At 70.6% G+C, this 57,671-nt stretch carries 42 protein-coding genes and 1 pseudogene (1 of these 43 running past the window's edge); 23 read left to right on the forward strand and 20 right to left on the reverse strand.

The features are described from left to right. Positions 1 to 99: 99 nt before the first annotated feature. From ADK57_RS26000 to ADK57_RS26030, 7 genes are all read right to left on the reverse strand, one after another. On the reverse strand, positions 100 to 606 hold the full coding sequence (locus ADK57_RS26000; RefSeq protein ID WP_053752041.1) for a methylated-DNA--[protein]-cysteine S-methyltransferase: 507 nt from the start codon (positions 604 to 606) through the stop codon (positions 100 to 102). Between the two features lie 125 nt (positions 607 to 731). Further along, positions 732 to 2,132 carry a DNA-3-methyladenine glycosylase 2 family protein gene (locus ADK57_RS26005; protein WP_053751991.1) on the reverse strand — a complete coding sequence of 467 codons (1,401 nt, stop codon included), beginning with the start codon at positions 2,130 to 2,132 and terminating at the stop codon, positions 732 to 734. 89 nt (positions 2,133 to 2,221) lie between these two features. After that, positions 2,222 to 3,331 (reverse strand): ribosome small subunit-dependent GTPase A, encoded by a 1,110-nt coding sequence (gene rsgA / locus ADK57_RS26010; protein WP_078973339.1) that lies wholly within the window; start codon positions 3,329 to 3,331, stop codon positions 2,222 to 2,224. Between the two features lie 313 nt (positions 3,332 to 3,644). Next, positions 3,645 to 7,049, reverse strand: coding sequence for an NACHT domain-containing protein (locus tag ADK57_RS26015; RefSeq protein ID WP_053751992.1), 3,405 nt, complete (start codon positions 7,047 to 7,049; stop codon positions 3,645 to 3,647). 167 nt (positions 7,050 to 7,216) lie between these two features. Beyond that, positions 7,217 to 8,707, reverse strand: a complete 1,491-nt coding sequence (locus ADK57_RS26020; RefSeq protein ID WP_053751993.1) for a cellulose-binding domain-containing protein — start codon at positions 8,705 to 8,707, stop codon at positions 7,217 to 7,219. Between the two features lie 191 nt (positions 8,708 to 8,898). Continuing rightward, positions 8,899 to 10,227, reverse strand: coding sequence for a radical SAM protein (locus ADK57_RS26025; RefSeq protein ID WP_053751994.1), 1,329 nt, complete (start codon positions 10,225 to 10,227; stop codon positions 8,899 to 8,901). Positions 10,228 to 10,355: 128 nt separating this feature from the next. Next, entirely contained in the window at positions 10,356 to 11,363 is a 1,008-nt protein-coding gene (locus tag ADK57_RS26030) for a hydroxyacid dehydrogenase (RefSeq protein ID WP_053752043.1), read from the reverse strand. A gap of 108 nt (positions 11,364 to 11,471) precedes the next feature. Between ADK57_RS26030 and ADK57_RS26035 the strand changes: the two genes are divergently transcribed. The 10 genes from ADK57_RS26035 (at position 11,472) to ADK57_RS26080 (ending at position 24,890) form a co-directional block, all read left to right on the forward strand. Next, the gene (locus ADK57_RS26035) at positions 11,472 to 12,716 is read left to right on the forward strand and encodes an FAD-binding protein (RefSeq protein ID WP_053751995.1); all 1,245 of its coding nucleotides are present in this window, start codon (positions 11,472 to 11,474) and stop codon (positions 12,714 to 12,716) included. Positions 12,717 to 12,830: 114 nt separating this feature from the next. Beyond that, on the forward strand, positions 12,831 to 14,075 hold the full coding sequence (locus tag ADK57_RS26040; RefSeq protein ID WP_053751996.1) for an ROK family transcriptional regulator: 1,245 nt from the start codon (positions 12,831 to 12,833) through the stop codon (positions 14,073 to 14,075). A gap of 11 nt (positions 14,076 to 14,086) precedes the next feature. After that, positions 14,087 to 15,934, forward strand: coding sequence for a glycoside hydrolase (locus ADK57_RS26045; protein WP_078973340.1), 1,848 nt, complete (start codon positions 14,087 to 14,089; stop codon positions 15,932 to 15,934). Between the two features lie 220 nt (positions 15,935 to 16,154). Continuing rightward, positions 16,155 to 17,417: an ABC transporter substrate-binding protein gene (locus ADK57_RS26050; RefSeq protein ID WP_053751998.1), complete on the forward strand. Its 1,263-nt coding sequence runs from the start codon at positions 16,155 to 16,157 to the stop codon at positions 17,415 to 17,417. A gap of 20 nt (positions 17,418 to 17,437) precedes the next feature. After that, entirely contained in the window at positions 17,438 to 18,403 is a 966-nt protein-coding gene (locus ADK57_RS26055) for a carbohydrate ABC transporter permease (RefSeq protein ID WP_053751999.1), read from the forward strand. Then, positions 18,400 to 19,275, forward strand: a complete 876-nt coding sequence (locus ADK57_RS26060; RefSeq protein WP_053752000.1) for a carbohydrate ABC transporter permease — start codon at positions 18,400 to 18,402, stop codon at positions 19,273 to 19,275. The genes ADK57_RS26055 and ADK57_RS26060 overlap by 4 nt, the downstream gene beginning before the upstream one ends. 12 nt (positions 19,276 to 19,287) lie before the next feature. Continuing rightward, positions 19,288 to 22,155, forward strand: coding sequence for a glycoside hydrolase family 2 TIM barrel-domain containing protein (locus ADK57_RS26065; protein WP_053752001.1), 2,868 nt, complete (start codon positions 19,288 to 19,290; stop codon positions 22,153 to 22,155). Between the two features lie 130 nt (positions 22,156 to 22,285). Further along, on the forward strand, positions 22,286 to 23,281 hold the full coding sequence (locus ADK57_RS26070) for an ABC transporter ATP-binding protein (protein WP_053752002.1): 996 nt from the start codon (positions 22,286 to 22,288) through the stop codon (positions 23,279 to 23,281). Beyond that, on the forward strand, positions 23,281 to 24,084 hold the full coding sequence (locus ADK57_RS26075; RefSeq protein WP_053752003.1) for an ABC-2 family transporter protein: 804 nt from the start codon (positions 23,281 to 23,283) through the stop codon (positions 24,082 to 24,084). Before ADK57_RS26070 ends, ADK57_RS26075 begins: the two co-directional genes overlap by 1 nt. Further along, positions 24,084 to 24,890 (forward strand): ABC transporter permease, encoded by an 807-nt coding sequence (locus ADK57_RS26080; RefSeq protein WP_199830687.1) that lies wholly within the window; start codon positions 24,084 to 24,086, stop codon positions 24,888 to 24,890. The genes ADK57_RS26075 and ADK57_RS26080 overlap by 1 nt, the downstream gene beginning before the upstream one ends. 140 nt (positions 24,891 to 25,030) lie before the next feature. On the opposite strand, the gene ADK57_RS26085 is transcribed toward ADK57_RS26080, so the two are convergent. Next, positions 25,031 to 25,717, reverse strand: a complete 687-nt coding sequence (locus ADK57_RS26085; RefSeq protein WP_053752004.1) for a TetR/AcrR family transcriptional regulator — start codon at positions 25,715 to 25,717, stop codon at positions 25,031 to 25,033. A gap of 112 nt (positions 25,718 to 25,829) precedes the next feature. Here ADK57_RS26085 and ADK57_RS26090 point away from each other — a divergent pair, with 112 nt between their 5' ends. Continuing rightward, on the forward strand, positions 25,830 to 26,459 hold the full coding sequence (locus ADK57_RS26090; RefSeq protein ID WP_053752005.1) for an NADPH-dependent FMN reductase: 630 nt from the start codon (positions 25,830 to 25,832) through the stop codon (positions 26,457 to 26,459). 14 nt (positions 26,460 to 26,473) lie between these two features. Beyond that, positions 26,474 to 27,877, forward strand: coding sequence for a DHA2 family efflux MFS transporter permease subunit (locus tag ADK57_RS26095; RefSeq protein WP_053752006.1), 1,404 nt, complete (start codon positions 26,474 to 26,476; stop codon positions 27,875 to 27,877). Here ADK57_RS26095 and ADK57_RS26100 read toward each other — a convergent pair. After that, positions 27,851 to 29,179, reverse strand: a complete 1,329-nt coding sequence (locus ADK57_RS26100) for an MFS transporter (protein ID WP_053752007.1) — start codon at positions 29,177 to 29,179, stop codon at positions 27,851 to 27,853. The genes ADK57_RS26095 and ADK57_RS26100 overlap by 27 nt on opposite strands. 93 nt (positions 29,180 to 29,272) lie before the next feature. Between ADK57_RS26100 and ADK57_RS26105 the strand changes: the two genes are divergently transcribed. Together ADK57_RS26105 and ADK57_RS26110 are read left to right on the forward strand one after the other, a co-directional pair. Next, positions 29,273 to 30,361, forward strand: a complete 1,089-nt coding sequence (locus tag ADK57_RS26105; protein ID WP_053752008.1) for an endo-1,4-beta-xylanase — start codon at positions 29,273 to 29,275, stop codon at positions 30,359 to 30,361. Between the two features lie 293 nt (positions 30,362 to 30,654). After that, positions 30,655 to 31,974 (forward strand): jacalin-like lectin, encoded by a 1,320-nt coding sequence (locus ADK57_RS26110; RefSeq protein ID WP_053752009.1) that lies wholly within the window; start codon positions 30,655 to 30,657, stop codon positions 31,972 to 31,974. An 87-nt stretch (positions 31,975 to 32,061) separates the two neighbouring features. Here the strand turns inward: ADK57_RS26110 and ADK57_RS26115 are convergent, their stop codons facing one another. After that, positions 32,062 to 35,163: a tetratricopeptide repeat protein gene (locus tag ADK57_RS26115; protein WP_159050152.1), complete on the reverse strand. Its 3,102-nt coding sequence runs from the start codon at positions 35,161 to 35,163 to the stop codon at positions 32,062 to 32,064. A 174-nt stretch (positions 35,164 to 35,337) separates the two neighbouring features. Here ADK57_RS26115 and ADK57_RS50075 point away from each other — a divergent pair, with 174 nt between their 5' ends. The 3 genes and pseudogenes from ADK57_RS50075 to ADK57_RS52555 form a co-directional block, all read left to right on the forward strand. Then, positions 35,338 to 35,508, forward strand: a complete 171-nt coding sequence (locus tag ADK57_RS50075) for a hypothetical protein (RefSeq protein WP_159050153.1) — start codon at positions 35,338 to 35,340, stop codon at positions 35,506 to 35,508. 62 nt (positions 35,509 to 35,570) lie between these two features. Further along, on the forward strand, positions 35,571 to 36,155 hold the full coding sequence (locus ADK57_RS26120; RefSeq protein ID WP_053752011.1) for a TetR-like C-terminal domain-containing protein: 585 nt from the start codon (positions 35,571 to 35,573) through the stop codon (positions 36,153 to 36,155). Continuing rightward, positions 36,067 to 36,567, forward strand: a pseudogene (locus ADK57_RS52555) (alpha/beta fold hydrolase); the annotation flags it as partial. The gene ADK57_RS26120 and the pseudogene ADK57_RS52555, both read left to right, overlap by 89 nt. 216 nt (positions 36,568 to 36,783) lie before the next feature. On the opposite strand, the gene ADK57_RS26130 reads toward ADK57_RS52555, so the two are convergent. Then, entirely contained in the window at positions 36,784 to 37,695 is a 912-nt protein-coding gene (locus tag ADK57_RS26130; protein WP_078973341.1) for an isocitrate lyase/PEP mutase family protein, read from the reverse strand. 105 nt (positions 37,696 to 37,800) lie between these two features. On the opposite strand from ADK57_RS26130, the gene ADK57_RS26135 reads away from it, so the two are divergent. Continuing rightward, positions 37,801 to 39,189, forward strand: coding sequence for a hypothetical protein (locus ADK57_RS26135; RefSeq protein ID WP_053752013.1), 1,389 nt, complete (start codon positions 37,801 to 37,803; stop codon positions 39,187 to 39,189). On the opposite strand, the gene ADK57_RS26140 is transcribed toward ADK57_RS26135, so the two are convergent. The 3 genes from ADK57_RS26140 to ADK57_RS26150 form a co-directional block, all read right to left on the reverse strand. After that, positions 39,186 to 41,153 carry a hypothetical protein gene (locus ADK57_RS26140; RefSeq protein WP_053752014.1) on the reverse strand — a complete coding sequence of 656 codons (1,968 nt, stop codon included), beginning with the start codon at positions 41,151 to 41,153 and terminating at the stop codon, positions 39,186 to 39,188. The genes ADK57_RS26135 and ADK57_RS26140 overlap by 4 nt on opposite strands. A 5-nt stretch (positions 41,154 to 41,158) precedes the next feature. Further along, entirely contained in the window at positions 41,159 to 42,862 is a 1,704-nt protein-coding gene (locus ADK57_RS26145; RefSeq protein WP_053752015.1) for a DUF2264 domain-containing protein, read from the reverse strand. Positions 42,863 to 42,984: 122 nt separating this feature from the next. Beyond that, positions 42,985 to 44,028 carry a rhamnogalacturonan acetylesterase gene (locus ADK57_RS26150; RefSeq protein WP_053752016.1) on the reverse strand — a complete coding sequence of 348 codons (1,044 nt, stop codon included), beginning with the start codon at positions 44,026 to 44,028 and terminating at the stop codon, positions 42,985 to 42,987. Between the two features lie 225 nt (positions 44,029 to 44,253). Here ADK57_RS26150 and ADK57_RS26155 point away from each other — a divergent pair, with 225 nt between their 5' ends. Beyond that, entirely contained in the window at positions 44,254 to 45,930 is a 1,677-nt protein-coding gene (locus ADK57_RS26155) for a rhamnogalacturonan lyase B N-terminal domain-containing protein (protein WP_053752017.1), read from the forward strand. Positions 45,931 to 45,942: 12 nt separating this feature from the next. On the opposite strand, the gene ADK57_RS26160 is transcribed toward ADK57_RS26155, so the two are convergent. Continuing rightward, entirely contained in the window at positions 45,943 to 47,355 is a 1,413-nt protein-coding gene (locus ADK57_RS26160) for an RICIN domain-containing protein (protein ID WP_053752018.1), read from the reverse strand. 161 nt (positions 47,356 to 47,516) lie between these two features. On the opposite strand from ADK57_RS26160, the gene ADK57_RS26165 reads away from it, so the two are divergent. Next, positions 47,517 to 48,725, forward strand: coding sequence for an RNA-guided endonuclease InsQ/TnpB family protein (locus ADK57_RS26165; RefSeq protein WP_053752019.1), 1,209 nt, complete (start codon positions 47,517 to 47,519; stop codon positions 48,723 to 48,725). Between the two features lie 18 nt (positions 48,726 to 48,743). Here the strand turns inward: ADK57_RS26165 and ADK57_RS26170 are convergent, their stop codons facing one another. Next, complete coding sequence (locus ADK57_RS26170) at positions 48,744 to 49,844, reverse strand: family 43 glycosylhydrolase (protein WP_053752020.1); 1,101 nt, start codon at positions 49,842 to 49,844, stop codon at positions 48,744 to 48,746. A 189-nt stretch (positions 49,845 to 50,033) separates the two neighbouring features. On the opposite strand from ADK57_RS26170, the gene ADK57_RS26175 reads away from it, so the two are divergent. Next, positions 50,034 to 52,133, forward strand: coding sequence for an autotransporter-associated beta strand repeat-containing protein (locus ADK57_RS26175; RefSeq protein WP_053752021.1), 2,100 nt, complete (start codon positions 50,034 to 50,036; stop codon positions 52,131 to 52,133). A 95-nt stretch (positions 52,134 to 52,228) separates the two neighbouring features. Here the strand turns inward: ADK57_RS26175 and ADK57_RS26180 are convergent, their stop codons facing one another. Together ADK57_RS26180 and ADK57_RS26185 are read right to left on the reverse strand one after the other, a co-directional pair. Then, entirely contained in the window at positions 52,229 to 53,383 is a 1,155-nt protein-coding gene (locus ADK57_RS26180) for an aminoglycoside phosphotransferase (protein WP_234390424.1), read from the reverse strand. 9 nt (positions 53,384 to 53,392) lie between these two features. Continuing rightward, positions 53,393 to 54,766 carry an amino acid permease gene (locus tag ADK57_RS26185; protein WP_053752022.1) on the reverse strand — a complete coding sequence of 458 codons (1,374 nt, stop codon included), beginning with the start codon at positions 54,764 to 54,766 and terminating at the stop codon, positions 53,393 to 53,395. A gap of 126 nt (positions 54,767 to 54,892) precedes the next feature. Here ADK57_RS26185 and mmuM point away from each other — a divergent pair, with 126 nt between their 5' ends. After that, positions 54,893 to 55,819 (forward strand): homocysteine S-methyltransferase, encoded by a 927-nt coding sequence (mmuM, locus tag ADK57_RS26190; protein ID WP_053752023.1) that lies wholly within the window; start codon positions 54,893 to 54,895, stop codon positions 55,817 to 55,819. Positions 55,820 to 56,062: 243 nt separating this feature from the next. Beyond that, positions 56,063 to 57,148 (forward strand): LacI family DNA-binding transcriptional regulator, encoded by a 1,086-nt coding sequence (locus ADK57_RS26195; protein WP_053752024.1) that lies wholly within the window; start codon positions 56,063 to 56,065, stop codon positions 57,146 to 57,148. Positions 57,149 to 57,153: 5 nt separating this feature from the next. On the opposite strand, the gene ADK57_RS26200 is transcribed toward ADK57_RS26195, so the two are convergent. Next, the gene (locus tag ADK57_RS26200) at positions 57,154 to 57,348 is read right to left on the reverse strand and encodes a hypothetical protein (protein ID WP_053752025.1); all 195 of its coding nucleotides are present in this window, start codon (positions 57,346 to 57,348) and stop codon (positions 57,154 to 57,156) included. A gap of 54 nt (positions 57,349 to 57,402) precedes the next feature. After that, positions 57,403 to 57,671 carry the end of a hypothetical protein gene (locus ADK57_RS26205; RefSeq protein WP_053752026.1) on the reverse strand. It continues 787 nt past the right edge of the window, so only the last 269 of its 1,056 coding nucleotides appear in the window; its start codon lies off the right edge, out of view; it ends in the stop codon at positions 57,403 to 57,405.

Below are 57,671 nucleotides of genomic sequence, written 5' to 3' on the forward strand. Positions count from 1 at the left end.
GCACCTGGCACCTCGCACCCGCCGGTGCATGACCGGAGGGGCTGTCCGGCCTGACGGCCGGACAGCCCCTCACCAAGATCTTCATCGACCTTCTAGGCCCTAGCTGTACCGACCCGCAGCGGAATGCCTTTCGAGAGTGAGGAGCCTCGTCTTGCGCTCCAGCCCGCCCGCGTACCCGGTGAGTGAACCGTCGGCCCCGATCACCCGGTGGCAGGGTCGCAGGATCAGCAGCGGGTTGGCGCCGATCGCGCCGCCGACGGCCCGTACGGCGGCCCGGGAGGCGCCGATGCGGGCGGCGATCTCACCGTAGGTCGTGGTCGCGCCGTAGGGGACGGTGTCGAGGGCGGCCCAGACCTGCTCGCGGAAGGTGCTGCCTTCGCTGCGCAACTCCAGCCGGAAGTCCTTGAGTTCACCGGCGAAGTAGGCGATGAGCTGCTCCTCGGCGGCGCGGAAGAGGCCCGGGTCGTGTCGCCAACCCTCCTGGACGGTACGACCGTTCTTCTGTCCGGGTACGGAGAGCGAGGTCAGAACGCCGGTCGGGTCGGCGGTGAGGAGGAGGGGACCGACGGGGCTGTCCACAGTGGCGTAGTGCGTGTCGGTGCTCATCACTGCTCCGGTGGTCATCACTGCTCCGGTGCTCATCGGTACTCCGGTGGTCATCACTGCTCCGGTGCTCATCGGTACTCCGGTGGTCATCACTGCTCCGGTGCTCATCGGTACTCCAGTGGTCATCAGTACGCCAACTCCCCTGCTGCGCAAAGGTGTTGCAAGGCGTACGAGCGCCAGGGGCGCCAGGTGTCGGGGGTGTCCGGGCCGGGTGGGGCGACGTCCGGGTCGCCCAGGGCGCGGGTGCGGATGGTGGCCGCGGTGCGGGCGTCCAGGCCGGGCACGGCGAGCAGGGCCGCCTCGGCGTCGTCGCGGTCGGCGCCCGGGTCCAGTCGTACGGCGCCGTCGGCGAGGGCGGTGGTGAGGGCGCCCAGGGTGCCGTCGGGTTCGGCCCCGGCGAGGACGGCGGGTTCGGGGAAGACGTGGGTGAGGCTGCCGCAGGGGGCGTCCAGCGTCTTGCCGTACCGCTGGACCAGCCGCTCCGCCTCGGCCCGCCCCACGAGCGCCCGCACCGCGAGCTCCTCCGGGTCGGCGGCACCCGGCGAGCGCAGCCCCGGCCGGGCGGCGACCAGCGGGGCGAGCCGTTCGTCGGTGCCGAGCCGCTCGTCGACGGCGTACGGGTCGGCGTCGAGGTCGAAGAGCCGTCGCAGCCGCTGCACGGCGGTGGTGAGGTCGCGCGGGTCGGTGAGGTGGAGTCGGGCGTCCAGCCAGCCGCCCGGATGGGCGCCGGACGCGGACCTCGCCGCACCCGGCTGCTCGTCGACGGCGACGATTCCGGTGCCGTGCGGCAGGCGCAGGGTGCGGCGGTACGTGCGTCGCCCGCGCGCCCCGCTCATCTCCTCCACACCCGCCACCGCCTCGGCCTCCAGCAGGTCGAAGACGGGTCCGGACCGGTACGGCCCCCGGTGGGCGAGCCGCAGCGGGATCCCGGCGCTCGGGGTGGCCGTACGGCGGGAGGCCCGGCCGCCGTACGGTGCGGCGGCCCGCAGCCCGCTGGGCGTCGAGGCGTACACGTCCCGCATGGTGTCGTTGAACTGGCGCACGCTGGCGAAGCCGGACGCGAACGCGATCTGGGTGATCGGCAGGTCCGTGGTCTGCAGCAGGACGCGCGCGGTGTGCGCCCGCTGGGCCCGGGCGAGGGCGACGGGCCCAGCGCCGAGCTCGGCGGTGAGCTGCCGCTGGACCTGCCGGGCGCTGTAGCCGAGCCGGGCGGCCAGCCCGGCGACGCCCTCCCGGTCGACGACACCGTCGCCGATCAGCCGCATGGCCCGGCCCACCACGTCAGCCCGTACGTTCCACTCGGCGGAGCCGGGCACCGCGTCCGGCCGGCACCGCCGGCAGGCCCGGAACCCGGAGCCCTGCGCGGCGGCGGCCGTCGCGAAGAACCGGACGTTGTGCCGCTTCGGCGTCACCGCCGGGCAGCTGGGCCGGCAGTAGATGCCGGTCGTCTCGACGGCGAAGAAGAACTCGCCGTCGAACCGCCCGTCCCGGCTGCGCACCGCCTCGTACCTGGTGTCCTCGTCCATCACGTCATCCAGTGTGGGCCAGGACCAGGACCGGGGCTGGCGGAAATCGGACGCCGAGTCGGCGCTCCGGCCGCCCGGCGCCCGTCTCCTTACGCCCAGCGCCCCCTCTTCGCCTCCATCGCCGCCTTCCCCTGCGCTCCCTTCCGCTTCCAGTCCCGTTTGATCTCCGCCCGGAGCCGAGCGTCGGTCTTGGCGACGATCCGCTGGTTCTCCCGGATGAGCTTGCGGTAGCTGTCCAGCCGCCGCTCGGGCAGCACACCGTCCTCGATGGCCGCCAGCACCGCGCACCCCGGTTCGCTCTCGTGCGCGCAGTCGTGGAACCGGCAGCGCGCGGCCAGCTCCTCGATCTCGGAGAAGACCTGTCCGACGCCGCTCTCGGCGTCCCACAGGCCGACGCCCCTCAGCCCCGGCGTGTCGATCAGGGCACCGCCGCCGGGCAGGGCGAGCAGGTTGCGGGTGGTCGTCGTGTGCCGTCCCTTGCCGTCCGCGTCCCGGGTGGCCCGGACCTCCATGACGTCCTCGCCCAGCAGCGCGTTGGCGAGCGTCGACTTGCCCGCGCCGGACTGGCCGAGCAGCACGGACGTACCACCGCAGACGACGGCGACCAGGACCTCCAGCCCGGCCCCGCCCATGGCGCTGACCGGCAGCACCGGCACACCCGGCGCGGTCGTCTCGACGTCCTGCACGAGATGCCCGAGCGTCACCGGGTCCGGCACCAGGTCCGCCTTCGTCAGCACGACCACGGGCTGCGCCCCGGACTCCCAGGCCAGTGCGAGGAACCGCTCGATGCGGCCCAGGTCGAGTTCGACGGCCAGCGACACGGCGACGATCGCGTGGTCGACGTTGGCCGCGAGGATCTGCCCCTCGGACCGGTTGGAGGAGGTGGAGCGCACGAAGGCCGTACGGCGTGGCAGATACGTCCGTACGTAGCGCGGGTTGCCCGCGGGTTCGACGGCGACCCAGTCGCCGGTGCACACGACCCGCATCGGGTCGTGCGGGGTGACGAACGCGGTGTCCGCCCGGACGATCCCGTCGGCGGTGACCACGTCGCACTGCCCGCGATCGACCCGGATCACCCGCCCGGGCAGGAGCCCTTCGGGCTCATGGGGAGCGAACTCGTCGGCCCATGCGCCGTCCCAGCCGTACGGAGCCAGAGGATGTGAGGTCGACGACGGACCCAGGAGAGATGAGGAAGACAAGGGGTGACCCTTCAGGAGGGTGGCCCCGGCACACGCACGCAGGCGTGGGAGAAGAAAGAGGTCAGCCGGAGACCACGGAGGTGGAATGGATGAACTTCCGGATGCGGGCAGCGCCCATCTCGACGACAGCCATCGGTCACACCTCCTGGTCCTGCTCAGCCGACGACAGCGGCCGACCGGCCGCTGAGGAACGAGGGAAACGTTAGCTTCAGGCCCCGACCGGACGCCACTGCTTTTTGCGCCGAGAGGTCCTCGGGCTGCTCCGCGACGGCCCTCCCCGGCCCGGCACGGGTGCGCCTCGTACGCGGAGGGACTACCGAGGCCGGGGGTTGTCCTGTGCCCGTTGCCCCATCTGCTCCCAGAACTCCCTGAGTTCGCCGATGTCCACGCCCCGCTGCCAGCTCGCACCGGGGCGGAGGACGGAGCCCGACCTCGACAACAGGGTCGACTGCGCACGGCAGAAGGCCTGGCTCAGCTCCACCCGGTGTCCGTCGAGGCCCTTGGGCGGGTAGGGACACAGCTCGAAGGCACAGTCGTCCCGGCAGTTGGAGCCCGCCTGTGAGGCCGCCGTACGGACGATCGTGCGGCTCGGGTCGAGAGGACTGCGGTCCCGGGTCAGGCAGGGCGGCAGTTCGGGCCGGACGGTGTGCTGGAGGCGACGGAGCCGGTCCTTGGGCCAGTCGCCCCGCTCGGCGAGGTTGAGCAGCAGGAGCACGTCGGCGAGGAGTTGCTGGGCGCGCCGGTGCAGGGTGCTCCAGCCCGTCGAGGACGGGATCCACAACTGGTGCTTGCGGACGTCGTCCTGCGAGGCGGTCTGCGATCCGACGTGGGCGGCGATGCCGCACTCGTCGATCCACACGAACCGCTCGGGCCGGCGCGACTGCAGCGCCCAGACGCACAGTTCGGCGGCGGCCTCCACGAAGGGATGCTGCGGCTCCCCGGCCGGGAGGGCAAGCCATTGGCGTACCTGTTCCGCGGGATCGGAGCCGTGTCCGTGCTCGGGGCGCGTGACGGCGCCGCCGTCGGGGATGTTCCAGAGCGTCAGCGCGTGCAGCAGCGTGAGCCGGGTGAACCAGAACCGGGTGCGCTTGAGCATGTCCCAGGCCTGCTCGCTCAGGTACTCGCGCGCCTCGGGGCGGGCGTGCGGATGGCGGTGCCTGCGGTTGGCCGCGTATTTGAACCCCTGGGCCAGTGCCACTTCCAGGGTGAGGTCGAGGGCGGGTACGTCCGGCTGTTCCGGCACGCCCACACGCCGCACCCAGCTCTCCAGGAACTCGTAGGGGGTGTCGTGATGACGATGGGTGGTGACCGAGCCCACGAGCAGGGGGATCAGCCACGCGCACATGGTGTTGTCCCGCCACTCCTTCTCCTCGGCCTCACGTTCCTCCGCCTCCCGCATGAACTCCTCGTGCCGTTGTCGCTCCCGCTCCCGCAGCTCACGCTTGGCCCGAGCGACGTCGCCCTCCGCCCGGCGGTGCCTCCTGGTCCCCTGTTCGGCGATCAGTTCCGGCTGTTGGGCGTCATACGTCTCAAGGACCACCTCCTGCTCGTTCCCGCGCTCCATCCACCGGCCCTGGGCGACCTGAGGTCCGCGCAGCCGGGGCTGGAGCACCGCGAAGGCGGCATCGCCACCGGCCCCGATCTCCTGCGCGATGGCCACGCGGATGGGGTACGACGGCTCCTGGCGTGCGATGTCGAACAGCTCGAGATAGGCGGGCTGCAGGGTCCGCCGGCGAGCGACACCACGCATCGCCTCGCCGAAGCGCGACACCAGCAGGGACTTGGCCACCTGCAGGGTGCGCGGATCCCGGGCACGCAGGTCGGGCCAGGAGGTGCACAGCCGCATCGCGATGCTGTGTTGCTGCGGTTCGGCGTCGACGCTGTCGATCTCCAGGGCCGCCGCGTACAGCTCGAGGGCGTTCGTATGGAGGGTGCGTCCGAAGAAGGCACGGGTGCGCGCGGACGAGTCCCCGGCGCCGGAAACCTGCTCGTCGGGGGATCCCGGCTCCTCACCCCTGGCCAGCTGCGCCCGGCAGGCGGCGTTCAGGAGCAGGTCGCGCGCGGCCGCCACCGGGCACCAGGGCTCTGGGCCCGCTCCCGTCTCCTCATGCACGCACGAGCCTTCGGACGTCCGGGAGTAGAGCACCATGGCGATCAGCAGCTCGCGTCCCGGCTTCTCCAGCGCCGCGGGGAAGTAGGACCCCTCCGTCCGCTCACCGGGGACGTCGGGATGGATCACGGCGTTCATGAACCGGGCTCCGAGGTGAGCCTGGACGATGCTGTGCTGGAAGCGGACGCGGTCCCCGGCGATCTCCACCAGCCCCATACGCGCACCCCAGTGCGCGGCGAGGCGAATGTCGAGCCGGCTGTCCTCGACCCTTCTCATCAGTTCCCGGACGATCTCCGGGTAGCGGGGCCGCGCGAGGTCCTGGTCGTCGACCACGTCGGCGAACCGCACCTCCGAGGAGTCCGCTGCCAGTCCGGTGCATGCCAGTGCGGACAGATAGTGGATCGTCGCCCGCCGCTCCTCCTGGCTGACTGGCACTTCGGGACGGAAGCGACCGCTGATCAGCGCGTTGATCCAGGTGTCGAGCAGATGGAAGCGCAGGGCGGCCCGGTCCCCGCCGCGCGTCTCCACGGCCTCCCCCTCGGAGCGCCGGGCCGCGGCACGCTCGAGCAGCCCCTCCTCGTGGAGCTCTCTGGCGATCTGCAGATAGGTGGGCGCATCGGCGATGCCCGCCTTCTCCACGATCCAGTCCAGCCGCTGCCGGTCCTCCAGGCTGTCGCCGGAGGAGACGTACCTCAGAGCCGCCTCTTCACTCAACGGTTCCAGCTCCGTGAGGGATGCCTCCATCCCCCGGAGCGAGTCGTGGGGCCGTGAGGTGATGATCAGCGGCAGCCCCTGGTCGTTCGCCCGGCGGATGGCCAGCCGGATGATGGTGTCGCGTTCCTCCGCCAGGTGCTCACCGGTGAGTGCCTCTTCCAGCCCGTCCGCGAGGACGACGATCCGCCCCTGCTGGCACAGCCGCCGCCACACCTTCTCCCCCTCGCCACCGGATCGGATGTGGCCCTGCACCTCCCGGGAGAACCGCTCGAGCGCCAGCTGCCGGAAGTCCAGGTCTCCCTCGGCCCCGCGCAGGCGCAGCGGCACGGGGACGGCGTTGTACCGGGCGAGTTGCCGGGTCAGCAGCACGACCAGGGCCGTCTTGCCCGTTCCCACACCGCCGACCACGACGTGCGTACGGCGGAACCGGCTGTCCCGCAGGTCCTCCATGAGTACGGCGCAGAGCTGGTCGCGGCCCACCACTTCGCCGAAGATGCCGCCCGCCGTCTCCACGAGCTCGTGCGGGGCCTCCAGGGCCTTCTTCAGATACGCCCTGCGCACGCGGTTGAACCGGAAGCAGAGGTAGGCGACGGTCGCCAGGGCGAGAGTGAGGAAGGGCATGAAGACGGACTGGAGGACGCTGCAGGAGAAGCTGCTTTCGGCGCACTGGGAGTCGATCCACAGCATCGGTGACCAGAAGCTCGGGTCCTGCTTCCGGTTCATGCCCGCCAGGGTGAAGACGGCCGTGACGGCCAGGAACAACAGGATCAGCGCCCCCAGAAAGGTCAGCACGAGCAGCGGTACGTACCACCCGCTCTTGCTGACCCGCCACTTCCGGGCCCGCTCGTATCCCCACTGCCCCGGCCGCCACGACACACCCCTGCCAACGTTCACCTGTCACTGATTCCGTGCCACCGGTGCCTTCGGCGGGCAGCCCGGCGACATTCACCCGCGCGGCCCAGTTCGCCGGCACCCGGCTCGGTCGGCCTCTCGGGGCGGTCGGCATGCGTCGTCCCGGCTTCACGGCAGCCGGACGGCCGGGCGGTTCTCCCGCCGGGGTGTCAGGCCGTCGTGCAGCTGTGCCCGTTCAGCGTGAAGTCGTACGCCGGCGAGTTCTTCCCCTGCCAGGACGCGAGGAAGCCGAAGGCGAGGCTGCCGTCCGCGGGGACCGTCTTGTTGTAGTCGGCGGCGGTGGCGGTGACCCGGGAGCTCTTCTGGGTGAAGCTCGCGTCCCACATCTGGCCGACCTGCTGCCCGTCCCGGAAGGACCAGGCGACGCTCCAGGAGTCGAGGGGGTCTTCGGTGGTGACGGTGACGGTGGCCTGGAAGCCGTCGGGCCACTCGCCGACCAGGTCGTACGTGACCTCGCAGGAGGCGGGTTCGCTCTTGTCGGGGTCCGGCTCGGAGCCGCCGGGGGCGGTGGAGGAGGCCGTGCCGTGGGGCGTGGTGCCGGGGTTCGTCCCGGCGGATGCCCGGGAGGTGCTCGGCGAGCCCGAGGCCGTCGGTGCCGGGGAGTCGGACGGCAACTCGTCGATGGACGGCACGGACGAGCGCGGGTCCGCCACCGGCTGGCGGTCGGCCGAGTCGCCGGGTGACGCGGCACCGTTGTCGGTGCCGGCGCCCGGCATCATCGAGACGGCGAGCGCCAGCATGGAGACCAGGACGGCCGCGACGAGGAGGCCGTTGCGCACGACGCGCGCCTTGTGCGCGCCCGGGTTCGGCGGGCCGTTCTCGCTGTCCGGCGAACCGGGCCGCCCGGCACCGAGGCGGACCTCGGCGGCCCGGCGGCGGCGCTCCAGGTAGGCGAGGCCGCCCCAGCCGATCACTCCGCCGGCGAGGGCGGCGGGCAGTCCGCCTCCGTGCAGTCTGAGACAGGCGGCGGCCTCCGCGCACTCCACGCAGCGGGCGAGGTGCCGGGAGAGGTCGTTCGGGGTGTCGGCGATGGGCGAGCGGGTGACCGCGTCGAGCAGCCGGGCGTAGCTGCGGCACTGCGCGTCCATCGGCGTGTCGAGGTGGTTGCGGTGGCAGCGGTCCCGGAACAGGCCGCGCACCTGGGCGAGTTCCTCCCCCACGACGGCCGGGTCGAGACCGAGTCTGCGGGCCACCACGGTGAGCGGCAGCGCCTCCACCTCGGCCAGCCACAGCAGGGCCGCGTCCGGTTCCTGGAGGTCGCGCAGGCCACGCAGCGCGAGCGGGCGCTGCAGCGGGGGGCCGTTGTAGCGGGCGGCCTTGTCGGAGTTGAGCCACAGGCGCAGTTGGGGGTCGAGCTTGTGGCCCTGGCCCTGGATCTCCCAGGCAGCCGCCGTGTTGCGTACGGCGGTCAGCAGCAGCGGGATCCTGGGCAGCCGGGCCGGGCGGCGGCCGGCGCTGCGGGCGGGAGCGGTCGCAGCGTCGCGGGCTTCGCGCATGCCGAGGGAGAATGCCTCCGTGGCCAGCTGGGTGGCCGAGGTGGAGCCGGACGTGCACAGGTCGGCGTAGGAGAGCACGGCGTCCCAGCACTCTGAGAGCAGCGCGGCCTCGGCGGCGTCCTGGGGAGTCGGCAGGTCGGGCATGGGTCTCCTGCGTAGACAGGCGAGGTCAACTCGCCATACTGGCAAAGGAGTTGGGGGGAACCTCGCGGCAGGGGAGGAGTTTTTCACGTCCCCCACACAACTGACAAGCGCCCTGTTCAAATGTCATGACAGGACGGCCGCGCCCCTTCGACTCCTGCCTGTAGTACGGACGCGAACGCCGTCCGACTCACCTATACCGCCGCCGATTCCGCCGCCGGCAGGCTGTCCATGAACGAGCTGACGGAGAACACCGCGCGACCGGGCCCGGGCGGGCCGTAGCCGGGAGGCGACGACAGGCCGAAGTCGTCCATGGTGGCGCGGTAGGCCTCCAGGAGGCGGATGTGGTACTCCAGCGGCGCGCCCTGCGGGTTGGCCTTGCCGAGCGGGGTCGTCGGCTCGGGGCACCAGGTGGTGAAGCGGGGCGTGATGCCGTGCGACATGAAGAAGCGCAGGCCCTCGGTGGTGGAGGCGATCGCCTCGTCGACCGTGGTGAAGCCGAAGGGCTCGGCCATCTCCACGCCGGCCACGAAGTTGGGGATGACGTTGCGTGCGCCGAAGATCTCCGCCGAGTCGAGGATGCGCTTGTGCCACTCGTCGCGGCCGACGTAGCGCTCCTTGCCCGGGCAGTACAGCTCGAACAGACGGCGGTCCCACACCTCGTAGTTGGGGTGGTAGATCTGCACGCCGTAGTCCTTGAACCGCTGCACGTCGTCGCGCGGCAGCGCCTGCGCCACGACCTTGCCGATCCACCGTCCGGGGAAGCGCTCCTCGATGGCCTTGGCGTAGTGGCCGTAGAAGTCGGCCTCGTCGCGTCCGGCAACCGTCTTGGTGATCGCGCCGCCGGTGAGGGTGTAGGCGGTGGACGCCTTCGCCGTGTCGTACCGGTCGATGATCTCCAGGGCTTCGAGCACCTCCTCGACGTCCTTCACTCCGGTGTACGGCCGGCCCGCCGCCTTGTGCTGGCGCCAGTTGTGGTTGATGTCGCAGTACTGGCACTCCTCCTTGGCGCCGAAGTACTGGCAGACCCGGAAGACCGTGAGGTAGATCAGGTAGCCCCACTGGATGGTGGGGGCGACCTCCATCACCGACTTCCCGCTCGCGAGGGTGTGCCGGTAGTACTCCGGCATCGGCGGCACGCCGACGTCGGAGATCCGCTTCCCGTCGAGGTAGAGCCCGAGCACACCGTCCTCGTCGGCCGCGACCCGGTAGGGCGAGGACGGGTTGACGCGCACGGAGACCACGGTCCGCCGCAGGTCGTACGGCCCACCGGTGAGGATGATCTCCTCCGGCGGGCGCCGGAGCGCGGCCTCGCCGAGCTCGGGCAGGGTGCCGTGGTCGAAGGAGAAGATGAAGTACGACTTCGGCTTGACCTCGCCGGCCGCCTCGTTGGTGGTGTCGCTCAGGGCCGATGGATCGAAGGCCACCCCGCCCCGGAGCAGATCCTCCTTGAAGACGGCTTCCCGCGGTACGTGCGGGAATCGCTCCATCAGATCCTCGACCAGCGCGGTACGGCTGCCCATCCCGTGTCTCCTCCCGGATCGGACGTACGACTCCTCACGGTATGCCCTCGCCCCTGCGTGAGCCGTGCCGGGTCCCCCGCGCCGCGCACTATGCCCCGGTACGGGGGTGCTGGCCGGGGTCCGGGCCCTCACGCCTCCCGTTCCAGGGCCCGCGGATCCACCGGATGGGCAAGCCGGCCGCCGGACACCAGCCGCTTTGCCTCCGCCACGACGCTCGCGCCGAGCCGGGCCACCTCGTTGCCCTGCGAGCCCGCGAGGTGGGGGGTGACGAAGGCGTTCGGAAGGTCCAGGAGGAGGGAGTCGGCCGGCAACGGTTCGGGGTCGGTGACGTCGAGGATCGCGGCCAGGCGCCCGGTGCGCAGCTCGGCCACCAGGGCGTCGTGGTCGACGAGTCCGCCGCGGGCGGTGTTGATCAGCACCGCGCCGTCGGGCATCAGGGCCAGCTCGCGGGCGCCGATCAGGTGCCGGGTCTGCGGGGTCTCTGGGGCGTGCAGCGTGACGATCCCGGAGGTGCGCAGCAGGTCGTCGAGGCCGAGCAGCGGTACGCCGAGTGCGGCGGCCCCGGCCTCGTCGACGTACGGGTCGGTGAGAGCGGGACGCAGGTCGAAGGGGCGCAGCAGCTCGATGAGGCGGCGGCCGATGCGGGAGGCGCCGACGATGCCGACGCGGCGGCCGTGGTTGCCGATGCCCGGAATGAGCCCCCAACCCGGGTGGACGCGCTCGGTGCGCAGGCGTTCGCGGCCGGTGAGAACGTCCTTGCCGGCGAGGAGGACCATGGCGAGGGTGTACTCGGCGACGGGGACGGCGTTGGCCTCGGCCGCCGAGGAGACGGCGATGCCGCGCTGCCACAGTTCGGGGGTGGCGAAGCTCTTCACGGAGCCGGCCGAGTGCAGCACCGCGCGCAGTTTCGGGGCCGCGTCGAGGACGGTCGCGTCGAGACGGGGGCAGCCCCAGCCGGTGACGAGGATCTCGGTGCGGGCGAGCGTCTCCTGGATCGTGGCGTCGGTGAGGTCCTCGGCCACCACGGCGGGGTCGATGTCCACGGCTTCCCGCAGCCGTGCCAGCACCTCGGGCGGGAAGACTAGCGGCACGTTCTCGGCGGTCATGGCGAACAATGCCTGGGGACGCTCGGGCAAGGTGGTGACCCTCCGGCTCGGCAGCATGGCGATAGAAAACGCTCTCTACGGTAGGTGGCGGCAAATGAGAGGGTCAACGCAACGCACTCTCCGAAAGGGACGACAGGAATGACGGAGACGGTCACCAACTGGGCGGGCAACATCACCTACCTCGCCAAGGAGCTGCACCGCCCGCACTCGCTCACCGCACTCGCCGGGCTCGTGGCCGGCAGCGCGAAGGTGCGGGTGCTGGGCAGCGGGCACTCCTTCAACGAGATCGCCGAGCCCGGACCGGGCGGGGTGCTGCTGTCGCTGGCCGCGCTGCCCGACGAGGTCGACGTCGACACGGCGGCCCGCACGGTACGGGTCGGCGGCGGCGTCCGCTACGCCGAGCTGGCCCGCCGAGTGCACGCCCACGGGCTGGCGCTGCCCAACATGGCGTCCCTGCCGCACATTTCGGTGGCCGGCTCGGTGGCGACCGGCACGCACGGCTCGGGCGTCGGCAACGGTCCGCTCGCCTCGGCCGTGCGCGAGGTGGAGATCGTCACGGCGGACGGGTCGACGGTCGTCATCGGACGGGGGGACGAGCGCTTCGGCGGTGCGGTGACCTCCCTGGGTGCCCTCGGTGTCGTCACGGCACTCACCCTCGACCTGGAGCCCTCCTTCGAGGTCGAGCAGCACGTGTTCACCGAACTCCCCCTGGCCGGGCTGGACTTCGAGACCGTGGCGGCGACGGCGTACAGCGTGAGCCTGTTCACCGACTGGCGTGAGCCCGGCTTCCGGCAGGTGTGGCTGAAGCGGCGCACGGACCAGCCGCTGCCGGACTTCCCGTGGGCCGCGCCGGCCGTCGAGAAGATGCACCCGGTGCCGGGGATGCCGGCGGTCAACTGCACGGAGCAGTTCGGAGTGGCGGGGCCGTGGCATGAGCGACTGCCGCACTTCCGGGCCGAGTTCACGCCGAGCAGCGGTACCGAGTTGCAGTCGGAGTACCTGATGCCGCGCCCGTATGCCGTCGACGCACTGTATGCAATCGACGGTATCCGAGATGCGGTCGCCGGTGTACTACAGACCTGCGAGGTGCGTACCGTCGCCGCCGACGAGCAGTGGCTGAGCCCGGCGTACGGCCGGGACACCGTGGCGCTGCACTTCACCTGGGTCGAGGACACGGAGGCGGTGCTGCCGGTGGTGCGGCGGCTGGAGGAGGCATTGGGCGCCTTCGACGCGCGGCCGCACTGGGGGAAGGTGTTCGCCGTGCCGGCGGCGGTGCTGCGCGGTCTCTACCCGCGACTGGACGACTTCCGGGTGCTGGCGCGGGAGCTGGACCCGGCGGGTAAATTCGCCAACGCCTTCGTACAGGGCGTTCTCGCCGACTGACTTTATAAAGCCCCTTTCCTAACCCCTTGTCGAAAGTCCCCCGCAGCCCATAGCCTTGCGCCGCGCCGGTGCCGATGTCGTCCCGGCACGATCTGAAGGGATGGGGCCGGGCCGGTGAAGCGCACATCACGGGACATCCGCACCGCGAACCGCTACGAGGTGCTGCGCCAGATCATCGCCGAGTCGCCCACCTCCCGGCAGGAGCTGGCGGCCGCCACCGGTCTGAGCCTCGCCACCGTCGCCACGCTGGTCGGCGAACTCCTCGACCTCCGGATGATCACGGAGGTCGGTTTCGAGGACTCGGCGGGAGGCCGCCCCCGGGGTCTTGTGGCCGTCAACGCGTCGGGGGGCGCGTTGATCGGCGTCGACATCGCGGAGACGTACGTCCATGTCGAGCTGTTCGACCTCGCGCTGAACGTCCTGGCCCGCGCCGAGGAGGACGTCCGCCCCGGCGAGAGCCGCCCCGAGCAGGTGGTCGGCCATGTCGCCGCCGCCGTCGGCTCGGTGGTCGCGCAGGCCGGGATCGAGGGCGCCCGGGTGCTCGGCGTCGGTGTGAGCGTGCCGGGGCAGGTGGACCGCGCGACCGGCATCTCGGAGTACGCGCCCAACTGGGACTGGCACGACGTGCCGCTGCTCGACCTGCTCACCGAGCACATCGCCTACCCCCTCTACCTGGACAACCCGCTGCGCGCCTGCGCGGTGGCCGAGCTGTGGTTCGGAGCCGCGCGCGGGCGCGGGGACGCCGTGGTGGTCAACCTCGGGACCGGGGTGGGCGCCGGCCTGGTCCTGGGCGGCGGGCTGCACCGGGGCGTGAGCAACAGCGCCGGCGAGTGGGGCCACACCACGATCGTGCTGGACGGCCGGCTGTGCCACTGCGGCAACCACGGCTGCGTGGAGACGTACGTCGGGGCGCCCGGCATCATGCTGAACCTGCGGGAGCTCAGCCCCCGCAGCCTGCTGCTGCACCCGGAGGACCAGACCGCCACCATCGACGCGCTGGCCCGGGGGATGATCGCGCACGACCCGGTGGCGCTCAAGGTGGTCCGCAACACCGCCCGCTACCTCGGCGCCGGCATCGCCGACCTGGTCAACCTGTTCAACCCCGAAGTGGTCGTGCTCAGCAGCTGGGTCGCGGCCACCCTCGGCGAACCGCTGGTCGCCGAGGTGCGCGAGGCCGTGGCCCGGCACGCGCTGCCGCGGCCGATGGCCGCCACCGAGATCGTCCTCTCCCCGATCCCCACCGACCCGGTGTGCCTGGGCGCGGCGACGTTCGCGCTGGAAGGGGCGCTGCAGTCGGTCGGGCAGAGGAACGGCAAACGCACCACCCCCGCAAGGAGCCGTACCGCACCACCTTCATGACGACGGAAGGGATGCACGTGACTCACCCCCGCCCCAGGAGATCGGTCCTGCTGACAGCCGCGGCCGCGTTAGCTGTCTCCGGGCCTCTCATATCCGCCCCGACGGCCTCGGCCGCCACCCCCACGCTGGCCGAGGTCTCCCCGCACGCCGCCCAGACCATCGACAACATCGGTGCCTCCGGCGCCTGGTGGGTCAACGACCTGAAGAACTTCGACCCGAAGGTCCAGGCGAAGGTCGCGGCACTGCTGTTCTCCTCCAGCGGCCTCGACCTCAGCAACTACCGCTACAACATCGGCGGCGGCGGAACGGCGGTCACCACCCCGTCCCGCGCCCCCGAGGACTTCCGAGACGACGACGGGACGTACGACTGGAGCAAGGACAAGGGCGGCCGCACTTTCCTCTCCTACGCGGCGAAGTACGGTGTCGAGAACCTGGTCGCGTTCGTGAACAGCGCGCCCGCCGAATGGAAGACCAACGCCAAGAGCTGCGGCGGTTATCTGAAGGCGGAGAACGAGCAGGACTTCGCGAAGTACGTCGCGGACGTCACCGACCACTTCGCCAAGCTGGGCCAGAGGTTCGACTACATCAGCCCCTTCAACGAGCCGACCAACAGCTTCGACAGCTGCGGCCAGGAGGGCATGCTGGTGAACGTCGACCAGCGCGACGACATCGTGCGTGCGCTGGGCGCCGAGCAGGACGCGCGCCGCCAGAAGACCGGCATCATCGCCGACGAGTCGACCAGCACGGTCAAGTTCAACGAAGAGGTCCCGCAGTGGATCTCGCAGCCGGGCACGGCCCAGTACGTCGACAAGCTGGCCCACCACACGTACGACAACCCCAGTGACGCGAACCGGGCGAAGGTCTACGAGACCTCCAAGGCGGCCGGCATCGAGTCCTGGTCGACGGAGATCTGCTGCTTCGGCAAGGGCGGCACGGGCTGGGCGCAGGAGTACGACCCGACCATCGACGGCGGTCTGAACCTGTCCCGGATCATCTACAAGGACTTCGCGACCGCGCACGATTCGGCGTTCCACTGGTGGGTCGCCCTGTCGGAGATGATCGGCAGCGACCCGTACGCGAAGAACGACGACGGCTGGAACGACGGGCTGATCTACTACGACCCGAACTACGCCACCAACGGCAACCAGACCCTGTACTACACCAAGCGCTACTACGCGCTCGGCCAGTACAGCAAATTCGTCAAGCCGGGCTCGGTCGCGCACAACGTGACCGGGGTGCCGGACGGCGTCGAGGTGTCGACGTACGACAAGAACGGCAAGTGGGTGGTGGTGGTCAACAACCACAACACCACCGAGACGGCCCTCGACCTGCACTTCAACAGCAAGACTCCGGTGCGGGCGAGCAAGGCCGTGCGGACGTCGGCCGACGAGAACTGGGCGAACGTCACCAAGCCCTCCGTCCGGGGCGGCACGGTCTCCGCGTCGCTTCCGGGCCGCTCCATCACGACGTACGTCCTCGACCAGAAGAGCTACGCCCCGAGTTCGGCCGTCACCGGTGCCTGGCAGGGCAAGCAGTCCGGCAAGTGCCTGACGGCCAACGCCTCGGGCGCGGTGATCGGCGCCTGCACGGGCGGGGCCGAGCAGTCCTGGTCGTACGACGTGAAGGGCCGGCTGAAGGGCGCAAACGGCTTTCTGACGGCGGGGAGTTCGGGACTGGTGGCCTCACCCACGGCCACCGGTGACGCCTCCCAGCAGTGGCTGCTGAACTCCAACGGGCAGGTCGTGAACGAGGGTTCGGGCAAGTGCCTGGACGTCGGCGGGCAGGCCACCGCGGACGGCAGCAAGGTGAGCGTGTACAGCTGCAACGGAGGGGCCAACCAGGCCTGGTTCCGCCAGTAGTACCCCGGTGGCGGGCCGCTGGTGCGGCGGCCCGCCACCCCCATCACGTCCGGAATCCCGAACGCTACACAACGCTTCGAACAGACTTCGTCCAACCCCTTGCCGAAGCCTTAGCCGAAGGTTAACGTCCCGCACCGCAACCCCTTTTGAGCCACCTGGCGCTGAGCCGCAGAGCCATCGGCACAGAGCCGCAAGCCGTACTCAAGACAAGGACGTCACCATGTCGGCAATGAGCAACACCAACTGGGACCGCCGCAACGTACTGCGGGCCGCGATGGGCCTGGCCGCCGCCGGCGGTCTGGCCGCGTGCGGCGGGAACACCGGCCGTAGCGGCGGGGGGTCGGGCGACGTGCTCACCCAGTACTTCCACGCGTACGGCGAGGCGGGCACCGAGCAGGCCATCAAGAAGTACGCGAAGGCCTACAAGGGCGCCAACGTGACCACCCAGTGGATCACCGGCAGCAACTTCGAGAACAAGCTGTTCCCGGCCCTGCTGACCAAGAACGCGCCTGACCTCTTCGAGTTCCACCCGCAGCTCCAGATGGTCAAGAGCGGTCAGGTGGCGGACCTGAGCGACATCATCAACCCGGTCAAGGACGACTTCAACCCGGCCGACATCGCCTCGCACACGGTCGACGGGAAGATATACGGCGTCCGGATGATCGACGACCCGCAGTTCTTCTACTACCGGCCGTCGCTCTTCGAGAAGGCCAAGATCGAGGTCCCGCAGACCCTGGAAGAGCTGATCGAGGCCATCGACAAGCTCACCACGGACAAGGTCAAGGGTGGCTTCCTCGGCAACGACATCACCCCCGTCCAGAACCCGCTGATCTGGTCGGCCGGCGCGAACACGCTCAACGAGAAGAACGAGATCGCCTACCACACGGACGCCGTGGCCGACGGTCTGAGCCAGCTCCGCAAGCTGTTCACGAGCGGCAACCTGCTCCTGGACGCCCCCGCCGACTGGTGGGACCCCTCGGCCTTTACCCAGGGCCTGACCGCCATTCAGTGGTGCGGCATGTGGGCCATGCCCGTGATCCAGAAGGCGCTCGGCGACGACGTCGGCATCTTCCCGTTCCCCAAGGTCGGCTCCGCCGGCAAGGCATCGGTCATCAACGGCGGCTGGTCGATGTTCGTCAACGCCAAGAGCAAGAACGTCGACGCAGCCAAGGAGTACGTCAAGTGGCTGTGGATCGACCAGAAGGAGTACCAGGAGGACTGGGCGCTGTCCTACGGCTTCCACGTCCCGCCGCGCACCTCGATCGCGCAGTCCGCCACCAAGCTCAAGTCGGGTCTGCCGGCCGAGGGCGTCAAGCTCTTCACCGACTACGGGCACTTCGACAACATCGCCTGGACGCAGTCGATGATCGCCTCGGTGAACGACGTGATCGCCAACTCCGTGCGCAAGAACGGCAGCCCGGAGGCCGCGCTCGACGCCTGTGACAAGAAGGTCAACGCAGAGCTCAAGAAGCTCTTCGGATAGACCGGCGGGCGGACCAGAACATGTCGACCACCACCAAGATCGACCTCGCGACCTCCGCCCCGGCCAAGCCTGAAAAGGCGCGGCCGCGGCGGAGTCTGCGGGCCAACGCGACCCTCAACTTCTGGCTCTTCACCGGGCCCTTCCTCATCGGCCTGGTGATCTTCGTCTTCGTGCCGATGGGCTGGAGCATCTATCTCAGCTTCTTCGAGGCACGCTTCACCGTCTCGCCGAGCGAGTTCATCGGCTTCGACAACTACCAGGCGATCCTGGACAACCCGGACTTCACCGGCGCCCTGATCACCTTCACCGTCTTCGCGGCGTTCATCGTGCCGACCACCTGGGCGCTCTCACTGGGCCTGGCGCTGCTGGTGCACCGGCTGACCTTCATGAAGGCGTTCTTCCGCTCGGTGTTCTTCATTCCGACCGCCGTCTCCTACGTCGCCGCCGCGCTGATCTGGAAGATGTCCATCTTCAACGGCGTCCGCTTCGGCCTGGCCAACACGGTCGTCGGCTGGTTCGGCGTCGACAACGTCGCCTGGCTGGCCAACCCCGACCCGCCCTGGTACTGGCTGGTCATCGTGACGCTGCGCCTATGGCTGCAGGCCGGCTTCTACATGATCCTGTTCCTGGCGGCGCTGCAGAACATCCCGGCGGAGCTGTACGAGGCCGCCGCCATCGACGGCGCCAAGCCGGGCTGGCAGACCTTCCGCCACATCACGCTGCCCCAGCTGCGGGCCACCTCGACCGCGGTGATCCTGCTGTTGCTGATCGCCGCCTACCAGGCCTTCGACGAGTTCTGGAACCTCCTCAGCAAGGCGACCTGGGGCCAGCCTCCCCTCGTGGAGCTGTACAAGACGGCCCTCGGTGAAAGCCAGGACTACGGCCAGGGCAGCGCGGGCGCCGTCATCCTGACCCTGCTCATCCTCGTGATCACCCTGTTCCAGGGGAAGATCATGGGCTTCGGAAGGGGTGAGGAGTCCAAGTGACCACCACCGCACCTGACGTCAGGAAGACCCCCGGCAAGAAGCGCGGGGGCAAGGTCATCGGCAACTCCGGTCTGTACATCGCCACCGGTATCGCCGCCCTGCTCTTCCTGATCCCCTTCTATCTGATCGTCCGCAACGCCCTGATGACGGACCCGGAGATCACGGGCGAGAACTGGAAGTGGTTCCCCACCGACATCCAGTGGGGCAACTTCAGCGAGCCGTTCAACGACGAGACCGTCGACTTCGGCCGGGCCCTGTGGAACTCGTGGGTCGTCGCCATCCTGCACACGACCGGCATCCTGCTGATCTGCTCGCTCGCCGGCTACGGCCTCGCCCGCATCCCGTACAAGCACGCCAACAAGATCTTCTACATGGTCCTCGTGACCCTGATGATCCCGACGGCCGTCACCTTCGTGCCGAGCTTCGTGCTGGTCTCGTCGCTGGGCTGGGTGGACACCTACCGCGGTCTGATCATTCCGGCCCTGTTCAGTGGTTTCACCTGCTTCCTGTTCCGGCAGTACTTCCTGGGGTTCCCCAAGGAGCTGGAGGAGGCGGCACGCGTGGACGGACTCTCGTACTGGGGGGCGTACTGGCGGGTCGTCGTGCCCAACTCGCTGAACTTCTTCGCGGCCATGGCCACGATCACGTTCATCAGCGGCTGGAACTCCTTCCTGTGGCCCCTGGTCATCGGTCAGGACCCGAGCTCCTGGACCATCCAGGTCGCACTGTCCTCGTACATGACCAACCAGACCGTCAACTACCACCTGATCTTCGCGGCCACGGCCATTTCCATCCTGCCCCTGCTGCTCGTGTTCCTCTTCCTCCAGCGCTGGCTGGTGCAGGGGATCGCGCAGACCGGCATCAAGGGCTGAGCTAGGAGACCGATGTCTTTCCGCACCACCGACTTCGACTACGTCGAGGACGTCTCACCGGGCAGCGGGGCCCTCCCGCCCCGCGCCTGGTACCCGTCCTCGGACGCCACGTCCCTGTCCCTGAACGGCAGTTGGCGCCTGCGGGTGTCGGCGACCGCCGACGCCGAGGACGACTCGTTCGCCGAGGAGGGGTACGACGCCGGGGACTGGGCCGAGGTCACGGTCCCGGGGCACTGGGTCCTGCAGGGCGACGGCTCGTTCGGGTCGCCGATCTACACGAACCATCTCTACCCCTTCCCCGTGGACCCGCCGCACGTCCCGACGGAGAACCCGACCGGCGACCACCTGCGGGTCTTCGACCTGCCCGCAGACTGGCCCGCGGACGGCGGCGTGGTGCTGCGCTTCGACGGCGTCGAGTCGTGCGCCCGGGTCTGGCTGAACGGGACGGACATCGGCGAGTTCAAGGGCTCCCGGCTGCCGCACGAGTTCGCGGTCGGCCACCTGCTGAAGCCGAGCGGCAACGTGCTCGCGGTCCGCGTCCACCAGTGGTCGGCGGGCTCGTACCTGGAGGACCAGGACCAGTGGTGGCTGCCCGGCATCTTCCGTGACGTGACGCTGCTGCACCGCCCCGCGGGCTGCGCCCTGGACTTCTTCGTGCACGCCTCCTACGACCACGTCTCCGGCGAGGGCACCCTGCGCGTCGACTCCGACGTGGACGGGCGGGTGACCGTGCCCGCACTGGACATCGATGTCGCCACCGGCGAGTCGGTGACGGTGCCGGTCCGGCCGTGGACGGCGGAGACGCCGTACCTCTACGACGGTGTGCTGGCGACCGAGGGCGAGCGGGTGCCCCTGCGCGTCGGCTTCCGTACCGTCGTGCTGGAAGACGGCCTGATCAAGGTCAACGGCAAGCCCGTCCTCTTCAAGGGCGTCAACCGCCACGAGTGGCATCCTACGATGGGTCGCGCGCTCGACCTGGAGACCATGCGCGAGGACGTGCTGCTGATGAAGCGGCACAACCTCAACGCGGTCCGCACCTCGCACTACCCGCCGCACCCGGCCTTCCTGGACCTGTGCGACGAGTACGGCCTGTGGGTCATCGACGAGTGCGACCTGGAGACCCACGGCTTCACCGAGCAGGGCTGGCGGGACAACCCCGTCGACGACGACCGCTGGACCCCGGCCCTCCTGGACCGTGCGGCCCGGATGGTCGAGCGGGACAAGAACCACCCGTCGATCGTCTTCTGGTCCCTCGGCAACGAGGCCGGCACCGGCCGCGGTCTGACCGCGATGGCCGAGTGGATCCACGGCCGCGACTCCTCCCGCCTCGTGCACTACGAGGGCGACTGGGACTGCCGGGACACGGACGTGTACTCGCGGATGTACGCCTTCCACGCCGAGGTCGAGAGCATCGGCCAGGGCCTGGACGGGGGCACGCACAAGCGCCGCGAACTGCCCTTCATCCAGTGCGAGTACGGGCACGCCATGGGCAACGGCCCCGGTGGCATCGCCGACTACCAGCGGCTGTTCGAGAAGTACGAGCGGCTGCAGGGCGGCTTCATCTGGGAGTGGATCGACCACGGCATCAAGCACCCGGAGCTGGGCTACGCCTACGGCGGTGACTTCGGCGAGGAACTGCACGACGGCAACTTCGTCTGCGACGGGCTGGTCTTCCCCGACCGGCGGCCCTCCCCCGGGCTCATCGAGTACAAGAAGGTCATCGAGCCGGTCCTCATCGAGGGCGACGGCTCCGACGGCACCGTGCGCGTGACCAATCGGCACGACTTCGCGGACCTGTCCGCGCTGGCCTTCGAGTGGTCGTACCAGGTGGACGGCGAGACGGTCGAGGCGGGCACGCTGTCGGTGCCGGAGCTGGCGGCCGGCGAGTCCGCCGACGTGAAACTGCCCGAGCCGCCCTCGGACGCCCGCGGTGCGGAGACCCGGTGGACTGTACTGGCGCTGCTCGCGGCCGACACCGCGTGGGCGCCGAAGGACCACGTCGTCGCCTGGGGTCAGTTCCCGGCCGCGCCCCGGTCGCTGCCGTCCGTCGCGCCCACCGACCGCCCGGTGCTCGGCGAGAAGCTGATCACCCTCGGCCCGGCGTCCTTCGACGCCCGCACGGGTGCGCTGAAGACGATCGGCGGCGTGGCCGTCGAAAGCCCGCGCCTGGACGTGTGGCGGGCGCCCACCGACAACGACGACGGCGCGGAGTGGCAGACCGACACCCGTTACGGGGTGCTGTGGCGCACGCTGGGCCTGCACCGTATGCAACACCGCCTGGACTCCGTGGAGATGGGCGAGGACGCACTGACGGTACGGACCCGGGTGGCGCCCGCCGCCCGCGAGGTGGGCCTGAGCACGGTGTACCGCTGGACCTCGGACGGCAGCCGGCTGCGGCTGACCGTGTCCGTGGCTCCCGAGGGCGAGTGGACGCTGCCGCTGCCCCGGCTGGGCATCCGGCTCGGACTCCCCGAGGCGGACCAGGTGAGGTGGTTCGGCGGCGGTCCCGGCGAGGCGTACCCCGACACCAAGTCGGCGTCGATGGTCGGCCGTTGGCAGTCGACTGTGGACGATCTGCAGACTCCGTACGTCCGTCCGCAGGAGAACGGCGCCCGTGCCGACGTCCGCTGGGCGGAGCTCGGCGGCCTCAGGATCGAGGGCGACCCGGAGTTCTGGTTCAGCGCGCGCCGCTGGACGACCGAGCAGCTGGACGCGGCCTCCCATCTCACCGACCTCACGGCCGGCGACACGGTGTGGGTCAACCTCGACCACGGTCTGCACGGCGTCGGTTCGCAGTCGTGCGGTCCGGGTCCGCTGCCGCAGTACGTCCTGCGGGCCGAGCCGACGGAGTTCTCGTTCGTGTTCTCGGTGATCGATTAGTCCAACTCACTGATCGATTAATCCATTGCACGATTGATCGACATTCTGCGACCGTCGTGAGGTGCCCGCGGCCGGTCGGCCCCTCCAGCCGACCGGCCGCACTCGCGTTCGGAGCAAGGGAGTTGCCAGTGTGAGCGGAAACATCGAGGTCCGCGGTCTGTCCCGCACCTTCCACACCACCGTCCGCCGCCCGGGCTTCACGGGCGCGGTCCGCTCCCTGGTCAACCCGGAGCGAGTCGCCAAGCACGCCGTCGCCGACATCACCTTCGACGTCGGCGCGGGCGAACTCCTCGCCCTGCTCGGCCCGAACGGCGCGGGCAAGTCCACCACCATCAAGATCCTCACCGGCATCCTCACGCCCACCTCCGGCGAGGCCCGGGTCGCCGGCGTGGTGCCGTACGAGGAGCGCGAGCGCAACGCCCGCAACATCGGTGCGGTGTTCGGGCAGCGCACCCAGCTGTGGTGGGACCTGCCGGTGCGCGAGTCCTTCGCGATCCTCAGAGACATCTACGAGGTGCCGAAGGCCGAACACGCCGCCCGTCTCAAGGAGTTCGACGACCTGCTCGACCTGTCGTCCTTCTGGGACACCCGGGTGCGCCATCTCTCCCTCGGCCAGCGCGTCCGCAGCGACCTCGCCGCCGCCCTGCTGCACGACCCGCAGGTCGTCTTCCTCGACGAGCCGACCATCGGCATGGACGTGGTGGTCAAGGAACAGGTGCGGGAGTTCCTGCGGCACCAGGTCGAACAGCGCGGCCGTACTGTCCTGCTGACCACGCACGACATGACGGAGGTCGAGCGGCTCGCCGAACGGGTCGTCCTGATCAACCACGGCCGGCTCGTCCTGGACGGCAGCCTCGACGAGATCCGCCGCAAGTTCGGCTCGACATGGCAGGTGCGGGCGACCCTCGCCGATGCGCACGCCGAGGTCGTGGCGCTGCCGGGGATCGCGGTGCTGCGGCACGACGGGCCACAGGTGGTGTTCGGACCCGACGGACCCGACGCCCCCACGGTGCACCAGGCGTTGAAGGCGGTCATCGAGCACTACGAGGTGACCGGCATCGCCATCGACGAGGCGGATCTCGAGGACGTGATGCGGGCCGCCTACGTCCATGCCGAGGCGGCGTGATGGCCGTACTCCACGCCTGGCGCACCGCCCGCGTCACGCCGCTCGGCGAGCTGCACACCCCGCCCCGCATGACCGCCGTACTGCTCCGGCTGACCGTGCAGGTGGTGCTGGTGGCGTCCCTGTGGCACGGCCTGTACGCCCACACCGGCACCACCGCCGGACTCGACCGCGACCAGGCGGTGACGTACGCCGTCCTGGCCGTACTCGCCTCCCGGCTAAGGGAGTTGGACCAGTACGCGGGCCGGGACACCGTGCTGCAGCACATGCACTTCGGCACGATCGTCTACTGGTACCTGCGCCCGCTGCCGCCCCAGCGCTACCACGCCCTGCGCGCCCTCGGCGAGCAGTTGTACGGCTTCGCGTGGGCGCTCGGCGGATACGCGGTCTGCCTCGCGGCCGGGGTGGTCGAGCCGCCCCGGTCGGCCGCAGTGGCAGGGGTGTTCGCACTCAGCCTGCTGCTCGGCCAGTTGGTCCTGTACCACGTGATGCTCGTGCTGGACCAGCTGTGCTTCTGGACGGTCCGCAACAACGCGGCGATGCTGATCCTGATCTTCGCGCAGAACCTGTTGTCCGGGGTGTACGCGCCGCTGTGGTTCTTCCCCGACTGGTTCGTGACGATGAGCGGCTTCCTGCCCTTCCAGGCGACGCTGAGCGTGCCCCTGTCCCTCTACATCGGCCGTATCCCGCTGTCGGACGCGGCCGGCCAGTTGGCGATCCAGGCCGCCTGGGTCGTGCTGCTCTCCCTGTTCACCCGCTTCCTGTGGCGGCGGGCCGCCCTTCGTGTCATGTCCCAAGGAGGTTGATGCCTGTGAACGCCGTCCGGATCGCGTGGCGCGTCACGCTTCTCAACTTCCGTGCCCAGCTGGAGTACCGCACCGAGTTCCTGCTGATGATCGCGATCGGTGCGATCTGGCAGGTGTCGGTGATCGTCTTCGCGACGGTCCTGCTCACCCGGTTCACCGGGATGGGCGGCTGGGACAGCTCGGAGGTGCTGCTGATCCCGGCGACGCGGATGCTGGCGCACGGGTTGTTCGTGCTGGTGCTGGGGCGGGTGCACCTCATCGGCCGGCAGATCCAGGAAGGGAGGATCGACGTCTATCTGGTGCGCCCCATGCCGGTGCACCGGCAGGTCCAGCTCGCCTTCTTCCCCACCAATGCGATCGGTGACCTGACCGTCGCCGCGGGCCTGATGGCGGGCGCGCTCAGCCGCAGCGACCTGGACTGGACCGCCGGCCGGATCTCGTACCTGATCGCCGCGATCCTCGGCGGCATGCTCCTGGAGGCCGCCCTGTTCACGGCGGTGGCCTCCGCCTCCCTCCGCTTCCCGGCCGCCGACTACTGGGGCCGCTGGCTGGAGGAACTCCTCGGCACCTTCGGCAGCTACCCGCTGAACGTACTGCCCAAGGCGGTGGGCGGATTCCTGACATTCGGCCTTCCGCTCGCGTTCGTGGCGTACTTCCCGGCCGCCGTCCTCACCGGGCACGGCCACGACACCGGCGTCCCGTACTGGCTGGCGGCGGCCTCACCGCTGCTCGGCGTGGTGGCGTACCTGGGGGCGCGGCTGCTGTGGCGGTGGAGCCTGCGGCACTACTCGGGCGTGAACGGATGACCACCGCGACATCCTCCGGCTGACGTCCCGCCTCGCGGTGAGCCTCGTGTTCGTCGTGCCCTGGACCCCTTCACGTGGCCGGCCGGCCGGTCAGCCCGCCGGGGTGACGGGACAGGGCTCGACCGCCGCCCCCGACCGGATCACGCAGTCCTGTACGCCCGCAGGAACGCCGCCACACCCCCCGTGATCAGCCGCTCCGTCCTCTCCTTGGACAGCGGGCGGACTCCGTAGTGGGAGAGCTGCACGATCTGGTGGGAGGTCAGGGCCGAGAAGTGGGCGCCGGTCAGGGCCGCGTCCCCGTGCACGTCGATCAGACCGGCCGCGGCGAGGCCCGCCATCGCGTCGGCGAGCCCGCGGCCGACGGGCCCCGGCCCTGCCTCCTGCCACGTCTGGAGGACCTCGGGCGGCACGTGGTCGGCCTCGGCGTGGATGTGCCGGACGAGCGCGAAGTGGTCCGGGAACTCGGTCATGACGCCGACGAAGGCCCGGGCGAGGGCGACGAGATCGCGCTCCAGGTCCTCGGGCCGTGGTGGGCGCTCGGGATCCAGCAGGGCATGGAGACGGCCGAGTTGGGCGTCCTTGACCTCGCTCGACGTCCAGCTGACGACCGTACGGAAGAGGTCGGCCTTGCCGCCCGGGAAGTGGTTGTAGAGCGTGCGCGTGGACACGCCGGCCGCGGCCGCCAGCGCGTCGACCGAGGCGCGCGTGTAGCCCTCGCGGCCGAAGACCGTGCAGGCGGCGCCCGCCATCGCGAGCTGCTTCTCCAGCCTGCGGGGCGGTACCTCTCGCCGGGACTTGTCCATCCAGGCGTCGTTGCTGATGCCCACACTCGCCTCCTCATCGAATTACAACGAGCGTTGTAATTTTTACAACGACCGTTGTAGCTTACCGGAGGGGGACCGCATCGGTCCGTCGCCCCGTTCATGAGGAGATACCACCATGTCTGTCACCGAAGCCGTGCCCGCCCCGAGCGCTCGTGAGGACGCTCCGCTGCGCGTCGCCGTCGTCGTCGGCAGCGTCCGCGAGGGGCGGGCGGGACGTGCCGTCACCGACTGGTTCGTCGGCGCCGCGAAGGGATCGGACGGTCTGGAACTAGACGTCGTCGACCTCGTCGACGTCGAACTGCCGCTGGCGATGCCGGGTTGGGGCCGCACGCCGAGCCCCGAGGCCGCCGCCGCACTGGCCGACGTCACACCACGGCTGGCCGCCGCGGACGCCTTCGTCGTCGTCACCCCCGAGTACAACCACAGCTTCCCCGCGGCCCTGAAGAACTTCATCGACTGGCACCGCGGCCAGTGGCACGCCAAGCCCGTCGGCTTCGTCTCCTACGGCGGTCTCTCCGGCGGCCTGCGCGCTGTCGAGCAACTCCGGCTGGTCTTCGCCGAGTTGCACGCCATGACGGTCCGCGACTCCGTCAGCCTGCACGGCCCGTGGTCCGGCCTCACCGAGGACGGCACCCCGCGCGACAGCACCGTGTGCGAGAGCGCCGCGAAGGGCATGCTCGGCCAACTGTCCTGGTGGGGGCGGGCGTTGCGGTCGGCCCGCGCGACCCGGCCGTACGAGGGCTGAGAGGGGTACGGGGGATGTCCACGACACCGGCCCTCGAAGCGCCGCCGGCGGACTCCCGGGCCGCCGCGAAGGCCCTCCATCGCACCCTCGCCGTCGTCATCATCGGCTCGGTGATGTCGGTGCTCGACATGACGATCGTGAACGTGGCGCTGCGCAGCCTCTCCGAGGCGTTCCACGCCCCGCTGGAGACGATCCAGTGGACCGCCACGGCGTACACGCTCGCACTCGCCGCCGTCATCCCGACCGCGGCCTGGGCGATGGGCCGGTTCGGCGCCAAGCGCACCTACCTGACCGCCCTCGTGCTGTTCACCCTCGGCTCGCTGCTCGCGGCGTTCGCCTGGGACGCGCCGAGCCTGATCGCGTTCCGTGCCGTTCAGGGTCTGGGCGGCGGGCTGCTGATGCCCGTCGGCATGGCGATGGTGATGCGCATCGCCGACCGGGAACGGCTCGGACGGTCGATGGCCTTGCTGGGACTGCCGATCCTGGTCGGCCCGGCGGCCGGGCCGGTGCTCGGCGGCCGGCTGCTCGACTCCGCGTCCTGGCACTGGATCTTCCTGGTCAATCTGCCGGTCGGTGCGGTGGCACTGGTGCTCGCGGCGAGGTTGCTGCGACCCGACGAGCCCCAGGCGGGGCCGCCCGCGCTGGACGTCCTGGGCCTGCTGATGCTCTCGCCGGGCCTCGCCCTGCTGCTGTTCGGGCTGGCGCGGGGCGGGGAACGGGGCGACTTCGCCTCGTACGGCGCACTGGTGCCGACCCTCGCAGGTGTCGCCCTCGTCGCCGCCTTCGTACGGCGTGCGCTGACCGCCCGCGAGCCGCTGCTCGACCTCCGGCTGCTGGGCGACCGCACGTTCGCCGTCGGCATCGGCACGCTCGCGCTGTTCACCTGCGGCTACTTCGGGTCGATGCTGCTCACCCCGGTGTACTGGCAGCAGGTCCGGGACACGAGCGCGACGACGGCCGGACTGCTGGGCGCGCCGATCGGGCTCACCGTCGGCATCACGATGCAGGTCGCCGCGCGCCGCATCGACAAGGTGTCGCCGCGACGGCTGATCCCGGCCGGGATCGCGATCGGGGCGCTCGGCATGGCGTTGACGGCGGTCCAGATCGGCACGGACGACGTGGCCCCGTGGCGGCTCGTCGGTGCCGGGATGGTGATGGGCGTCGGCTCCGGCATGGTCCTGATGCCGACGATGACGACCGCGAGCCGGGACCTGCCGATGGACCGGATGGCCGCGGCGAGCACCGCGCTGAGCATCAACGCGCAGGTGTGGGCGTCGGTCGGTACCGCCCTGATCTCCGTGGTCCTGGGCTCGGCGGGCGCCGATCCCGCCGGCTTCCGGATCGCGTACGCGGTGGCGGCGGGGCTGCTCGCCCTGGCGCTGCTGCCGGCGTCACTGCTGCCCGGGCGAAGGGCCTGACGGGGCCGGCGATCCCGCTCCTGTGGACCGTCGTATCGGCGTGAACAGCGCGACCACCGCGATGAGCACACAGCACGCGCCGGCGACCAGGCCGACGGGTGCGGTGCCCCGCCGGTCCGCGGCCCAGGTCAGGACGGCCGCCCCGATCGGGGCGGCGGCGTACTGGAGGGTCCAGAACGCGGAGGTGACACGGCCCAGCAGTGGTTCCGGTGTGACCTCCTGCCGCAGTGACATGGAGCAGGTGCCCGCGATGCCGCCGCAGGCGAGGAACGCCGCGCTCAGCGCCGCGACGACGGACACGTCCCGCGCCCAGCCCAGCCCGGCGAACGCGAGCCCGCACACCGCCACCGCTCCCGTCCAGGTCGGACCGAAGCCGAGCCTCCGGCGGATCCGGGCCACCAGCAGGGCGCCGGTGATCGTGCCGAGGGCGCCGACGGCCATGACGGTGCCGACCGTGCCGTCGTCGTGGCCGAGGTCGTGCTTGACGTGGTAGATGACCAGGTCGGTCATGCCGAGGGTGAGGAAACTGAAGACGAACAGCAGGGCGGTCAGGGAGCGCAGCACCGGGTGGCCGTACAGGAAGGAGACCCCGGTCCGCAGGTCCTGCCACAGGCTCCTCTTCTCGGCCGGGCCGCCGTCGCCCCCGGAGCGCGGGGCGAACCGTACGAAGAGCATGCAGGCGGCCGACACCCCGAAGCTGGCCGCGTCCACGCCCACCGCGGCGGCCGGGCCGGTCCACGCGGCCACCAGGCCCGCACACAGCGGGCCGAGTACGCCCGCCGCGGCGGCGGTCGCGTTCAGCCGGCCGTTGGCCTCGGTGAGCTGTTCGGTGCCGACCAGGCTGCGGACGACGGTGACGTAACCGACGGCGAACAGCATGCCGACGGCCTCGCACAGCGGCAGGACGGCGTACAGCAGCCAGACCTGCGGGCCGAGCAGCCACACCAGGGGGATCACGCCGTACAGCACCATGCGCACCAGGTCGCAGGCGATGAGCAGCCGGCGGCGGTCGACCCGGTCCACCAGGGCCCCGGCGAAGACGGCCGCCAGCACCGAGGCGGCTGCGCCGACCGCCGTGAGCAGGCCCATCCGGGCGAGGGAGCCGGTGGCCTGGAGGACCAGCAGGGGCAGGGCGATCAGGGCGAAGGAGTCGCCGAGGACCGAGAGGGTCTGCGCGACCCAGAAGATCCCGAAGTCCCGTTGCCGCCACAGCGGTCGGCTGTCGGAGGACCGCTGCCCGGTGTGTCGTACGCGTGGAGTCGAGCTGCCCGATTCCTCCTCGCGCTGCGCCTCGTGCGCCAAGCGACCCCTCCCCCTCGTCCCGGTCCGCGGCAACCTTACGGCGCCCTGCGGCGACCAGCACACGAATATGTGGCCCCCTCCGGAGGAGCAGCCGTGCCCCACACCTCCCGTCCCCGCCCCCACCGCCGCCGCCGTGTCCTGCGCCCGCTTCCGCTCGCCGTCGCGGGCGCCCTGATCGCCACCGTGGCCGTCACGCTCCCCCAGCTCACCCCGGACGCCTCCGCCGCGACGACCCTGCGCGGATTCGCCGACGCGCGCGGCGTGCGGGTCGGCGCGGCGGTCGGTGACACCCCGCTCACCTCGGACTCCTCGTACACCACCGTCCTGGACCGGGAGTTCAACTCGGTGACGGCGGAGAACGCCATGAAGTGGGACGCGCTGGAGCCGAGCCGGGGCAGCTACAACTGGGCGGCGGCGGACCGGCTGGTCAACCATGCCGCCTCGCACGACCAGGGCGTACGCGGTCACACGCTCGTCTGGTACTCCCAGCTGCCGTCCTGGCTGAAGAACGGCAACTTCTCCGCGTCCCAGCTGAACACGATCCTCAAGAACCACATCGACACGACGGTCGGCCGCTACAAGGGCCGGATCTACGCCTGGGACGTCATCAACGAGACGTTCGACGAGGACGGCTCGATGCGCAGTTCGCTGTGGCAGGACAAGCTCGGCACCGGCTACATCGCGAACGCCCTGCGCTGGGCGCACGCCGCGGACCCGGCTGCCAAGCTGTACATCAACGACTACAACATCGAGGCGGACAACGCGAAGAGCGACGCCCTGTACGCCCTCGCCAAACAACTCCTCGCGCAGGGCGTGCCGTTGCACGGCATCGGCTTCCAGTCGCACTTCGTGGTGGGCCAGGTCCCGTCCTCCATGAAGGCCAACCTCAAACGCTTCTCCGACCTCGGCCTGGAGGTCTCCGTCACCGAACTCGACATCCGCATCCCCCTCCCCGCCTCCACAGCCGAACTCGCCCAGCAGTCCACCGACTACAAGACGGCGAGCGAGAACTGCCTGGGCGTCCCGCGCTGCGCCGGGGTGACGGTGTGGGGCCTGACCGACAAGTACTCGTGGGTGCCGGGAACGTTCAGCGGATACGGGGCGGCGCTGCCGTACAACGAGAGCTATGCGGCGAAGCCGGCGTACACGGGGCTGTCGAACGGGTTGAATCCCAACGCGTGACCGTGGCCGGGTGACCGTTGCGGGGTGGGCACGGCGGGCGTGGGAGCTGTGATGCGGGGGCTCAGCGGAAGGCGGCGGCGTTCTCCACCGGACGCGGGCGCAGTTGCCTGATACGGGATGTGGGATACGAGATACGGGGTGCGAGATACGGCATACGGCTGACCCGAACTGTGGCGGGTTCGTCCTTCACTGTTTCCCCAACTGCCCTTGCCGGTCACACTGGTTGCCGGTGAACCTGAGCAGCGTTCACCTTCCGTCCCCGCTTCCTCCTCCCCCGGAGAGACACCCCCACCATGAGACGACTCATCGGCACGCTCGCGGCCGCAGCCCTGGCCGTGACCGGCCTCGCCGCTACCGGCACGATGCCCGCGGCAGCGGCCACCACCGGCTCGTTCAACGTCCTGACGTACAACGTCGCAGGCCTCCCTGAGGGCCTGAGCTCCGGCAACCCGGAGACGAACACCCCGCTGATCTCCCCGCGCCTGGCGTCGTACGACATCGTGAACGTCCAGGAGGACTTCAACTATCACGCCGCCCTGTACGCGGGTGACAACCACCCGTACCGCACCGCGACCAGCGGCGGCGCCGGCCTGGGCGACGGTCTCAACACCCTCTCCGACGTCCCCTTCGAGGACTTCGAGCGGGTGAAGTGGAACAACTGCACCGGCACCAACTGCCTTACCCCGAAGGGCTTCACGCTCGCCCGGGTACGGCTCGCCGAGGGCGTCTTCGTGGACCTCTACAACGTCCACACCAACGCCGACGACACGAACGAGGCGCACGCCGCACGCCGCGCCAATGTCGAGCAGCTCTCCGACTTCATCCAGGCGAACTCCGCGGGCAACGCGGTGATCGTGATGGGTGACACGAACACGCGGTACACGCGCACGGGCGACAACATCCGCACGCTGGCCGAGGAGAACGGCCTGACGGATCCGTGGGTGAAGCTGGTGAAGGGCGGCACGCCGCCGCCGCTGGGCGCGGACGCGCTGCTGTGCCCGACGACGGCCCCGACCAACGACTGCGAGGTGGTGGACAAGGTCTTCTACCGTGGCAGCAAGCTGCTGACCCTGGACGCCACCCGCTACAACAACGAGTGGGCGTCCTTCCTGGACTCCGCGGGCGCCAACCTCTCCGACCACTTCCCGCACACGGTCGACTTCTCCTACACCCTCAACTCCTCCCTGAAGGCGAGCGACTTCTTCGGCGGCCCGCACGGCACGGCGTTCAACGACGCGGACGACCTGCCCGCGACACCGTCCCCCCGCACGCTCACGCTGCGCGGCGGCTCCCGCCTGGACGCGGTGTCCCTCACCCACGACGGCGGTACGACGCTCCCCCACGGCGGTACGGGCGGCACGGCCACCTCGCTGACTCTCGCCTCCGGCGAGCACCTCACGTCCGTCAAGCTGACGCAGGGTCAGAAGGACGGCCGTACCCGGCTCTTCTCGGCGTCCTTCACGACGGACAAGGGCCGCACCCTGTCCTCCGGTACGGCGACCACGGACACGAAATCCTTCACGGCCCCGTCCGGCTGGCAGATCGTCGGCTTCACGGGCCGGGCGGGCGACGAGATCGACAAGCTGGGGGTGCTGTACGCGCCGATCGGCTGAGTCCGCCCCACCCGCTGCCGGACGCCGGGCCCCAACGCGTCATCGCCGCCTCGCAGCCGAGGACCGGCGGTGTGACCCGACCGCAGTTCAGTCGCCGTTGCCGTCGAATGCCGCAAGGCGGGCGCGCGCGTTGCCCGCGTGCGGCTCCCTGCCCTGCTCGACCACGCGTTTCCACACCTTCCGTGCCTCCTCGGTGCGGCCGCCGCGCACCAGTACGTCTCCGAGCATCACCCCGGCCTCGGGGGCCGCGTCCGGGTGGCCCATCTCCACGAGCTGCCTGAGCAGCAGCTGGGCCTTGTCGCTCTCACCGTTGTCCCGGAAGACCCGCGCGAGCAGCACTCCCGCCTCGGGTGAGTGGTCGGGGTGCCCCGCGTCCAGCGCGGTCTGCAGGTGCCAGCGCGCCGCGTCCGGGCGTCCGGTGCGGATGCAGAGACGTCCCAGCAGCACATGGGCGTGGATGGAATGCTTGGCGTGTCCGAACTCGATCGCCTTGCGGTACAGGGCTGCGGCCCCGTCCTCGTCCGCGTCGCATTCCTGGAGCATCCCGAGCAGGAGTGGTCCTCGCACCGCCGACTCCGGATCGCCGGAGTCGACCGCCTTGTCGATCAGACGCTTGGGTTCGTTGCGCAGTCCCCGGCCGATCAGGCGGCCGGCCAGGGCGAGGGCGGCCTGCGGCATGAACTCCGGATCCTCGGACTCGATGGCGATCCGGTACCAGGCGTCGACGGCTTCCTCGTCCGCGCCGCCGTCGGCCCCCAGCAAGGCCAGGTTCAACGCCGCCTGCGCCCGGACCGGCGCGTCCTGCGTCTCCAGCGCCCGGCGGAAGGCCGTAGCCGCGGCCTCGGTGTTCTCCACCCGCAGCTCCAGCAGACCGAGGTTGAGCGCGGCCCATTGCGCCGGACCAGGCACACCGGTCTGCGCAGCCCTCGACCAGGCCCGATGTGCCCCCGCCCAGTCCTCCGTCCTGTGCAGGATCATCCCGAGTTCGAACAGCGCCTCGGCCACCCGCTCGGGCACGCCGCACTCCGCGACGGCCTCGTAGGCCTCACACGCCTCGTCGATCCGGTCCTCCGCCGTCAGGATCCCGGCCGCACCGTACAGCGCCCGGGCACGTACGTCCGGGTCCTCGCAGTCCGCGGCAGAGGTGAAAGCGGCCAGCGCCCCCGCCGGGTCTCCCAGCTCCTCCAGGAGCTCGGCCCGTTCCAGAAGGTCCTCCGCATCCGACTCCGCACCGGGTCCGCTGCCACCGACCTCCGTCAACTCCGCCATCCGTGCGCGCAGTTCGGAGACCGAATCCTCCAACGTCGCCATCACGTGCGGGTTGTCCCACTCCGCGGCCCGCTCGTACGCCGCCAAGGCACCCTGCGGATCGCCGTGGTACTCGCGCAGCGTCGCCACCAGGACCCACGACCTCGGGGCGATCTCGGGGTCTCCGCTCGCGGCGGCCTGCCGGAAGAAGGACTCGGTCTCCTCCGTGAAGTCGTGTTGCTTCACCCGCATCAGGCCCATCTGGTGCAGGGCCATCGGCGCGTGGTACTCGTCCCCGGTCGCCGCCGCCAGACGCCAGGCTTCCTCGGCCCCCGCGGTGTCGCCTTCCTTCCTCAGCACGTCTCCGAGCCGGAGAGCGGCCTCCGCGGCCACGGCGACGGGATCCCCCATCTCGATGACGCCCCGGAACGCGTCCTTGGCGGCCGTGTCGAAGCCGAGCAGGTGCCTCGTCTGCCCGAGCGCCAGCAGCACATACGGCCGACACGGCTCGTACTCCGCAGCCCTGGTGAAAGCCTCGGCCGCGTACACCAGGGCCTTCCTGCCCATCGCCTCGTAGCCGATTCCCGCACACTCCTCGGGGGTCGCCAAGTCGATCACCTCGGTCCACGCAAAGCCCGGCACGGGCCCGGAGTCGGCCTCGGTGACCAGTTCCCGCGCCGGCTCCCACCGTGGCTCACCGGATCCGTGCGCCCAGGGCTGGAGCAGCGCCCGGCCTCTGGCGACCGGGGCCTGGGCCCAGCTCAGCCCCTGCTCGAACTGGGCGTCGGTGGCCGGAGGAGCACCCAGCGAGGTCAGGTACGACGGCAGCAGCCGGAGCAACTCGTCGCGCGTCAAACCCCGTACCAGGCCCGCCCGATGACAGTCGATCGCTGCCCGCACGACGCAGACGCCGACCTGGTTGGCCGCCCCCGCGGTGTTGAGCCGAAGCAGCATCTCCAGTGCCTGCGGGACGTCCGCCGCCTCGGCGAAACTCCTTGGCACGGCAGCGTCCTCGAAGTGCCAGACGGCCTGTGCCCGTTCGGCATCGCCGAGTTCCAGCGGCAGATGGACGAGGCACGCACCGTGCAGCGCGGCCCGGGAGACCGCCCCCGCGCCCGATGCGGTCTCCTCGCGGATCTCCCGGAACCGGCGCGCTTGGATGGTCCCGGCGGTCACCGCCCAGCCGGAGAGCCACTCCCGCAGCTCCGGCGTCAGGTGTTCGAGGTCGGCGGCCGTCAGGTCGTCCAGCCAGACCACGACCGGCCGTCCGAGCCGGTCGAGCGAATCGGCCAGGGAGCGCAGTTCGGACACCGCGGCGGTGTCACGCGGAATCAGAATCGGCGTCTCGGCGGGAAATTGCGCGCGCAGTGCCTCGACGGCGGATCGGGTCTTGCCCGCGCCTTCCTCTCCGTAGGCGATGACATACGGGTACGGCGGACCTTCGAGGGACAGCAGGCTGCGCATCTCCACGTCGAAGTCGGCCCGGGCAATGTATCCGGCGTCCGCACCGGGCAGCGGCCGGGACACCCCCAGGTCGCTGTCGGCGAGTTCGCCGAGAGTGGGCGGGCGGTTGTCCGGTGCCATGTGCAGCAGACGGACGAGTTCGTCGGGCGACCGCTGAGCCGGCGCGCCGTTCAGGGCCCGGACCAGATCCTCGTGGCGTCGGCGCCAGGCGTCCGGGGACACCTGGTCCTCGGGGAGCGTGATGCCGTTGGCCTGCGCGTGCTCCCGGCAGGCGCCGACGAAGTCGCGTACGAGTTCCCACCGAGGAGCCCGGCGGATCTTCCCCGCGAGCAGCGGACTGAGGGTGCCCCCGGCGAGACGTCCGGGCGCTCGCCGCGCCAAGTCGGCGTACGAGGGTTCACCGGAGACGATCCTCAGTTCACGCAGGCTGCCGCAGAAGCGCAACAGCGGTTCGAAAGTGGCCTGTGGGGCTGCCATGGTTCTCCTCTGCACGCCGGTGCCGAACTGCGTCATCAGCGTATCCAGCAGGGCCCGTTCGGAGATCCCGTCAGCCCTTCGGGGTCCTTCGGAGTCGTTCGCCGTTGCCGCGGGCCCTGCTGCCTGGCCGCAAGCTGGCAGCACAGACCCCGAGGTGCAAAGGAAGGACCCGGTATGCCGCTGTTCGACATCCGATCATTGGTCGCGCTCACCCTCGCCCTGCTCTGCGCCGCCGTCGTCGGCGGCCTGACACTCCTCGCCGGGGCGTCCTGGCCGACCGCCTTGCTCGCGGCCGGCGGAGCCGGCTGGGCCGTGCTGACCGGGCTGCCGCTGCTGATGCGATGAGCCATTTCCTAGATGTATTAGGCTGATGGCTAGTGCTCGCAGGCTTCCTTGGAGGTCACCCCATGCCCCGCGCAGGACTCACCGTCGCCCGGCTCGCCGCAGCCGCCGCCGACCTCGCCGACGAGGTCGGCTTCGAAAACGTCACCCTGTCCGCGCTGGCCCGGCACTTCGGCGTCAAGGACGCGAGCCTGTACTCGCATGTCAGGAACCTCCAGGACCTCCGCACACGCGTTGCGCTGCTCGTCGGCGGGGAGATGATCGACCGGATCGCCGCCGCCGTGGTGGGGCGGTCCGGGAAGGACGCCCTGGCGGCGTTCGCCGGGGCCTATCGGGAGTACGCACTCGAACACCCGGGCCGGTACGCCGCCACACAGGTCCGCGTCGACCCGGCGCTCGTCGCCGACACCTCCGCCATGCTCCGCACCGCCGAGGTCACCTACGGCATGCTCCGCGCCTACGGCCTCGAAGAGCCCGACCTCACCGACGCCGTACGGCTGTTGCGCGCCACCTTCCACGGCTACTGCGCCCTGGAGTCCAGCGGCGGCTTCGGCCACCCCCGTGCCGTCCAGGCGTCCTGGGACAAGGCGATCGACGCCCTGCACATCAGCCTCGAACACTGGCCTCGCGAGGAGGAGAACCATCACTGAGGAACAGCTCACCTACGACATCCGCGGCGACGGGCCGGTCCTTCTCGTCATCCCCGGTGGCGCGGGTCACCCCATGGGGCTCGACGCGATGACGGACGTGCTCGCCGAGCGGTTCACCGTCGTCACGTACGACCCGCTCGGCCTGGCCCACGGCCGCCTCGGGATGTCCGTCGACGACCAGCGGGTGCAGGCTTGGAGCGACGGAGCGAACCGGGTGCTCCAAGCGACCCTTCCGGAAGGGGAGTTCGCCCACGTCCTCGGCACCAGCTCCGGTGGCATCGCGGCCCTCGACCTGCTCGCGCGGCATCCCGAGCGGCTGCGGCACGTCGTCGCACACGAGCCGCCCTGCGTTGCGGTACTGCCGGACGGAGATCGGCACCAGGCGATGTTCCGGGAGGTGTACGACACGTATCGCACCGCGGGGCTCCAGGCTGCCGCCGCCCGGCTCGGCGCCGGGCTGGAGGGGCGGGACGCGAAGGAGCATCCCAAGGGGCAGCCCCTGTCCCGCGAGGAGGAGTTGAGCCTTCCCATGGCCATCTTCCTCGCCCATGTCCTGGTGCCGTTCACCTCGTACACACCCGAACCGGGAGCCCTGACCCCACGTCTCACCCTCGCCGCCGGGTCGGACTCACGGGGGCAACTCCTCCATCGCACCGCCGAGTTCGTCGCGGAGCGGGCCGGCAGCGACTTCGTCGAGTTCCCCGGCGGGCACATCGGTGCCGTCCAACACCCGGGCGCCTTCGCCGAACGGCTTGTTCAGACGCTGCTTCCGGCCGCCCCCGGGACTGGCTGACCACGCCTCGACCTCGGCATACGACGGCGCGGCACCCCGCACGGACCGGCCCGCCCGGATCTCCCGCACCGTCTCCAGCGCCGCGCCCAACGCCCTCCGGTACAGCAGCGAGCCGAGGCTGACGCGTCGAACACCCAGGTCGGTGAGGTGGGGGACGGTCGGGCCGGTGGGTGAGTAGAGGATGTTGAGGGGGACGGCCAGCCGCTTCACCAGGGCGGTGATCTGTGCCGGGTCGGTCAGTCCGGGGACGAACACGCCGTCGGCGCCCGCCTGTTGGTAGGCGTCGAGGCGGGTCAACGTCTTTGAGACCCCTCCGTCGCCCAGCCAGTAGGTGTCCGTGCGGGCGTTCACGAAGAGGGCCGGGGCGGCCGACTTCACCGCGGCGATCTTCCGGGCGTGCAGGGCGACCGGGCCCAGGCCGTCCTCCAGATTGATGCCGGCCGCCCCGACCACGGACAGCTCACGCGCCAGTTCCGCCACCCGCTTTGGGTCCTCGCTGAAGCCGTCCGCCGCGTCGACGGAGAGGAGGAAGGGTTCGGTGCCCAGGGTCAGGGCGAGCTGGAGGGTGTGCTCGCGGGTGGCCGGTGATCCGTCGGGCAGGCCGACGGCCGCGGAGACGGCGAGACTCGTCGTGCCGATCGCGCGAAAGCCCTGTGCGGCCAGGGCCGTCGCGGAGGCGTGGTCCCAGGCGTTGGGGAGGAGCAAGGGCTCCTCGGGGTGGTGGTGCAGGTCGGCGAAGGCGGTCATGTCCGCCACGGTAGGCGCGGCTCGGTTCGGTACCGGCCGAAGTGTTCCTGCGACGGCCCCCAAAACCCACGGCAACCTTTGATCGTCCGGCGGCAACCCTCGGACATGACATCTGCAAGACACCCCGCCGGCCACCGCCGAGTCCGTGCCGCCCGCAAGCCCGTCCTCGCCGGACTCGTCGCGGCCGGTGCGTTCGTCGGCGCCTGGTACGCCGTGGCCGGTGCCGCCACGACCGCCGCACCGACGCTCGCCGTCACCACCACGGCCGTGAGCCTGCCGGCCAAGTTCCCCTATCTGTCCGCCGGTTACAACAACACCCGCGAGTGGACGCGGACGGCGACCGCGGCCGCCCCGAACGGCACCCTGCGCGTCGCGTGGCCCGCCTCGGACGGCATCCACGTCACCCCGCTGACGGCCGCCGGGAAGCGCTCGGGCGCGGACACCGTCGTGAAGGGGGCCAAGGAGGTCGGCGGCCTGGTCGCGCACAACGACGGCTTCGCCCTGCTCACCCGCGTCGCCGACACCAACAAGTGGAAGGAGACGGCCGCGGCGGTCGTCCGCTACACGGGTGCCAAGAAGACCTGGAGCACCAAGCTCACCTCCACCTCCTCCCACGACACCGCCCCGCTCCTCGACGGCCAGCTCACCTGGAACGGCACGAAGTACGGCGCGTACTTCGTGGTGCACGGCGCGGGCGGCTTCGCCGACGGGCACTTCGGCGACAAGCTGTCGTACGTCAGCGCCAAGGGCGCCAAGCTCAGCGGTGGTTGGAGCTGGGGGTGCAGCCACAACGAGGGCATCGCCCTGCACGCGGAGAAGACCGGCGCGTTCACCTCGCTCTGCTTCGACGACTGGCGTTCGGGGCTGTTCGTCTCGACCGGGATCGGCGCCCCGGACAACGCTCCGGTCGTGCAGCGCGAGCAGTGCTGGGCCGGTTACTGCGGCGGCACGTTCGCGGGCCGTACCGGCGACCTGGTGAAGTCGTCCACCGGCCGTTACGCCACCGCCTTCGCCTCGCGCGGCGCCGCCTCCGCCGCGAAGAACCCGGACGACGCGAGCGGACGCGGCTGGACGGTGAAGCCGAAGACCGGCACCCACCAGGTGACCGTCGCCTTCCTCAAGAACCGCAACACCCCGGCCGGCAAGGCGATCCGCCTGTCCAACACGCCGGGCACCGAACACGTCAACGTGCGCCTCGCCCCGTACGGCAAGAACCGGCTGCTGCTGTCCTGGGAGTCCCTGAAGAACGCCAAGTGCGCGAGCGGCACCTGCACCGGCACCTTCACGGGCACGCACCTCAGGCTCATCGACTGGAACGGGAAGTTCCAGAGTGCGGACAAGGTGATGGGCGCGCGGATCACCGGTGACCTCGCGGTCCTCAAGGACGGCACCCTGACCTGGGCGTACGCGCCCGCGACACCGTCGTACGCGAAACCGCTGACCGGTGCGTCCCCGACCGCGACGACCCTGAGGATCGCCCGCCTCACGCCCTAACGCATCCGCTCGGCCATCCGGCGCATGACCTCGACGGGCAGCGCCGGATTGCGGGCCGCCCACTGAGCAAGGTCGGTCTCCCGCAACAGCCGGGTCAGCACGTGGGCCGGGAGTCGGGGGTGGCGGGCGGCCGACCGGCGGATGTGCTCGTGCGGGTCCTCCAGCAGTCGCACGGCGCATGCGGGCGGCAACCGCGGGTCGGTCGCGGTCCGGTAGCGCACCTCTGCGCTCACGTCCCGGCTGAGCCGCTCGACCAGCTCGGTCGTCGAGTCCGGATCGTCCGGGGACAGTCGGCGCATGCGCGGGTCGGGGTCGTCGGCGTACCGCAGAAGGTCGTGGCGGGGGAAGTTCGGGTGGCTGCGCGGGCGGTCGGGGAAGCTGAGGCTTCCGTCCCACCACCGCCAGACCTCCATGAGCATGTCCGCGGGCGCGTCGTCGCAGGATTCGGCGAGGAAGAGCCGGACGATCCGGTCCTCGTCGCGGGCGAGGCGGGCGACGACGTCGGAGGGCAGGTGCCGGGCCCGGGCGACGCTTCTGCGGACGAGGGGGTGCGAGGAGGCGGCCAGGCGGCGCATGGCGTCCTCGTCGTGGTGCAGGTCCGCGACCCAGTCGAGCTCGTGGCTGCGTGAGCGCAGCTCGAAGTCGATGGGGATGCGGGCGCGTTGCTCCTCGGTGAGGTCACCTCGTACCGACACCGCGTAGCGGACGCCTTCGTCCGGGTCCTCGGCGAGGAGAGCCACCAGGTCCGGGTCCAGGTGCGGGTTGCCGGCGAGGGCGACTCGCTCGGCCTCCTCGCCGTGCCGCGCCAGATGTTCGGCGAGGTCGCGCTCCAGGCACAGCGTCTCCAGGTCACGGGTTTGGAGGTCTTCGGCTTCGAACACCGAGGGGGGCACCGGGTGCTCCCGGTGGTGCAGCAGGAGGGCAGCCCTGCGCACCTTGTCGGCGGGATCGGCCAGGAGCGCCTTTCGGCCCGGGGTGTCCAGATGCGGCCAGGCCGCCGGGCAGACCGCGCACCGCACTCCGTCGTCGGGGTCGGCGGCCAGCGCGATCGCGAGGGGTGCGGGCAGGCCAGCGAGCCGGGCGGCCTCGGAGCGGACGCGCGCGGACGGATCGGATGCGAGCTTTTGGCAGATGTCCTCGGTGAGCTCGGCCCGACGGTCCGCGGCCAGCAGGGTGAGGAGCCACCGCTGCCGGGTGTCCTGCGCACCAAGGATCACCCGAGCCCACTGCTCGGGCGTGATGTTCGGCTGCACCTCCGCGGCAAACGCCCTTACCTTCCAGTCCGGGTGGGCCAGTGCCGCGTCCACGACCGCCGTCGGCAGGTAGCGGTACATGACGTGGTGGGACCGGCCGAACAGCTGGATTCGCAGGTCCTCCGGGATGACGTCGTTGAGCGAGAGTCCGCGTGCCCATGCGTCGAGCAGCTTCTCGCCGGGTCCCGGCCCCTCGAACAGCGAAGCCCAGGCAGCGGCCCGCCGCTCCGGTGTGTCCAGAGCGGCCGCAGCCTGCGCCGCCGCCTCCTGACGCTCCTTGATCCGTTCCTCGGCGATCAGCCAGACGTCGTACTCCTCGACCGTGGCGGCCACCAGGGCGTCCCCGTCGAGCGACAACGTGACGAACTCCGGCTGCCCCGGCCGCTCGCCCAGCACTCCGGCGAGGTCCCAGTCGGCGGTGAGCCGGACGCGGGTCCAGGGCGAGCAGCTGCCCGCCACGCCGATCAGGAACACTCCGTCCCCGTCGAGGATCCCCGCCTCGGCCGCCAGCCGGTGCCACTCCCGGTTGACCGACTCGGCCAGATCGGTCCGGTCCGTCCGCACGGTCGCGGTCGGCTCGGTCTCGAACCCGATGACCCGCCGCCACGCGGCGCCGGGCGGCAGTACCTCCTCGATCCGCCAGTCGCCGGCAGCGATCTCCAGCCCGGCCCGCCGCAACCGGTCGAACACCTCGTCTTTTCCACCCGCCATGGGGCTCATCGTGCCCGACGGAGCTCCTCGACGACTACGCCCGCGCCCGCGTCCAACCGCACCCGCACCTGAGGCCCCGCGCTCCAGCGGACCGTCAACTCCCCCGCCCCGTCCACCCGCACGCTCACCGTCTCCTCAAGCGGCACGGGCTCCGGTTCGGCGGTGAGACGCGCGAGCGCGACGAAGAGGGTGTCGCCGTCACCGGTGACGCCCGCGAGTTCACCGTCAAGGCCGACGACAGGCACGACCTCCGCCCGCACACCGTCCGCCGCCGCCCATCCGGTGACCCGCACCGCCGTACCCGGCTCCGCACCCGCCACCACATGAGCGCGCACTTCCACCGCTCCGCGCGCGAGCACGACACTCGTCACCCGGGCACCCCCGCCCGCCGTGTGCCGCGAGGCCACCCAGCCGTCTCCGACACCCAACGGCTCGATCCCGGTACGGCTCGGATCGTCGTCCACGATCACGCTGTTGTCGTACGACGACGAAGGCGTCGTCACCGTCGAGTACGCGAGGCGCGTGTAGTACGGGTCGTAGCGGACGTCCTCGCTGCCGTGGTTGTGGAGGCGGACCACACCGTCCGAACGCGTGGACTGCAGCAGCCAGTTGGGGGCGGCGATCGGCGTGACCGCGTCCGCCTGCTCGGCCGGGCCCGGTTCCTCCGGGGCCGTCCACACCTCGTGGTCCGGCGGAAGCAGCAGGCCCAGGAAGCCCTTGCTCGCCCAGTACGGGGACGCGGGGCCTGAATAGCCTTGCAGGACGGCGGAGTCGGGCCCGTGCCAGCCGAGTGTGAGCAGGCCCCGCGAGTCGACCGCTCCCCGGTCCAGGAAGTACTTCAGCGCCCCGGAGGCCAGCCTGCGCGTCTCCCCCGGCGCCAGCGGCGTACGGCCCGTCATCGCGCCGAGCCACAGCGGGGCGGTCGTGGCGAAGCGGTACGTCAGGGAGCGGCCCTGGTGCATGGGGGCGCCGTCGCCGCCGAACAGGCGGGCGTAGTCGGCGAGATGGCGTTCCAGGCGGCCGCCGTAGAGGTCGAGGAGCCGGTCGTCGTCCGCCAGCCAGGCGTGCAGCACCGGGTAGAGGTGCATCGCCCAGCCGTTGTAGTAGTCGAACTTGCGGCCGTCGCCGTCGGTGTACCAGCCGTCGCGGACGTACCACTGCTCGATGCGTTCCAGGCCGTTGTCGATCGCCTTGCGGGACGCGTCGACCTCGTAGCCGATCTCCTGCAGGAACCCGCCGACCGTGACCGGGAACAACTCCCAGTTGCAGGGCCAGGCTTCGGCGGTGAGCGCGTCGCCGAGCCAGGCCGCGGCCCGCCGGCGCACGCCGTCGTCCAGGCGGTCCCACAGCAGCGGCCGGGTGAGCCTGAGCGCGAGGGCGATCGACGCCGCCTCGACCAGCGGCTGACTGCGGTCCTCGATGCGGGGCCAGACGCCCGCGACCCCGGCGGCGAGTCCGTCGGCGTAGCGTTCGAGGGCGGTCTCGTCTCGGCGGAAGGCGGCCAGCAGCAGCGTACGGGCGTAGCCCTCCAGGCCGTCGGAGAGGCGTCCCGACCAGCTCTCGCGGTCCCCGGGGAGGTGGTAGAGGGCACGGCCCTCGCCGGCGTACGGCTCGACGGCCGCGAGGAGGGCGTCGGCGGCCGCCTCCCAATGGGCGCGGGTGCAGCCGGTGAGCGGGCTGAGGGTGCGGTCGTCGGGAGGCAGCTGCATGGGTCTCTTTCGTGCTGGGAGTGCTCGGAGCGCCGGGAGAGCGGGGAGCGCTCGGAACCTCGGGACGCTCGGGTCGACGGAAGCCTGGGGCGCCCCGGTTCCGGTCGGAGCGCCCCAGGGGTCTATCCCACCCTTACCAGGCCCTCCGGCACCAGATGCCGGGCGACGAGTTCGTCGCGGACCAGTCCCGCGTACACGGTGGCGCCGTGCGCGGAGGTGTGGGTGTTGTCCCGTTTCTCGTTGTAGAGGTACAGCGCCTTGGAGCCCTCGACTCCCAGCGACTCCACGATCGCCTTCGTCTTCGCCGTCAGGTCGATCAGCGGGACGTCCTCGGCGGCGGCGACCGAGCGGACGACCTCAGGATGGTTCACGCCGAGGCCGTTGACCAGAAGCGCGATGTCGTTGTTCAGGGTGCCGTCGGAGTTGAACCAGCGGCGCACGATCGGGGTGACGAGGACCGGGCTGCCGCCCTTCTCCCGTACGCCCGCCACCAGGGTCTCCAGGTTCGCCCGGTAGGTCGCCTCGTCCGTCGTCTTGTCGTTGTGGGCGAGCTGGATGAGCACCAGGTCACCGCGGCGGATCTCTGGTTGGACGGTGGCCCACAACTGGGGGTTCCCCAGATATGTCACCGTACTCTCGCCGGAGTCCGCGTAGTTGGCGACGGACACGCCCTTGCGGAGGTACTGCGGCAGCTGCTGGCCCCAGCCGGAGTACGGGTCGCCGGGCTGGTCGCAGACCGTGGAGTCGCCGACCAGGAAGATCTGGCGGGCGTGCCGGGCGGGGGTGACCTTGATGTCGGCGAGCGCGGGCGCCGAGCCGCCCAGTACGAGGTCCAGGCCCAGGGTGCCCTCGGGCCCGGTCGGCTCGCCCTCGGGGGTGCGGACGTTCACGGTGAAGCTGCGGGCGACGCGCTCGCCGGCCGGGACGGCGGTCTCGGGGAGCAGGGAGCGCCGGGTCTCGCCGGCGATGCTCGTGCTCGACTCGGCGTCGCCGCCGAGGAGGACCGACACGTCGTACGTGCCGGGTGCGACATCGAAGTGGCAGGCGGTGGTGGTGCAGTTCTCACGTCCCAGGGGGCGCTGACCGCCATGGGCCTGGGCCGGTACGGCGATCACTCCGGCGCCCAGGGTCAGCGCCGCCAGCACGGCGAGGTTGAAACGTCTCATACGGCTCCTCCGACGGTCCTGCGACAGGGCGACAAGGCCTGGCCGGTGGACGGTACCGCTCTTGGCAAGCGCTTTCTAGACCTTGGATCGATTTCACGTGATTGCTGACTCGGGGCTCGCGAAAGCCCTTTCGCGAAATCGATTCAACTGTCACTCTGCCAACCAGGATCCGCCGGGCAGGCCCCGGCACCCGCACCCCCACACCCTCCCGAAGGAGGCACCCCCATGTCCGGAACCGCGAACAGACCGGTCCGACGCCGCACCTTCGTTCTCGGCACCGCGGCCGCCGCCGGTACGGCCACCCTCGCCGGCCCGCTCGCGCAGAGCGCGTCCGCCGCGGCCTTCGGCTACAGCGACGACGGGTCGAACTACGTCGTCGACACCGGCGCCAACCTCGTCTTCAAGGTCAGCAAGTCCAACGGCGACCTGACCTCGCTGGTCTACCGGGGCGTGGAGTACCAGGGCTACGGCGGCATGAACTCGCACATCGAGTCCGGTCTCGGCACGTCCACGGTGTCCGTCAAGCAGTCCGGCACGACGATCCTGATCTCCGTCGCGTACGGCACGCTGAAGCACTACTACGCGGCCCGCAGCGGCGAGAACAACGTCTACCTCTGGACCAACAAGGCCGACACGTCCGTCTCCGCGACCCGCTACATCGTGCGCGTGAAGAAGGGCCTGTTCCTCAACGACGAGCCCGACTCCTACACGTACACGAACAGCACCATCGAGGCCTCGGACGTGTTCGCGAAGTCCGACGGCCAGACCCGCTCGAAGCACTTCTCGAAGCTTCGGGTCATGGACTACAGCCACATCGGCTGGACGACCGGCAGCGTCGGCCTGTGGATCGTGCGCAGCAACCACGAGAAGGCCTCCGGCGGCCCCTTCTACCGCTCCCTGCTGCGCCACCAGAGCGCGGACGGCGGCGGTCTGTACGAGATCCTCTACTACGGCCAGAACCAGACCGAGGCCCAGCGCTTCGGCCTCCAGGGCCCGTACGTCATCGCCTTCACGGACGGCGGAGCACCCTCGTCGTCACTGTTCCCGGGCACACTGACCACTTCGTGGGCGGACTCGCTCGGTATCTCCGGGTACGTCGCCGCGAGCGGCCGGGGCCGGGTCGCGGGTGTCGGGATCACCGGGCGGAACACCGCGTACGCGTACACGGTCGGGCTGGCCAACTCGGCCGCGCAGTACTGGGGTTCGGCGCGGGCGTCCGACGGCTACTACTCGATCGGCGGGGTGCTGCCGGGGACGTACACGCTGACCGTCTACAAGAGCGAGCTGGCTGTATACAGTACGCAGGTGACCGTATCCGCGGGCGGTACGACCACCCTCAACTCGATCGCGATCCCGTCCTCGAACGACCCGAGCAACGCGAGCGCGATCTGGCGGATCAACGACTGGACCGGTACGCCGAGCGGCTTCAAGAACGCCGACCTGATGACGTACGCGCATCCGTCGGACGTCCGGGCCTCCGCCTGGACCGGCAACGTGGTGATCGGCAGCGGCAGCGAGACCTCCGCCTTCCCCTGCTACATCTGGAAGGACGTCAACAGCGGTCTGCTCGTGTACTTCAAGCTGACCGCGGCCCAGGCCGCCGCCGCGCACACCCTGCGCATCGGCGTGACGACGGCCTACGCCAACGGCCGGCCGCAGGTCGTCGTCAACAGCTGGACGTCGGCCATCCCCTCCCCGCCCACCCAGCCGGACACCCGGTCGCTGACCAACGGGTCCTACCGGGGGAACAACCACACGTTCACCTACAGCGTTCCGGCGAGTGCCTGGCTCACGGACACCAGCCAGTACAACACCCTGAAGATCAACGTGGTGAGCGGTTCGGGGCTGACCTCCTACCTCAGCGCGGGCACGGCGATCGACGCGATCGATCTGCTGGCCTGAGCCGACCGAGCGTCAGGTTCCTCGCGTCCACTGCTGGTTGGTCGCTCCGTTGCAGGTGTACGTGATGATCGCGGCGGAGTTGGCGGTGGACGCGCCGTTCACGTCCAGGCACTCGCCCGTCGCGCGGGACTTGACGTTGACGTAGGAGCCCGTCGTAATGAGGGACCACTGCTGGGCGGTGGACGTCGCGTTGCAGTTCTCCTGGGTGACCGTGCTCGCGTTCTCCTGGACGCACAGGGAGCTGCTCCTGACCATCAGCTGGTAGTAGCCGCTGCCGACGGACTTGAACCAGTACTTCTGGTTGTTGCCGCCGTTGCAGTCGTACTGCTTGATCTGCGCGCCCTGCCACAGCGACTGGCTGGTCACGTCGGCGCACTTGGAGGAGTGCCTGGCCATCAGCGTGTTGTACGTGGCGCTCGTGCCGCTGATCGTGCCGGCGGCCGTGTCGATGGTGACCTCCGGGGACCAGGACATGGACATCGAGGTCGAACTCGGGAAGGTCAGCGGCAGCCACACGTACCGGGAGTCGTTGACGGTCCCGCCGAAGGAGTTGCCCCAGCGGTCGCCGAGGTAGAGGTACGAGGTGCCCGAACTGCCCTGCACGGGAAGGACGAACGCGGTCTGCGAGCCGTACGTCGTCGAGTCGCCGACGTTGGTCATCGCCGTCCAGGGGCCGGACAGCGAGGTCGCCGTCGCGTACTGCTGCTGGTTGGGGCTCCAGCCGGTCGCGCCCGACGTCAGCATGAAGTAGACGCCGCCCCGCTTGAACAGCGCCGGCGCCTCGCGGTGGCCGCCGTGCCAGGGGTCGGCGACCAGGCTCGCGATGCCGGTGTAGTCGGCGGTGAGCCGGTAGATGTGCAGGTCGTAGTTCTCGCGGGCGGCGGAGACCATGTAGCCGGCGCCGTCGGTGTCCACGAAGACCGTGATGTCACGGGACATGTGGGTGTCGAGCGGGCGGAAGCTGCCCTTCCAGGTGTAGTTGCCGTCGACGGTGTCGGAGACGGCGACGGCGGCGCGGGCCTCGCTGTAGTCGGTGCCGTTCTCCTTGTGCATCCACATCACGAACTTGCCGGTGGAGGCGTTGTACATGACCTTCGGGCGCTCGATGTTGGCCGTGGCCAGCTCGGCGGCGCTCGACTGGGTCAGGACGTGGTTGCGGAACTCCCAGTTCTTCAGGTCGGTGGAGCGGTAGGCGTCCACGTACCGGAAGGTGTTGTCGGCGTTGCGGTTCTCGCCGAACCAGTAGTAGTAGGAGCCGACCTTGAGGACCCCGCCGCCGTGGGCGTGCACGGGGCTGCCCGACGTGTCCGTGAACTGGGTGCCGTTGGTGATGGTCTGGGGTGCGGCCTGGGCGGGTCCGGCGGTGGCCAGGGCGCTGAGCAGCGCGAGACAGAGGGCGAACAGGGCGGCGTAGGTACGTCTCATCGGGGCCTTCCTTCGTGGATACCCCGACCTTCAGGCCGGGGAGGAAACGAAGCTCCTGCGGAGCAGGGCAGGAAGAGCCAGTTCGCCGCCAGGGCGGACCGGCGTATACCGTCCACAGGTCGACATCCGTCACTCACACAAGAACTGATAGAATGTAAGGTATGACGCAGCAGGTCAAGCGGGCGTTCAAGTACCGCTTTTACCCCACCGGCGAGCAGGCGGCTGAGCTGTCGCGCACGTTCGGCTGTGTCCGCCTCGTCTACAACAAGGCGCTGGAGGAGCGCACGCGGGCCTGGTACGGCGAGCAGCGCCGCGTCTCCTATGTGCAGTCCTCGGCCGCGCTGACGCAGTGGAAGAAGACCGGAGAACTGGCCTTCCTGACGGAGGTGTCCTCCGTCCCGCTCCAGCAGGCGCTCCGCCATCTTCAGACAGCGTTCGGGAACTTCTTCGCCAAGCGCGCGAAGTACCCGCGCTACAAGAGCCGCAAGAAGTCCCGCGCGTCGGCCGAGTACACCCGCAGCGCCTTCACGTGGCGCGACGGGCACCTGACCCTGGCGAAGATGGCCAAGCCTTTGGATATCCGCTGGTCGCGGCCCCTGCCGGAGGGTGCCGCGCCCACGACGGTGACTGTGTCCCGCGACGCGGCGGGTCGCTGGTTCGTGTCCCTGCTGTGCGAGGACAGCATCGCCCCGGCCCCCGCCACCACAGCGGCCATCGGTATCGACGCGGGCGTGACGTCCCTGGTGACACTGTCCACCGGGGAAAAGGTCGCCAATCCCAAGCATGAGCGGCGTGACCGCGCCCGCCTGGCCCGAGCGCAGCGGGAGCTGTCCCGCAAAGCCAAAGGTTCCGCGAACCGGGAGAAGGCCCGTCGTCGCGTCGCCAAGGTCCACGCGCGGATCGCCGACCGGCGCCGTGACTTCCTGCACAAGCTGTCGACTCGACTCGTCCGTGAGAACCAAACGGTCGTGATCGAGGACCTCACCGTCCGCAACCTGCTGAAGAACGGCACGCTCGCACGCGCCATCTCCGATGCTTCGTGGACGCAACTGCGCTCCATGCTGGAGTACAAGTGCGCCTGGTACGGGCGCGAGCTCGTCGTGATCGACCGCTTCTTCCCCAGCAGCAAGCTGTGCGGGAACTGCGGCACGGTCCGCGGGAAGCTGCCGCTGAACGTCCGCGAATGGACGTGCGCCTGCGGCACCGTGCATGACCGCGACGTGAACGCAGCACGCAACATCCTGGCCGCCGGGCTGGCGGCGTCTGCCTGTGGAGACGGTGTAAGACCTCAACGGGAGTCCTCCCGGACGGGGCGGTCGTCGGTGAAGCAGGAACCCCAGCGGGCGACCGCTGGAATCCCCCGCCTTTAGGCGGGGGAGGAAGTCAACTCACGCACTCTCCTTGACCGGTTCGGCGGAGGCGGCCGGCGCCGTGTCCGCCACGGGGATGCCGAAGTCGGGGGTGCCGTCCGCCTTCCAGCCGAGCTTCTGGACACGGGTGTGGCGGTTGGGGTCGTTCAGCGGGTCGCCGACGATCTCCTTGTACTGGCGGGCGTGGTAGACGAGGACGTCGGTGCGGCCGTCCTCGGCGACGGTGAAGCAGTTGTGGCCCGGGCCGTACTGCTTGGTGGTGTCGTTGCTGGTGAACACCGGCGTCGGAGACTTGACCCAGCTCGCGGGGTTCATCAGGTCGCTGTCCACGTCGGCGGTCAGCAGGCCCATGCAGTAGTTGTAGTCGGTGGCGCTGGCGGAGTAGGTCATGAACAGACGGCCGTTGCGCACGATGACCGACGGGCCCTCGTTGACCTTGTAGCCGATGCACTCCCAGTCCAACTCGGGTGTCGAAAGCCGGACTTGAGGGCCCGTCAGGGTCCACGGGTTCGCCATCCTCGACAGCCACAGCGCGGTGTTGTTGGCCATTGCGGGCTCGTGCTGGGCCCAGGCGAGATAGCGGGTGCCCCGGTGGGTGAAGGTGGTGGCGTCGAGTGAGAAGGTCTCCCAGGCGGTCTTGATCTGGCCGCGCTCGGTCCACGTCCCCTTGAAGGGGTCGCGATGTGCGTTCTCCAGCACCCAGATACGGATGTCCCAGACGCTCTCGGCGGGCGCCGAGGCGAAGTAGATGTACCACTTGCCGCCGATGCGGTGAATCTCGGGCGCCCAGATGTGCGCGCCCATGACGCCGGTCGCGTGCTTGGTCCAGATCACGGACTCGGCGGCGGTCGCGAGGCCGTTCAGGGTGCGGGAGCGGCGCAGGATGATCCGGTCGTACTCGGGGGCGGTGGCCGTGAAGTAGTAGTGGCCGTCGGCGTGACGGTGGATGTGCGGGTCGGCCCGGTTGCGGACGAGCGGGTTCACGAACGGGGGTGCTTTGGGGGTGGGCGCGGCATGGGCGACACCGGCGGTGGCCGCCGCCAGGGTGCCCGCGGCCAGGGCGCCCTTCAGCAGCAGTCTGCGGTGAGGATCTTCGGGCAGGTCGTTGTCGCGGCTCATACGGACTGCCTCTCGGGGGTGGGGGTGTCCTGAGAGCGATGTTCGATATTGAGAACATCTGTTGTTATTCCGAACGCCGAAAAGGTAAGCGCGTGGAACGGGGAGGTCAACGGGTTGGACGTGACTAAAGAAGGCGCTTTCTGCGGCCAGATTTCTGTTATCGGCCGCGACCCGGCCCGTCTCCGTTACGTGCACAGCCATACCCACAAGACAGCAGCGGCCGCCGGCGCCCTCGCGGCGGTCGCCGCCCTCCTCTCCACCGCTCCCCCCGCGGCGGCCGCCGGTGCCCGGGACGTCACCGCCGACGTGCTCGCGGACCGGGACGTGACGCTCACCGGCGACACGGTCGTCAGCGTGCCGTCGGGGACGACGACGTACGACGGCGTGTTCCGCGGCGAGGGCGCACTCACCGTGCGCGGCAGCGGGACGCTGGTCCTGACCAAGGACAGCGACTTCACGCTGCCGAAGTCCCGGCAGCGGCAGAAGGTGTCGACGCAGGGCGGCAACCACCCGTACGTCACCACGTCCAACCCGGATCCGCCCGCGGTCACCGTCGAGCGGGGGGCGACCCTGCAGTACGGCGACGGTGGTTCGACCGGGCTGATCGGCCACTTCCCGTACAGCACCCCGGCGTTCCGGCTCAACCAGGACAACATCCGGGTCGACGGCACCCTGCGGCTCTCGCTGAAGGACGTCGGCTACAACCTGGGCACCATCAGTGGCTCCGGCCTGGTCACCCAGCCGAGGTTCCTGTGGGGCACCTGGGACCTGTCGGGCACCCACCCCTTCTCCGGGGTGATCGACAACGGCACACAGGTGAACGCCGGACGGCCGGAGTTCGCGACCTCGCTGCCGAACGTCCGCAAGGTTCTCAACCAGGGCACCTGGACCGTGGACACCCCGCTGGGCCAGACCGTCACCCAGCGCATGGACTTCTACCAGCGCGAGTACGGCAGCGACATCAACGTCCAGTCCCGGCCGGGCAGCAAGGTCATCCTGACCGGCCAGTACAGCTGGTCGAACCAGGGCGGCGACACCGCCCCCTCGCTCAGCGACCCCGCCCTGAACTGGACGCCCGCGCGGAAGAACGTCAACAAGCGCGGCACCAACATCAAGGGTGCCAACGTCCAGTGGGGCGACGGCACCACGAACAAGATCTTCATGCCGGGCACGGCCGAGACCGTCTACATCAACCTGCTCGCGGCACGCTCCCGTTCGCTGCTCACCTTCGACTACAACGGGCCGGTGACCCTCGGCGCCCCCATCGGCGGCGGCCGGTTCCACGACACGCTGTCCGCACCCGGCGCCGGGGACATCGTGATCGCGGGGACGCGCGGGAACGACGTCACCTTCGCGGCGAAGCAGTACTACGACGGCTCGACGACCGTGGAGAAGGGCGCGGTGCTGCGACTGGGCTCCGGGCAGGGGGACGGTTCCCTGCTGACGGGAACCGAACGGCGCCGGGTGGTGAACAACGGGACGCTCTTCGTGAACAACGCCAAGAGGGCGATCTCCTTGGCGTACGTGAGCGGAAGCGGTGCGTTCGTGCAGGCGGGGGCGGCCACGACGACGCTGACGGGCAGCGCGGTGACGTACTCCGGGGCGACGACGGTCAAGAAGGGCACGCTGGCGCTGCGATCGGGGGCAACTCTCGTACGCAGCAAGGTGATCCGGCTTTCCTCGGCCGGGTCACGGCTGGACGCCTCGACGTCCGGGCTGCGCGTCGCGACCACGCTGACCGGCAAGGGCAAGGTGAAGGGGGCGGTGACGAACGAAGGGGTCGTGGCGGGCGGCCTCACCGTGTCCGGTGACTACACGCAGCGCGCCAAGGGTGAACTCGTCTTGCGGGACAAGCCGTTGAAGGTGACGGGGGCGGTGCGGCTGGCCGGGAGCCTGGATCTGTCGGCCGCCGGGGCCGACCCGGCGCCGGAGATCACGGTGCTCGACCATGCGGGACGGGCGAGGACGAACGGGGCGTTCACCGGGCTGAAGGAGGGCGCGAAGGTGAAGCTCGCCGACACGACGTACCGGATCAGTTACAAGGGCGGGGACGGGAACGACGTGGTGCTCGGCGCGGTCGCCGCGAGCCCGTCACCGTCCGCCGCTCGCGGCACGGAGTCGTCCGGGGCCGTGGCGGCCGACACACGTACCGCGAACACCGCGAGCAGTGGGCTCGGTTGGTGGCCCTACGTCCTGGCCGTCGGGCTGCTCCTCGGGCTCGTGGTGCCGGCGTCGCTGTACAGGAGGGGTGGCCGGCGGAGGGGCGGGCGGCACGCGGCGCAGGGGTAGCGGGCCAGGGGCGCTCGCCCGCCCCGGCCGGGTGCCGCCATCTGTGGGTCGGGAGCCGCCCGAGCGCCTCGGCTGCCCCCGGCCGATCGGGCGCGTCAACTGCCGCTCGGTGCCTCCGGGAACCCCAACCTCGGGGCCAGCGCCCGCGCCTCCCTCGCCCACTCCCCGAGGAACGCCAACGTCAACCCCCGCTCGCGGTAACGGCGTTCGGCATCCACCGCTCGGGCGCCGCCGTAGTCCCGCTGCTCCTCCCCCGCGTTGGCCAGCATCAGGGCGGTGAGCCAGTCGTACTTGACGGCCGAGGCGCAGACCGCGAGGCGTACGAGGTTCTCGTCGCCTCTCCAGCCGGTCGAGCGGAGGCCGTGGAGGTACGCCTCGTAGGCCCTGGTCGCGTACTTGGGGAGGCGGGCCGCCGGGACGAAGAGGTCGAAGACGGAGTCGGGAAGGTAGTTGCCGAGGTCCTCGCCGAGGGCGCCGTCGCCGGCGAACGCCCAGTCGAACACGGCACTTCCGGGGCCGTCGGCGCAGGTGTTGGCGGGCCACAGGTCGAGGTGGCTGAAGGCGCGCGGCAGGGACTCCATCACGTCGAGGAACCAGTCCCGGTCGTGATGCAGCCGGACCATCTCGTGCCGCAGGCTCTCGGGGAAGTGGTCGCGGACCAGGGGTTGTTGCCAGGCCTCGTCGTCGTCGAGGAGTTCCTGGCCGAGGGTGTTGCTGCCGACGTACTGGCGCAGGAAGCGGTGCGAGAGCCACGGCCGGTCGTCCGTCGCGCCGACGGCTCCCTGGGCGGCGCCCAGGCGGCGGGCGTGTTCGATGTGCCGGGCGACCTTCCAACGGGTGGCCGGTTGGCCCCGTACCCGCTCGAGCCACAGTGCGATGTCGCCGCCGGAGCGTTCGACGCAGGCCAGCAGCCGGGGTGCGCGGACGCCGTACGGCTGCCAGAGCTGCGCGAGGCCACAGGTGTGGACGTCGGCCTCGCGCCGCCAGTAGTTCCAGTGCCGGGGGTCGTCGGAGGCCGCCCAGCGTCCGGTGGCCGCCTTGTTGCGGGTGAGGACCTTCAGGATGGCCGAGCGGTCACCGGCGCTGACGGTCCAGACGCCGCCGGTGACGCCGTTCTTCGGGTTGTGGGTGAGGGACGACAGGAAGATCGGCCCGGTGAAGGGGCCGAGGACCTGCCGGGCCTCCTCGGACACCGCCTCGGCATCGGCGACTTCGGGGCCCTCGGCGTCCACGGCATCGGTGTCAGGCATGCCCCAAGGCTAGGCGGGGTCCTCCGCCGTCTCCCGGCGTCCACGCAGCCACACGTAGACCGGGATGCCCGCGAAGAGGAACAGCACGCCCTGGTAGACGGCCGCGTAGCCGGCGCCCGCGATCAGCCAGAAGGAGAAGGCGAAGGAGAGGGCGGCGACGATCAGGTCGCGGACCAGGCCGGCCGGGCGGACCTGCTCGCGGGTGCCCTTGGCCAGCCAGTACAGCTGGGCGGCGGCCGAGAGGAGGTACGGCACGCACCCCGTGAACGTGGTGATCAGGACGAGGACGCGGAACGTGGTGTCCGGGCCCGCCGTGTAGTTGAGGGCGATGAGCAGCGTGCCGAGGACCGCGACGGCCCAGACGCCGAAGCCCGGCACCCCGCCCTTGCCCACGCGGGCGAACGGCGCCGGGAAGAGGCCGTCGCGGGCGGCGGCGTACGGCATCTGCGCGGCCATCAGGATCCAGCCGTTGAGGCAGCCGGTGATCGAGGCGACGGCGACCAGGGCGATGGCGGTGCCGCCCCAGGTGCCGCCGGTGATCGAGTTCACGGCGTCGGCGAAGGGGGCACCGGAGTCGACCAGCTTGTCGTGCGGGACGAGACCGAACACGGCGACGATGCCGAGGATGTACACGAGGGCGGAGCCCAGCGTGCCGAGGACGCTCGCGCGGCCGACGTTGCGCTCGGGGTCGCGGACCTCGCCCGCGCTGACCGCGGCCGACTCGACGCCGAGGAAGCTGTAGAGGAGCAGCGCGGCGGAGGCGGCCAGCGCGCCGGAGACGCTCTCGCCCGAGGCGTTGAACGGGCCGTAGTTGTCGGTGTCGACGAAGAAGAGACCGACGGTGGCGACGAGCAGCAGCGGCACGAACTTCAGGATCGTGGAGACGACCTGGACCGCGCCGACCCAGCGCGTGCCGGCGAAGTTCGCGGCGGCCGGCAGCCACAGCGCGGCGAACGCGACCAGCGCTTCGAGGGTGTGGTTGCCGTGCAGCGGGATCAGGACGTCGACGTAACCGACGACCGCGACCGCGAGGGCGGCGATGCTGACCCAGCACATCGTCCAGTACGACCACGCCGACAGGAAGCCCGCGAAGGGGCCGAAGGCGTCGCGCGGGTACACGTACAGACCGCCGGTGACCGGGCTGCGCCGGGCCAGCTTGCCGAAGAGCAGCGCGAGCAGCACCGCGCCTATCGACAGGACCACGAAGGCGAGGAGGCTGACACCGCCGTACGGGGCCACGGTGGCGGGCAGCGCGAAGATGCCTCCGCCGATGATGTTGCCCATGACGAGGGCGGTGGCGGCGGCCGGGCCGAAGGTGCGGCGGCGCGGGGCGGCGGCAGCCGGGTCCGGCTCGGTGGTCTCGGTGGGGCTGGGGGCGGTCATGGCGGATCCCTGGGGAAAGGGGGCGGGGAGGGCGTGATCGTAACCTGACATTCCACATGCTGGGCAATCTGTTCATGTACTGGACACACACGGCTGTCTCGCAGCCCCGTCGACTAGCGTCGTGACATGACCAGCGACAAGCCTTCCTCTCTCTCCGCAGCCCTCGCCGCCGGGACGGTCGTCCTCGACGGCGGCATGTCCAATCAGCTCGAGTCCGCCGGGCACGACCTGAGCGACGAACTGTGGTCGGCGCGGCTGCTCGCGGAACGGCCCGAGGCGATCGCCGAGGCGCATCTCGCCTACTTCCTGGCGGGCGCGGACCTGGCGATCACCTCCAGCTACCAGGCGACCTTCGAGGGCTTCGCGAAGCGGGGGGTCGAGCGGGAGCGGGCAGCCGAACTCCTCGGCCTGAGCGTCGGGTTGGGCCGCGACGCGGCGGCGCAGGCGCGGGCGAAGGGTGTCACCCGGCCGCTGTGGGTGGCGGCCTCGGTCGGGCCGTACGGCGCGATGCTCGCCGACGGCTCCGAGTACCGGGGCCGGTACGGGCTCGGCGTGGCCGAGCTCGAGGCCTTCCACCGGCCCCGCCTGGAGGTGCTGGCCGCCGCCGGTCCGGACGTCCTCGCCCTGGAGACGGTGCCCGACGCCGACGAGGCAGAGGCGCTGCTGCGGGCGGTACGCGGCCTCGGGGTGCCGGCCTGGCTGTCGTACAGCGTCGCGGGCGACCGCACCCGCGCCGGGCAGCCGCTGGAGGAGGCCTTCGCTCTCGCCGCCGACGCGGACGAGGTCATCGCCGTCGGCGTGAACTGCTGCGTCCCCGAGGATGTCGACAACGCCATCGAGACCGCCGCCCGCGTCACCGGCAAGCCTGTCGTCGTCTACCCCAACAGCGGCGAAGCCTGGGACGCCGAGGCCCGCGCGTGGCACGGCCGTTCCTCGTTCGCGCCCGAGGAGGTGCGGGGCTGGCGGGAATCCGGAGCTCGGCTGATCGGCGGGTGCTGCCGGGTGGGGCCGCAGGCGATCGCCTCCATCGCGCGGACGCTCACGGAGGCGTGAGCCACTGACGAGCCTTGAGCCACTGATGAAGCGTGAGCCACTGACGAAGCATGAGTCGCTGACGAAGCCTGAGTCGCTGACGAAGCGTGATGCCGACGAGGGCGTGAGCCCAGTCCTGTCGTTTCCGCTCGTCCCCGTCCCCTACCACTGCTAGCCTCCGCTTCGGGAACCGGTTTCCATCCATGTTGCCGCAGTTCCCGAGGGGTGGGCGCGACGCAGCCCGGGGAGAGGGACGAGGCAGGTATGACGAGAAAGAGCGATGCCGCGGGGCGGAGCACGATCCGGGACGTGGCGACGCGTGCGGGGGTGTCCGCGTCGACCGTGTCGCGGGTGCTCGGCGGTGTGTACCCGGTGAGCTCGGCGACCCGCACGCGGGTGATGCGGGCGGTCCGTGAGCTGGACTACGTCGCCGACGCGCGCGCCAAGGCGGTGGCGGGCGTCGGCACGCCCACGCTGGCGTTCGTCCTGGAGGACATCACCGGACCGTCGTTCGCGCTCATGGCGCACGGCGTGGAGCGCGAGGCGACCCGGCTCGGGCACCTCTGCCTGGTGTGCAGCACGGAGGGCGACGTCCGGCACGAGCTGGAGTTCGTCGAGATGATGCGCGCCCAGCGGGCCGCCGCCGTGATCCTGGTCGGCGGCGTCGCCGACACCGCCGAGTACCGCGAACGCACCCGCCGTATGGCCGACTCGCTGGCGTCGGCCGGCTCCCGCCTGGTGCTGTGCGGCCGTCCGACGCTGGGCCCCGGGGCGCCGGTGTCGGTCATCGAGTACGACAACGAGGGCGGCGCCTACGCCCTGGTCGCCCATGTCCTGGCGCAGGGGCACCGCCGGGTGCTGTTCCTCGGTGGCAAGCCGGACCACACCACGGCACAGGGCCGGGAGCGCGGCTATCTGGCCGCCCATCGCGCCCGCGGTCTGGAACCCGACCCGGCGCTCGTGCTGCACGGGGACTTCACCCGCGACGCGGGCCACCGGCTGATGCGCGAGGCCCTGAAGGAAGGGCTGGAGTTCACGGCCGTGGTCGCCGCCACCGACATGGTCGCGGCGGGCGCGCTGACCGCCCTGCACGAGGCGGGCCTGAACGTGCCGGAGGACGTGTCGCTGGCCGGCTACGACGACATCCCGTTCGCCCGCGACCTGCACCCCGCGCTGACGACGGTCCACGTCCCCTACGAGGAACTGGGCCGACTCGCCGTGCGCACCGCGCTGGGCCGCACGACGGAGGCCGGGGCCGACCATCTGCTGCTGGGGACACATGTGGTGGTACGGGACTCGGTGACGGCAACCGGTTTCCAGGTGGGTCCCGGGCGGCCGGTCTCCGGGTGACCCGATCACGCCGGGTCCGCGGGTGGCTCCTCGGTGCCGAGTGTGTTCGACAGCCCGTACCGGACCTGCACATTCCGGTGCTCCACGCCGACGTCGACCGGGTCGGGCAGGTTCGTCCTCGTGCTGACCGTGGCCGAGCGCGTGCCCGGACTCCCGCTGAAACGGACGTCCGCTCTCGGCCGCCGACGGAAACGCAGCATGCCGGCCGCGACGGTGGAGGTGAAGTCGATGTCCGCGCGCCGGTGTTCAGGCCTTCACGGAGGCCGGCTCTCGTCAGCCGCCTCCTGCTCCTTCACACGCCTCACCTTTCGACGCGGCGCCGCTGTGCCCCGTCGCGCCGGTACCTCACCACCTTCGGGGGCCCGCCGCCGCGTGCGCGCGGGGGCTTCACGCGCGGACTTGCCCGCCGCGCGGCCCGTCGCGCCCCCGGCCTTCCCGACGCGTGACGCGTGGCCGCTCGCGGCCTCCGGGACGTCGGACACGACCTCTCCGGTGTCCGCCGGCGTCTCGTCGGCCCGCGCGG

It is taken from the genome of Streptomyces sp. MMG1533, assembly GCF_001279775.1.
Classification (GTDB): Bacteria; Actinomycetota; Actinomycetes; order Streptomycetales; family Streptomycetaceae; genus Streptomyces.

What these genes read in the sequence shown, in the direction of transcription:
- ADK57_RS26115 (WP_159050152.1), bottom strand. Translation starts at nt 35,163, where the DNA reads ATGGCAGCCCCACAGGCCACTTTCGAACCGCTGTTGCGCTTCTGCGGC.
- ADK57_RS26005 (WP_053751991.1), bottom strand. Translation starts at nt 2,132, where the DNA reads ATGGACGAGGACACCAGGTACGAGGCGGTGCGCAGCCGGGACGGGCGG.
- ADK57_RS50075 (WP_159050153.1), top strand. Translation starts at nt 35,338, where the DNA reads ATGCCGCTGTTCGACATCCGATCATTGGTCGCGCTCACCCTCGCCCTG.
- ADK57_RS26075 (WP_053752003.1), top strand. Translation starts at nt 23,281, where the DNA reads ATGGCCGTACTCCACGCCTGGCGCACCGCCCGCGTCACGCCGCTCGGC.
- ADK57_RS26035 (WP_053751995.1), top strand. Translation starts at nt 11,472, where the DNA reads ATGACGGAGACGGTCACCAACTGGGCGGGCAACATCACCTACCTCGCC.
- ADK57_RS26170 (WP_053752020.1), bottom strand. Translation starts at nt 49,844, where the DNA reads ATGAGCCGCGACAACGACCTGCCCGAAGATCCTCACCGCAGACTGCTG.
- ADK57_RS26200 (WP_053752025.1), bottom strand. Translation starts at nt 57,348, where the DNA reads ATGCTGCGTTTCCGTCGGCGGCCGAGAGCGGACGTCCGTTTCAGCGGG.
- ADK57_RS26095 (WP_053752006.1), top strand. Translation starts at nt 26,474, where the DNA reads ATGTCCACGACACCGGCCCTCGAAGCGCCGCCGGCGGACTCCCGGGCC.
- ADK57_RS26135 (WP_053752013.1), top strand. Translation starts at nt 37,801, where the DNA reads ATGACATCTGCAAGACACCCCGCCGGCCACCGCCGAGTCCGTGCCGCC.
- ADK57_RS26150 (WP_053752016.1), bottom strand. Translation starts at nt 44,028, where the DNA reads ATGAGACGTTTCAACCTCGCCGTGCTGGCGGCGCTGACCCTGGGCGCC.
- ADK57_RS26185 (WP_053752022.1), bottom strand. Translation starts at nt 54,766, where the DNA reads ATGACCGCCCCCAGCCCCACCGAGACCACCGAGCCGGACCCGGCTGCC.
- ADK57_RS26050 (WP_053751998.1), top strand. Translation starts at nt 16,155, where the DNA reads ATGTCGGCAATGAGCAACACCAACTGGGACCGCCGCAACGTACTGCGG.
- ADK57_RS26110 (WP_053752009.1), top strand. Translation starts at nt 30,655, where the DNA reads ATGAGACGACTCATCGGCACGCTCGCGGCCGCAGCCCTGGCCGTGACC.
- ADK57_RS26080 (WP_199830687.1), top strand. Translation starts at nt 24,084, where the DNA reads ATGCCTGTGAACGCCGTCCGGATCGCGTGGCGCGTCACGCTTCTCAAC.
- ADK57_RS26160 (WP_053752018.1), bottom strand. Translation starts at nt 47,355, where the DNA reads ATGAGACGTACCTACGCCGCCCTGTTCGCCCTCTGTCTCGCGCTGCTC.
- ADK57_RS26045 (WP_078973340.1), top strand. Translation starts at nt 14,087, where the DNA reads ATGCACGTGACTCACCCCCGCCCCAGGAGATCGGTCCTGCTGACAGCC.
- ADK57_RS26195 (WP_053752024.1), top strand. Translation starts at nt 56,063, where the DNA reads ATGACGAGAAAGAGCGATGCCGCGGGGCGGAGCACGATCCGGGACGTG.
- ADK57_RS26180 (WP_234390424.1), bottom strand. Translation starts at nt 53,383, where the DNA reads ATGCCTGACACCGATGCCGTGGACGCCGAGGGCCCCGAAGTCGCCGAT.
- ADK57_RS26065 (WP_053752001.1), top strand. Translation starts at nt 19,288, where the DNA reads ATGTCTTTCCGCACCACCGACTTCGACTACGTCGAGGACGTCTCACCG.
- ADK57_RS26090 (WP_053752005.1), top strand. Translation starts at nt 25,830, where the DNA reads ATGTCTGTCACCGAAGCCGTGCCCGCCCCGAGCGCTCGTGAGGACGCT.
- ADK57_RS26155 (WP_053752017.1), top strand. Translation starts at nt 44,254, where the DNA reads ATGTCCGGAACCGCGAACAGACCGGTCCGACGCCGCACCTTCGTTCTC.
- ADK57_RS26055 (WP_053751999.1), top strand. Translation starts at nt 17,438, where the DNA reads ATGTCGACCACCACCAAGATCGACCTCGCGACCTCCGCCCCGGCCAAG.
- ADK57_RS26145 (WP_053752015.1), bottom strand. Translation starts at nt 42,862, where the DNA reads ATGCAGCTGCCTCCCGACGACCGCACCCTCAGCCCGCTCACCGGCTGC.
- ADK57_RS26000 (WP_053752041.1), bottom strand. Translation starts at nt 606, where the DNA reads ATGAGCACCGACACGCACTACGCCACTGTGGACAGCCCCGTCGGTCCC.
- ADK57_RS26020 (WP_053751993.1), bottom strand. Translation starts at nt 8,707, where the DNA reads ATGCCCGACCTGCCGACTCCCCAGGACGCCGCCGAGGCCGCGCTGCTC.
- ADK57_RS26130 (WP_078973341.1), bottom strand. Translation starts at nt 37,695, where the DNA reads ATGACCGCCTTCGCCGACCTGCACCACCACCCCGAGGAGCCCTTGCTC.
- ADK57_RS26120 (WP_053752011.1), top strand. Translation starts at nt 35,571, where the DNA reads ATGCCCCGCGCAGGACTCACCGTCGCCCGGCTCGCCGCAGCCGCCGCC.
- ADK57_RS26165 (WP_053752019.1), top strand. Translation starts at nt 47,517, where the DNA reads ATGACGCAGCAGGTCAAGCGGGCGTTCAAGTACCGCTTTTACCCCACC.
- ADK57_RS26025 (WP_053751994.1), bottom strand. Translation starts at nt 10,227, where the DNA reads ATGGGCAGCCGTACCGCGCTGGTCGAGGATCTGATGGAGCGATTCCCG.
- ADK57_RS26140 (WP_053752014.1), bottom strand. Translation starts at nt 41,153, where the DNA reads ATGGCGGGTGGAAAAGACGAGGTGTTCGACCGGTTGCGGCGGGCCGGG.
- mmuM (WP_053752023.1), top strand. Translation starts at nt 54,893, where the DNA reads ATGACCAGCGACAAGCCTTCCTCTCTCTCCGCAGCCCTCGCCGCCGGG.